This window comes from Tepidiphilus margaritifer DSM 15129, from assembly GCF_000425565.1.
GTDB classification, from domain to species: domain Bacteria; phylum Pseudomonadota; class Gammaproteobacteria; order Burkholderiales; family Rhodocyclaceae; genus Tepidiphilus; species Tepidiphilus margaritifer.
Window position 1 is genome coordinate 1 of the sequence record NZ_AUDR01000020.1, and the last position, 56,453, is coordinate 56,453.

Consider the following 56,453-nt stretch of genomic DNA (forward strand, 5'->3'; position numbering starts at 1 on the left):
TTCAGTCGGTTAGAATACCGGCCTGTCACGCCGGGGGTCGCGGGTTCGAGTCCCGTCCACTCCGCCAGGATTGCTGCAGGTGCTTCGTCGGGGGTGTAGCTCAGTTGGTAGAGCGCTTGCATGGCATGCAAGAGGTCAGCGGTTCGATTCCGCTCACCTCCACCAGTTGAAGGTCAAGACGGGTCCCCATCGTCTAGAGGCCTAGGACACCGCCCTTTCACGGCGGTAACCGGGGTTCGAATCCCCGTGGGGACGCCAGGGTTTACAAGTGCGGAGTGGTAGTTCAGTTGGTTAGAATACCGGCCTGTCACGCCGGGGGTCGCGGGTTCGAGTCCCGTCCACTCCGCCAGTTCTTGCAAAAAGCGGGCTTCGTGCCCGCTTTTTCGTTTTCCCGTCAGATCGCATCGTGAAAGGCAAGGAGCGGCAGGCGCCGCTCCTGCCGTTCTTCAGTCGACGACCTCTGGTCCGACCTGCATTTCGAGATCGATGGCGTCGGGATGATCGAGCGCGAATTCTAGTTTTTCCTTGTCCAATTGCCCTTCCCAGCGGGCCACGACGATGGCTGCGCAGGCGTTGCCGATGAAATTGGTGAGTGCGCGGCATTCGGACATGAATCGGTCGATGCCCAAGATCAGCGCCATGCCGGCCACAGGTACTTCGGGGACCACTGCCAGCGTGGCGGCCAAAGTGATGAATCCCGCGCCCGTGACGCCCGCAGCTCCTTTCGAGCTGATCATCGCGACGAGCAACAGCAGGATTTGGTGCGACAGGCTCAATTGGATGTCGAGCGCCTGGGCGATGAAAAGGGCGGCCATCGTCATGTAGATGTTGGTGCCGTCGAGGTTGAAGGAGTAACCCGTAGGCACGACCAGACCGACGACCGATTTGCCACAACCTGCTTTTTCCAGTTTGCGCATCAAGTTGGGCAGAGCCGATTCCGATGAACTCGTGCCCAACACGAGTAACAATTCATCCTTGATGTAGCGCAAAAGCTTGAAGATGGAGAACCCGTTGTAGCGCGCGACGAGCCCCAGCACGACGGTGACGAAGAAGAAGGCGGTAAGGTAGAAAGCGAAGATCAGATAGGCCATGTTGCCGATGGATTTGATGCCGTACTTGCCTACCGTAAACGCCATGGCACCAAACGCCCCGACGGGTGCCGCCTTCATCAAGATGGCCACCAGTTTGAAGATGGGGAGAGTAAGCTGCTCGAAAAACGTCAGGATCGGTTTGCCCGCTTCTCCAATGGAAGCAAGAGCGATGCCGAACAAGATGGCCACGAAGAGCACCTGAAGGATGTCGCCTTCGACGAGCGGGCTGAGCACGGTGGAGGGTATGATGTTGAGCAAGAAAGCCGTGATCGTACTTTCGTGGGCTTTGCTGACGTAGCCGGCGATTTTTCCCGTGTCGAGCGTGGCTGGGTCGATGTGCATGCCGGCGCCGGGTTGCAGGACGTTGGCGACCCCCATGCCGATGATCAACGCCAGGGTCGAGAAGGTCAGAAAGTAGATCATGGCCTTGGCGACTACTCGTCCGACCGTTCTGAGGTTGCTCATGCTGGCGATGCCGGTGACGACCGTCAGAAAGATGACGGGGGCGATGATCATCTTGACCAGCTTGATGAAACCATCGCCCAAAGGTTTCATGGCAGCGCCGTTCTCGGGCCAGAAATAACCCAACGCAATGCCAAGGGCGATTGCGATCAGTACCTGGACGTAGAGGATCCTGTACCAAGGCAATTTTTTGGGAGGATGGGCGGCTGATGCGAGTTGCTCGGCAGAGAGCATGTCTGGCGTCCTCTTGGATGGGGGTATCGATAAGGGAACGGATCCGGTGCGGATCTCCGGTCCCGTAAAAAAGGAATTTTACAACCACGGGGCCTCTGTTCCATGAAATCCAGCCGATGGGGTCGGTGTCACGGCGGTGGGTTTGCACTCTTGCGTCGGCTGAGTGCCCGCCTTATGCTCCCGATGTAGGCGTATCCGGGTGAGGAAAACACGATGTCTGATGGAGCGGGATTCCTGATCTTTCACGGCAACCGGCTCGAGAACCTGCGCCGGCTGGCGGTGGCCTGGCTGGGGCGGGAGCCGCTGCTGCCGCTCGTGCCGGAGTGTTTCCTCGTGCAGGGCAACGCCATGGCGCAGTGGCTGCGGCTCGCGCTGGCTGCGGGGGCAAACGAAGGGGGCTGCGGCGTGGCGGCAGCGCTGGAGTTTTCCCTGCCCTCGACGTTCCTGTGGCGCTGTTATCGGGCCGTGCTGGGGGCGGAGGCGGTGCCGGAGCGCTCGCCCTTCGATCTCCCCTTGCTGCGTTGGCGCCTGCTGCGCTTGCTCGGAGGTTTACCGAAGGATCCGGTCTATGAGCCACTGCGCCGTTTCCTCGCGGAAGAAACGCAGGCCAAGGGGGGCGCGCCGGGCGAAAAGCTGCGGCGGCGGGTGAGCGAGGAGCGGGCGCTGCGCAAGCGCGATCAGCTGGCGGCGCGCATCGCCGAGCTGTTCGATCAGTATCAGGTCTATCGCGCCGACTGGCTGCAGGACTGGGGCGCGGGTCGGGATGTGCTGCGCGACGCGCACGGCAAGGAATCTCCACTCGAAGAGGGGCAGCGCTGGCAGGCGGCGCTGTGGCGCCTTTTGTGTGCCGACGTGGCGCGTACCGAGCCGGGTGCCGAGCGTACGGCGCGATCAAGCGTGCACTCGGCCTTCCTCGAAGCGGTCAGAACCTGGCAGGGAGCGCCTCCGCCTGGACTGCCACCACGGCTCGTCGTCTTCGGGATTTCGAGCCTGCCGCAGCAGTGGGTGGAGGCACTGGCGGCACTGGGGCGCTGGATTCCGGTGCTGCTCTTCGTACACAACCCTTGCCGTTACCATTGGGCCGACGTGGTCGATGGGCGCGAGCTATTGCGGCAGCAGGAGAAATGGCGGCAGCGCCGGCAGCGGCGCGAGGGGCAGCCCGATTTCATTCCGGACGAGGAGCTTCATCGCCACGGTCACCCCTTGCTCGCGGCCTGGGGCAAGCAGGGAAGGGATTTCATCGCCTTGCTCGACGAGTTCGACGAGGAGGCGGTGCGCCGGCGCTACGCGGGGAAGGTGGAGGGAAACGGCGGGCGGCTCGATTGGTTCGAGGCGCCCGAAGAGGCGAACACTTTACTGCAGCAACTGCAGGAGGACATTCTCGAATTGCGCCCGCTTTCCGAGACGCGGGAGCGATGGCCGAGCGTGGATCTCGATTGCGACCGTTCCCTCGTCTTTCACGTGGCGCACGGGCCGCAGCGGGAAGTGGAGGTGCTGCACGATCAGCTGCGCGCGGCCTTCGACGAGGACCCGACGCTGCGTCCCGACGAGGTGATCGTGATGGTGCCGGACATCGAGGTCTATGCGCCGCACATCGAGGCGGTGTTCGGTGCGATCGAACCCGATGATCCGCGCCACATCCCGTTTTCGCTCGCCGACCAGGGGCTGCGCGCCCGCGATCCGCTGTTGCAGGGGCTGGAGATCCTGCTCGATCTGCCGCAGGGGAGGGCACGGGTGGGAGAGGTGCTCGATCTCCTGGAGGTGCCGGCACTGCGCCGGCGATTCGGGATCGACGACGAGGCGCTGCCGCGCCTGCGTTCCTGGGTGGAGGGGGCACAGATCCGCTGGGGGCTGAACGAGGAGCATCGGCGCGACCTGGGGCTGGGCGAGCAGGGAGGGGGGGCTTGGCTCGAGCAGAATTCCTGGCGGTTCGGTCTCGAGCGCATGCTCTACGGCTATGCGGCGGGTGATGCTCCGGCCTGGAGGGGGATCGAGCCTTTCGCGGAGGTCGGCGGGCTGGAGGCGGAGCTCGTCGGGCCGCTGGCGGATGTACTGGAGGCGTTGGAGACGGCGTGGCAGCAGCTGCGCGAACCGGCCACGCCGACCGAGTGGGGCGGGCGGCTGCAGGCGTTGCTCGCACGCTTTTTCGCCGCGGGGGACGATGAGGAAACCGTCACCCTGATGCGGCTGGAGACGGCCCTGCAGGAATGGGTGGACGCGTGCGCGGCCGCGGGGCTGGAGGAATCCTTGCCGCTTTCGGTGGTGCGCGAACCGTGGCTGGAGGGGGTGGAGGCGCAGGGGCTGTCGCAGCGATTCTTCGCCGGACGGGTGATCTTTGCCACCCTCATGCCGATGCGGGCGATCCCCTTTCGGCACGTCTATCTGCTGGGGATGAACGACGGGGACTATCCGCGCGCGCGCACGCCGTCGGACTTCGACCTGATGGCACGCAATTATCGTCCGGGCGACCGCTCGCGGCGCGAGGACGATCGCTATCTCTTCCTGGAAGCGCTGTTGTCGGCACGCGAGCGCTTTTACGTTTCCTGGGTGGGGCGTCGCATCACCGACAATGCGCCGCAGCCGCCTTCCGTGCTGGTGGCGCAGCTGCGCGAGCACCTGGCGGCGGGCTGGACGGGGCGTTGGACGGGAAATGAAGCGCCCGTGCGGGGGGAGGATTTGCTGGCGGCGCTCACGACCGAGCATCGGCTGCAACCGTTCAGTCCGGCCTATTTTCCGCCCGAACCGGGGCAGGGCGCGCTCTTTACGTATGCGCGCGAATGGCGTGCGCGACGTGAGGGAGAAAAGCCGACTGCTTCCGCGCCGTTGCAGCCGCTTTCGCTCGAGGAGCCGCTGCGGGTGCGAGAACTCGCGCAGTTCCTGCGCCACCCGGTGCGGACCTTTCTGCGCGACCGTCTCAAAGTCTTCCTCGAACTGGAGGATCCGGGCAGTGAAGAGGCCGAGCCCTTCGCGCTCGATGGCTTGACGCGGTGGAGCCTGCGCCAAGAAGTGATCGACGCGCAGCGCGCGGCCCTGCGGCAGGGACGGGACGTGGATGCGGCGCGAACGGCGGCGATCGGCCGCATTCGTCGGCAGGGGGTGCTGCCTGCCGGGGGGCTGGGGGCGCTGTGGGCGACGGAACTTGAGAAGGGGATGGACGAGCTCTTCGCGCGCTATCGGGAAGCGCTGCAACGTTGGCCGCAGGAAATCGCGGGCGGCGAAGAGGTGCGCTTTGCCGCTGGCGGCCTGGAGCTTTCCGACTGGTTGGGGGAATGGCGCCGCAACGACGGGGGCGAACGGGCGCGGGTGCTGATCTCGCCGAGCGATCTCGTGAAAGAGGACAAATACCGTCCGGATCGCCTGGTGGACTATTGGGTGCAGCATCTGGCGGCCAATGCCGGGGTCGGACCGACGCAGACGGTCGTCCTGAGCCTCAAGGGGGACTATACCTTCGGGCCGCTGCTGCCCGAGGAGGACGCGACCGAGCCGCTCGCGGCGCTGCTGTGCGCCTGGGCCGAGGGCATGCGCCGGCCGCTGCCCTTCGCCGTGGAGTCGGCGGTGGCGTGGTGGCAAGCGAGGGCCAAAGGCGAGGAGGCAGCGTGGGAGGCGGCGCGCAGGGTGTACGAAGGTGACGGCAGGACGGATGGCGAGCGTGACCGGGATCCCTACCTGGCGCGTGCCTGGCCGAGGTTTGCCGACTTGCGCGCGAGCGGCGAGTTCGCACACTGGGCCGAGGTGCTGCTCGGGCCTTTGCTGCAGTACATGGAGGCCACCAAGGAAGGGAAAAAAGGAGCGCAGGCGTGACGGAAGAGGCGAAGGAGGTAGATCTGCTGCGTTTTCCCCTGTGGGGCAGCCGCCTGATCGAGGCAAGCGCCGGTACCGGCAAGACGTATACCATCGCCGCGCTCTGCGTGCGCCTGGTGCTGGGGCATGGCGGAGCGGAGGCGTTTTGCCGTCCACTCACCCCGCCCGAGATTCTGGTGGTGACCTTCACCGAGGCGGCCACCAAGGAGCTGCGCGAGCGCATCCGCCGGCGTCTGAGCGAGGCGGCGCGCTGGTTCGGCCATCCGGCCGGGGAGGAAATCCCCGAATGGGTGGATGAGTTCCTGCGCGCATTGCGCGCCCAATATCCCGAACAGGATTGGCCGGGGTGCGAGCGCCGGCTGCAGGCTGCGGCCGAATGGATGGACGAGGCGGCGGTCTCGACCATCCACGGCTGGTGCCACCGCATGCTGCGCGAGCACGCGTTCGACAGCGGCAGCCTCTTCAGCGAGACGCTGGAGACGGAGACGGAGGACCTGTTGCTCGAGGCGGTGCGCGATTACTGGCGGGAGTTCTTCACGCCGCTGCCGGCCGAATCGTTGGCGCTGCTGCGCGGCTGGTTTGCTGCGGATTTCACGCCGGAAGGGATGCAGCGGCGCTTGAGCCGCCTGCTGCCGCTCGCCGCGGATCTGGAAGGGGAGAGCGGGCCGGCGGAGGTGGCGGCGGAAGTCCTGCGGCAATGGCGGGAGGCGAAAGCACCGTGGGGGAAATGGGTGCCCGAGTTGCAGGCTCTCTTTGACAAAGCGCGCAATCGCAAGGAGCTCGACGGGCGGACATTGCGCGCCGATTACGTGCAGGGCTGGTTGGCGGCGTTGGTTCGGTGGCGCGACGATCCCTTGGCGGAGGCGCCGGATTTGTCCGATTCGGCCTGGAATCGTTTGACGCGCTCGGGTTTGAAGGATGCGTGGAAGAGCGGCGAGCCACCCGGGCATGAGGCGATCGACGCGCTGGAAAACCTGCGCTCACGGCTCGAACGGCTGCGCGAGCAGGGCAAGGCGAGCGTCCTTGCACATGCGGCGCGCTGGGTGGCGCAGCGTTTTGCCGTGCTGCAGCGGCGGCGGGCGCAGATGGGATTCGACGATCTGCTCACCCGCCTCGACGAAGCGCTGCGCGGACCCAACGGCGAGCGGCTCGCCGCGCGCATCCGGCAGTCTTTCCCCGTGGCCTTGATCGACGAATTCCAGGACACCGACCCGGTACAGTACCGCATCTTCGAGTCGGTCTATGCGCCGCAGAAGAACGATCCTCAGACTGCACTTATCCTCATCGGCGACCCCAAGCAGGCGATCTACGCCTTTCGCGGCGCCGACATCTACACCTATCTCGAAGCGCGCCGGGCCTGCGACGGGCGGCGCTACACCCTGCGGCGCAACTTCCGTTCGACCCCGGCGATGGTGGAGGCGGTCAATCGCGTCTTTCTCAACGCACGGGAAAAGAACGAGGCCGGTGCCTTTCTCTTCAAAATCTCGGAAGAAGAGGATCTCCTGCCTTTCCTGCCGGCGACCGCCCGGGGACTGGACGAACGGTTCGTGTGTGAGGGGCAGGAGCCGCCGGCGCTCGTGGCGTGGTGGGTGGCGGAAAACGAGGATGCGAGTCAGGCGATCAAGGTGACGGCGTATCGGGAGCTGGTCGCCCACGGCTGCGCCGAGGAGATCGTGCGCCTGCTGCGGCTGGGGCGGGAAGGGCGGGCGGGGTTCGTCGATTCGAGCAAAGGGACGATGCGGCCGGTGAAGGCTGCCGACGTGGCGGTGCTGGTGCATACGGGCGAAGAGGCGAAGCAAGTGCGGGCGGCGCTCGCGCGGCGCGGCGTGCGCAGCGTCTATCTCTCCGAGCGCAGCTCGGTGTTCGCGAGCCCCGCGGCGGCCGACCTGCAGCGTTGGCTCGAAGCCTGTGCCGAGCCGCAGAACGACGCGCGCCTGCGCTCGGCCTTGGCGAGCGCCACGCTCGGGCGATCATGGGCAGAAATCGAGTCGCTGGAGCGCGACGTCCTCGCCTGGGAAACGGAGGTGGCGCGTTTTCTCGCTTATCGCGACTTGTGGCGGCGGCAAGGGGTGTTGCCCATGCTGCGCCGCCTGATGCACGACTTCGACGTGCCTGCGCGCTTGCTCGCCGGGGAGACGCCCGACGGCGACAGCGGCGAACGGCGGCTCACCGACCTGCTGCATTTGAGCGAGCTCTTGCAGAAGATGAGCCGGGGGTTGGACGGCGAACATGCCCTCATCCGCGCCTTGGCCGAGGCGCGCCAGGATGGCGGACAGGGCGCCGAGGAGCGGCAGCTGCGCCTGGAGAGCGACGAGGCCCTCGTCAAGGTGGTGACGGTGCACAAGGCGAAGGGGCTGGAGTATCCCCTCGTGTTCCTGCCGTTTGCCTGTTCTTGCCGGCCGGTCGGGGAAAAAGACTTTCCCCTCCTCTGGCACGACGAAGCGGGTCGGCGTCGGGTGTCGCTCGTCGTCGACGAAACGGCGCTCGTTCGCGCCGAGCGCGAGCGCCTGGCCGAGGACGTGCGCAAGCTCTACGTGGCGCTCACCCGGGCGCGGTTTGCCACCTGGATCGGCGTGGGGGCGCTGGAGAATCTGCCCGCGAGCGCCATGGGCCATGTCTTGGGCGTGCGGCAGGGCGATGCCCCGGCGCAGGTGCATGAGACTCTGAAAGCGCTCGCCGAAGGGTGCCACTTCCTCGCCGTCGCGCCCTTGCCGGTACCGGGCGAGGGCCGCCTGCCGGCGGACGGGGAAGGGATCGCCCTGGGCCCGGCGCGCACGCCGCGGCGCCGTCTCTTCGCACCGTGGGCGATCTCCAGCTATTCGGGATTGCGCGGCGCGCTCGCGGCCGACCCGCAGACACCGGACGAAGCCAAGGCGCGCGAGCTCGTTCATGCGCCCCGCGCGGAGCCGACGGGAGCGGCGACGGGGATCCATGCCCTGCCGCCAGGGGCAGCGACAGGCACCTTCCTCCACGGCCTGCTCGAATGGGCGGCGCAGCAGGGGTTCGACGCGGTGTGCGCTAACGGCGGGGTGCGGCTGCGCGATCAGGTGGCACGGCGCTGCGCGGTGCGCGGCTGGACGACGCACGTCGACATGCTCACCGACTGGCTCCTGACGGTGATGCAGGCCGATCTGCCTTTGCCGGGTGGGGGAACGTGCCAATTGGCTGCATTATCCGACTATCTGCCAGAGATGGAATTCTGGTTCTCGGTGCCCGAGACCCGCATCGAGGCGCTGGATGCTCTGGTGCAGCGGCACACCTTGCAGGGAGCGGATCGCCCGAGGCTGACGCCGGGGCGGATCAAGGGCATGATCAAGGGGTTCATCGACCTCGTCTTCTGCCGGGAGGGGCGCTATTACGTGCTCGACTACAAGTCCAACGTCCTGGGGGCGACGGATTCCGCCTATGGGTGGGCGAACCTGGAGGCGGCCGTGCTCGAGGGGCGCTACGACCTGCAATATGCGCTCTATCTGCATGCCTTGCACCGGCATCTGCGCGTGCGCCTGCCTGGTTATGATCCGCAGCGCCATCTGGGCGGCGCGGTGCTGCTCTTCCTGCGCGGCATCCACGACGAACCCGGCAAAGGCGTGTTTTTCGCGCAGGCGGAGGCACCGCTGCTCGATGGGCTCGACGCCTTGCTCGATGGCCCAGGCGGGAGACTGACATGAGTGAGACAGACCTGCGCGACGATCTGGCCCGCTGGGTGCAGGATGGCTGGTTGCGGCCGCTCGATGCGGCCTTTGCGCGATTCCTACAGGAAAAAGTGCCGCAGGCGCCGTCACGGGCGATCCTTGCCGCGACCCTGGCGAGCCACCAGTTGGGGCGCGGCCACGTGTGCCTCGATCTCGCCGCGCTCGCCGACGATGCGGTGTTCACCCTGGCGATCCCCTCGCGCGACGCAAACGGGCTGCCAACGCCAGCGGGGGCGGCCCAGGGGGAATCGCTCGAATCCTGGTTCGCCGCGCTCTCCTGCCCCGAGCTGGTGGGACAGGGCGAGGAGGGAGAGGCGGCGCCGCTCGTGCGCCGGGCGCATCGCCTCTATCTGCGCCGCCAGTGGGACAACGAGCGTGCCGTGCGGCAGGGTGTTCTCGCCCGGGTACGGGAAGTCGTCCTGCTCGCGCCGGAGCCGGTGCGAGCTCTCCTCGATGCGCTCTTTCCTTCCGGAGAAGGCGACGTATGGCAGCGGCTTGCCTGTGCGCTCGCGCTGCGGCGACGCTTTGCGCTGATTACCGGCGGTCCCGGTACGGGCAAGACGAGCACCGTAGTGCGCCTCATCGCCTTGCTGCAGGCGCTCGCCCTGCAGGGAAGGATACCGGGGCGGGGCGAGGCGCCGCTGCGCATCCGGCTCGCCGCACCCACCGGCAAGGCGGCCGCGCGGCTGAGCGAATCGATCGGTCGTTCCCTCGAGCGGTTGCCGTGGGAGGCGTTGCCCCAAGGCGGACGGATCCGCGCCACACTGCCGCAGGAGGTGTCGACGCTGCACCGGCTGCTGGGTGCCCGGGCCGGGTCGCGGCGGTTCCGCCACGACGAGGCCGATCCGCTGGTGCTGGACGTGCTGGTGATCGACGAGGCCTCGATGGTCGACCTCGAGATGATGGCGGCGGTGCTGCGGGCCTTGCCTCCGGCGGCGCAGTTGGTATTGCTCGGTGACAAGGATCAGCTTGCCTCGGTCGAGGCCGGCGCCGTGCTCGGTGGTCTGTGTCGGCGCGCAGACGAGGGGCACTATACGCCCGAGACGATCGCCTGGCTGCGGGCGACGGTGGGTGAGGAACTGCCCGAAGAATTTGGCGTGGAGGAGGGTGAGGAACCCTCCGGTTTCATCGACTTCCAGGGCTCGGCCCTCGATCAGGCGATCGCCATGCTGCGCGAAAGCCATCGTTTCGCCGCCGAGAGCGCCATCGGCCGGCTCGCGGCGGCGGTCAATCGGGGCGATGCGGCCGCGGCGCGGGGGGTTCTGGGTGGGCCCCTCGCGGGCGATCTGGACGCTCCGGGCGAAGAGGGCGGGGAAGGGCGTGCCTCGAGCACGCCCGGCCATCCGCGCTCCGAAGTGGCCCTTCTCGTTCCCCAGGGTCAGGAGGACGCAGCGTTGCGTCGGCTCGTGTGCGGCACGCAAAAGAATCCCGCGGGTTACGCGCTTTATTTACAAGTGCTGCGTGCGCAGCGCCCGCTGCCCGAAGCGCCGCAGGCGGCGTGGGACGACTGGGCACGGGCGGTGCTCGCAGCCTACGCCGGGTTCCAGATACTGTGCGCCCTGCGCGAGGGGCCTTGGGGCGTGGGGGAGATGAATCGGCGCATCGCGCACTGGTTGCGCCGCCAAGGGTTTTTGCCGGACGAAGAGGGTTGGTACGAGGGGCGCCCGGTGTTGATGACGCGCAACGCCTATGCCTTGGGTCTGATGAACGGGGACGTGGGGGTGACGCTTGCTCTGCCTGGGGCGGAAGGGCAAGCCCCGCGGCTGATGGTGGCCTTTGCCGCCGCTGGTGGGCTGCGCTGGGTGCTGCCCGCTCGTCTGCCCGAGGTGGAGACGGTGTTCGCGCTCACGGTGCACAAGTCGCAAGGCTCGGAGTTCGGGCACGCGGTGCTGGTGTTGCCGGATACTCCTAGCCCTTTGCTCACGCGCGAGCTGATCTATACCGGCATCACCCGCGCCCGCTCGCGGTTCACTCTGGTGGATCCGTCGGGCGGGGCCATGCTGGAAGCGGCGATCGCGCGCCGCGTGCTGCGCTCGTCCGGGCTGGAGGCACCTCTGGAATAAGCGGGAGGATTCAGTCGCGGCGCTGAATTTTGATCACGATGGTATCGGTGCCGCGTGGCGACAGCGCCAGCGACACGACCCAGGTGAGGATGCTATAGACGATGGCGCCCCAGAAGGCCGCCCAGAAATCCTCGACCACGACGCCGGCCACCAATCCCGTTCCCGCCCAGAAGAGCAGCGCATTGAGGATGAGGGTAAAGAGACCGAGCGTGAGGATGCTCGCCGGCAGGGTGAGGATGAGGAGCACCGGCTTGAGGAAGAGGTTGATGAGGCCGAGCACCAGCGCCGCCGCCAGCGCCGGCACGAAGCCGGTGATGGTGATGCCATGGACGAGCTGGGCAGTGACCATCAGCGCCACTGCGTTGAGCAGCCACTGGATGATCATCCAGAATCCGGGTCTCATTGTTTCGCTCCCATTGCCTTGGCCCGCGCGAGGCGTGCCTGCAGTTCTTCATCCGTGGACGGCGTGCGATCGGGCCAATGGCCGAGGTGGTCTTCGAGGAGGGCGGCGAAGCGCTCGACCCAGAAAGGGGAATCGTTGAGGCAGGGGACGTAGTGGAATTGTTTGCCGCCGGCCTCGAGAAAAGCGGTGCGGCATTCCATGCCGATCTCTTCCAGCGTCTCGAGGCAATCGGTGGCAAAACCGGGGCAGAGGACGTCGACGCGCGCCACTCCTTCGCGGGCGAGCCGCTCCAGCGTGGGCTGGGTATAGGGTTCGAGCCAGCGGGCCCGGCCGAAACGCGACTGGAAGGTGACGAGCCATTGGTCGGGGGCGAGCCGAAGCCGCTCGGCCACGAGCCGCGCCGTCTTGTGGCATTCGCAGTGGTAGGGATCGCCCAGTTCCAGCGTGCGTCGCGGCATGCCGTGGAAACTGAGCAGCAGTTTGTCGGGGCGGCCATGCTGCGCCCAGTGGGATTCCAGCGTGTGCGCGAGCGCTTCGATGTAGCGGGGGTCGTCGTGCCAGTGGCGCACGAGCCGCAGCTCGGGAACGTCGCGCCATTTCATGAGCTCGGCGGCCACGGCGTCGAACACGGATGCCGTGGTGCTGGCGCAATACTGCGGATAGAGCGGTACCACGAGCAGCCGCCGCAGTCCTTCTTCTTTCATGCGGCTGAGCACGTTGGCCACACTCGGCTCGCCATAGCGCATGGCCCAGCGCACGAGCGGTTCGCGCCCGCGCTCGGTCCAATGGGATTCCAGCGCGTGCGTGAGCCGTTCGGTATAGACTTCGAGCGGGGAGCCTTCGTCGAGCCAGATGCTGGCGTATTTCTGAGCGTTCGCCTTGGGGCGGCGCGGCAGGATGAAGAGGTGCAGAATCATTTGCCACAGCCAGCGCGGCAGCTCGATGACACGCGGGTCGGAGAGGAATTCGCGCAGGAAGGGACGCACGGCCTCCGGCGTGGGGGCGGCGGGGGTGCCGAGATTGACGAGCAGCACGCCGGTGCGTTGCGGCCGGTCGTGGCGAAAGGGGGGCTCGGGGGCGTAGCGGGGCATGCGGGCTCCTTCAGCGTTCTTCGGCGGTGGCGGTGAGCGCTTGCGACAGGCGTTGCGCCGTGAGCTCGACGATGGGGATCACACGGTCGTAGGCCATGCGGTTGGGGCCGATCACGCCGATCGAGCCAAGCATGCGTCCGTCGAAGGTATAGTTGGCGGTGATCACCGAGCATCCTTCGAGTTCTTCCAGCCCAGATTCGGCGCCGATGAAGATCTGCACGCCGCGGGCGCGCTGGGCGAGCTCGAGGAGTTGCAGCAGCCCCGTGCGCTCCTCGAACAGGCGGAAGAGTTCGCGCAGGTGCTGCATGTTGGTGGTGAAATCGTCGACTTCGAGCAGGTTCGTCTCGCCGGCCACCAGGCAGTCTTCGTCCTCGTCGGTGAGCGTAGTGGGCGAGAGCGCCAGGCGCATGAGTTCGGAGACGTGGTCTTGCAGCTTGGCCAGTTCGTCGCGCAAGTGGGTGCGGATCTCGTCGAGCGTGTGGCCGGCGAAGCGGCTGCTCAGGAAGTTGCTCGCCTGCTCGAGCTCGCCCGCGCTGAAGGGGCGGGGCGTGTGCAGCAGGCGGTTTTGCACGTCGCCGCTCTGGGTGACGACGATCAGCAGCACCCGGTTGCCGCTCAAGGGCACGAACTCGATCTGGCGCACGCGCTCCTGGTCGCGCGGCGGCACGATGACGACGCCGGCGAAGTGGGTGAGCTCCGAGAGCAGCTCGGAGGCTTTCCGCAGGAGCTTTTGCGGCTGGTGGGGCTGGAGGTTGGCCTCGATCTCGGCGCGGGTCTCGTCTTCGAGCGGGGCGACGGTGAGCAGCGCGTCGATGAAGAAGCGGTACCCCTTGGCCGTGGGCACGCGCCCGGCCGAGGCGTGCGGGCTATAGACGAGCCCCAGCTCGTCGAGGTCGCTCATCACGTTGCGCACCGTGGCCGGAGACAGGTCGAGACCGCTTGCGCGCGACAGGGTGCGCGAACCGATCGGTTGTCCTTCGGCGATGTAGCGTTCGATCAACGTCTTGAGCAGGATGCGACTGCGCGGGTCGAGCATCATGGCGCTTCCCTCCGGAAGTTCGCCGCGCGACGGCGCCGATCGTGGCCGAGTTGTGGAATAATCCGGGGCATGGCGAATCCATTTACCTCCATCGGTTTGATCGGCAAGCACCAATCGGCGGAAGTCGCCGCGGCGCTGGTCGAGACGGCGCGGTTTCTGCACGAACGAGGTTATCACGTTTTGATCGAGGCGGAGACGGCGAGTTCGCTCGGCAACTGCGCTCCTTTCCCCGCGCTGCCCTACGCGCGCCTGGGCACCCAGATCGACCTGGCGGTGATCGTCGGCGGGGACGGCACGATGTTGAACGCCGCCCGCCATCTCGTCCATCACGACGTGCCGCTCGTGGGCATCAACCAGGGGCGGGTCGGCTTTCTCACCGACATCCCGCGCGACGAGGCGCAGGAACGGCTCGCCGAGATCCTCGCGGGCGACTATCAGGAAGAAGTGCGCTCCATGCTTTTGGGGCAGCTGCTGCGCGGCGACAAGGTGCTCACCTCGAGCCATGCCCTCAACGACATCGTGGTGAACAAGGGCGACTTGGGACGGATGATCGAATTCCGCCTCACCGTAGATGGCGCCTACGTCTATACCCAGCGCTCCGACGGCATGATCGTGGCCACGCCCACCGGTTCCACCGCCTACGCGCTCTCGGCCAACGGGCCCATCCTGCACCCCGGGGTGGACGGCATCGCCCTGGTGCCGCTGTGCCCGCACGCGCTCACGGCGCGGCCGGTCACTTTACCCGATCGCTGTACCATAGAAATCGAACTCCTGCCGGGTCACATGGCCGACGTGCATTTCGACGGGCAGGGGCGCATCGAGATGCTGCCGGGCGACGTGCTGCGCATCCAGCGGGCACAGCGCGGCGTGCGGCTGCTGCATCCGCGGCAATACTGCTATTTCGCCATGCTGCGCGAGAAACTGCACTGGAGCGCGCTGCCTCGCGGTTGAGGCGCAGGGGGGGGAGAAAGTGCTCGTTCGCCTGACCATCCGTGATTTCGTGCTGGTGCGCGAACTGGAACTCGGCCTGGCGCCGGGATTCGGCGTGCTCACCGGCGAGACCGGCGCGGGCAAGTCGATCCTGCTCGATGCGCTCGACCTCCTGCTCGGTGGGCGGGCGAGCGCCGAGGTGATCCGCCAGGGGGCCGAACGCGCCGAGGTGACGCTCGAATGCACCCTGCCGCCAGCGGCGGAGGCGCGCGCTTGGCTCGAGGCGCACGGCATCGAGGTCGAGGGCGATACGCTCCTCTTGCGCCGCAACATCGAACGTTCGGGCCGTTCGCGCGCCTGGATCGAGGCCGTGCCGGTGCCGGCCACGGCGCTGCGCGAGTTCGGCGCCTGGATCGCCGACATCCACGGCCAGCACGCCCACCATGCACTGCTCGAGAGCGCGGTGCAGCGGCGCATGCTCGACCGGCTCGCCGGGGCCGAGGCGCTCGCCGAGGACGTGCGGCAGCGTTTTGCCGCCTGGGAGTCGGCGCGCGAACGGCTCGCCCGGGCGCGCGAGCGCCAGGAGAGCGTGGGCGAGGAGCGCGAGCGGCTGCTGTGGCAGCTGCAGGAGTGGGAGCGGCTCGCGCTGCGCCCCGGCGAATGGGACGAGGTGCAACAGGAACACCGTCGGCTCGCGCACGCGGCGCAGCTGCTGCAACAGGTGGCGCAGGCGGCGGCGCTCCTGAGTGAAGACGAACCCTCGGCGCAGGCTTTGCTCGGGCAGGCCGAACGCGCGCTCGCCGGCAGTCTCGAGTTCGACGCCAAGCTGGCCGAGGCCGTGCAACTGGTGAGCGAGGCGCGCATCGGGGTACAGGAGGCCGCCGCCAGCCTGCGGCGCTATCTCGACGCCTTCGAGCTCGATCCGGCGCGGCTCGCCGAACTCGAGCGGCGGCTCGCTGCCATCGACGAATTCGCCCGCCGCTACCGCGTGCCGCCGGAAGAACTCTTCGCGCTCGCCGGGCGCTGGCGCGAGCGTCTTGCCGCCTTGGAAGAGAGCGCCGACCTCGGGCGGCTCGAAGCCGAGGTGCGCGCGGCCGAGTCGGCCTACTTCGAGTCCGCCCGCGCGCTCAGCGAACGCCGGCGCGAAACGGCCGAATGGCTCTCGGCCGAGGTCAGCGCGGCGATGCAGGAGCTGGCGATGAAAGGCGGGCGCTTCGCCGCGGCGCTCGTGGCTGCAGAGCCTGCGGCCACGGGCCTGGAGCGGGTGGAATTTCGCGTCGCCGCCAACCCGAGCCAGCCGCTCGCCCCGCTCGCGCGTGTGGCCTCCGGCGGGGAACTCTCGCGCATCGGTCTGGCGATCCAGGTGATCGCCAGCCGCGCGAGCGACACGCCCACGCTCATCTTCGACGAAGTCGACGTCGGCATCGGCGGGGCGGTGGCCGAGATCGTCGGCCGCTCGCTCTGGCAGCTCGGGCGCGACCGGCAGGTGCTGGCGGTGACGCACCTGCCGCAAGTCGCCGCCTGGGCCGACTGGCAGCTGCGCGTGTGGAAAGAAGAAGAGGGCGGCGCCGTGCGCACCCGAGTCGAAGCGCTCGATGCTGCTGCCCGCGTCGAAGAGATCGCCCGCATGCTGGGCGGGCTGGAAATCACCGATACGACCCGCGAACACGCGCGGGAGCTGCTGGGGCGGCGGGGGATGGGTCAGGTCGAACTTCCCCGTTCTGGATGACGACGCAAGCCCGCTCGATTTCCTGGCGAAACGCTTCGGGCAAGCGCGCCCAGTCTTGCACGTCGACCGAGATTGGCAGGTTGCTGTCGATGAAGGCACGGCGCAGCGCCGGGATCGCCGGGCAGGGGCGTTGCGGGTCGAGCGGGTCGCGCACCACCAGATCGAGGTCGCTCGCCTCGTGCGCTTCACCTTTTACCCGGCTGCCATAAGCCAGGACCTCGTGGCCGGGCACGTGGCGGCGCAGGAGGGCGCGCACTTCGTCCAGGTAGCGGATGGGCAGGTCGAGGGACAGGGGAGCGGTCATGGGGTGTCTGTAGTCTGCAGTCACGTCTTTCCGTACCTTACCAACGCCACTGCGGCCATCGTGGCGAGGACCGCGCCTGCGAGGAAAGCCGCGGCGGCGCCCCAGGCGCTCCATAGCCAACCGGCGAGCGCGCTCGCGGCCAAGAGCGCGAGGCCCGTGAGCAGGTTGAATCCGCCGAATGCGGTGCCGCGCAGCTCGGCTGGGGCGGCGTGCGCGATCATCTTGGCGAAGATGCCTTGCGTGGCCGCCATGTGGGCGCCCCACAGGAGGGCGGCGAGGAAGACCACGGTCGGACCGCTTGCCGCCGCGAGCAGCAGGTCGGCGAGGATGAGGGCGGCGATGCCGGCAAGCAGTAGGCGCTGTGTGCCGAGGCGGTCGGCGGCGGCGCCGGCCGGATAGGCGAGCACGGCGTAGGCGAGATTCATCGCGATCATCACGAGGGGTACCGCACCCACGGCGAGCCCCACGTCGTGCGCGCGCAGCAGCAGGAAGGCTTCGCTGTAGCGCGCGAGTGTGAAGAGAATGCCCAAACCGACCACGATCCAGTAGGCGCGAGGCAGGCGCAGCAGGAGGCGCCAAGAGAAAGGCTCGCGTTCCGTACTGGCGGCGGGGTGCTGGGGTTCGGGAACGAAGCGCACCAGGATCACGACCGCCAGAATCGCAGGGATCACGGCGAGCCAGAACACCAACCGGAGGTCGCCGGCAAACCATGCCATGAGGGCGAAAGCGAGGAGCGGCCCGACGAAGGCACCCACCGAATCGAGCGCTTGGCGCAGGCCGTAGGCGGCGCCGCGTAGATCGTCGGGCGTGACGTCGGCGATCAGCGCATCGCGCGGCGCTTCCCGTATTCCTTTGCCGAAACGGTCGAGCAGACGCGCCGCGAGCACCCAAGAGACCGAGGCGGCGAGCGCGAAGAGCGGCTTGGTGAGCGCCGAGAGCGCGTAGCCGGCCACAGTCACCGCCTTGCGCCGGTGCAGGAAGTCGGAGATCGCCCCGGAGAAGACCTTGGTGACGGCCACGGTGGCCTCCGCCAACCCCTCGATCACGCCGATCGTCGTCATCGAGGCGCCGAGTACCGTCGAGAGAAAGAGCGGCAGCAGGCTGTGGACCATCTCCGAGGAGATATCCATGAAGAGTGAAGTGAGCGCCAGGCCCCAGACGCTCGCAGGCAAGGCGCGCAGGCCACGGCGGGAGGTTGGGTCAGACAAAGGCATGGGGTAACTCCGTCTTTTTATCGATGATAAGACATCTCGAGCCTCTCGTTCGAACGGCGGTGTTCGATTCACGGATGAGCCGTTCGATTTCCGGACGTCCTCGAATCATTGCGCCATGGTGTGATGCAAAAAACAAATGGATAAATCGAATTATTTTGTGGAAAAATCCGTTGTTGCGTTGCAACATTTCAGGGGTGGCATAGAGCTTGCTCAGAAGAAACCAGGCGTTCATCCACGAACGCCGTTCGTCAAACAAGGAGGAGACACCTAGTTCGGTTTTTTCTCCTCTGATCGGCCCGGCGAGCGCTCTCACAGTATGAGGCGCCCGTCGGGCCTTTTTTACGCCTGGAATGATTCTGATCGAAGATATTTGTGTAAAATCGCCGACGTTTGCAGAAATTGAGAGATTTTCATGCAAAAAACAAACGTTTTGGCTTTTGCACCGCTTTGGATGATGATGTGGGTTGCGCCGAGCGTCGCCGCGGATGGAGTCGAGCTCTATGGCGTAGCCGATGCCTTTGTGAAATTCGGTGATTGGCGCGGAGACCGTACCGTCGGCGTCGATGACAGCTGGTTTTCCGGCGACCGCATCGGCTTGCGAGGCAAAGAATCTCTCGATGGCGGCCTCGTAGCCACGTTCGTCCTCGAGCAGGGCTATGCGCTGGATACGGGCAAGTCGGAGGTGATGAGTCGCGAGGATTCCCTGAAGAACGAGGGCAGCGAAGTCCTCACGCGCCAGGCGTGGGTCGGGCTGGAAGGGGCGTTCGGGCGGGTGGCGCTGGGGCGGCAGTACGCGCCGGGCTATTTCACCTACGCCTATGACGCCTTGCTCTCCGCCGTGCCCAGTCCGCAGAGTTGGCTCTCCTTGCTGGGGTGCTTGTCGATCACGCCCAATTCCCCGGCGCGCTGGAACAACGCGGTGACGTGGGAAGGAAGCTTTCGTTCAGTGGTGTTCGCCGCCATCCATTCGGCCGGTAACCGCGAGACGGCACGTGCCGGGGGCACAGGGGCGGGCGACGACGACAAGGATGGCGTGGCCCTACGCTACGACGGTGGGGCCTTCAAGGCCGGCGCGATCGCGCATGTGGTCCGTTTCGACGGAGAGCATCTCGTCGGCGGGCGAGTGGCCGATGAAACCCAGAAAGAGTGGTTCTTCGGCGCATCCTACGACTTCGGGGCGCTGCGCTTGGCCGGCTCTTGGCAACGAGGGGTCGAGATCCAAGGAGTGAGCGGTTTCGACGTTTCGGTCTGGCAGTTCGGGGCCCTCGTGCCGTTTGGGCCAAACAATCTGCACTTCGCTTATGGCAGATCCCGTTTCGAGGGGGTGGGTGGCGGAGAGGGGGGGCGATTCTCGCCTTCGTCATGGACCGTCGCCTGGACGCGGACGCTGTCGAAGCGAACCACCGCGTATGCCGGTTATACGGCAATCGATCACGACGGTTTGGACTGGGGCCAAATGCAATGGCTGGGTCAGACCGACGCAAGCCGCAACGGCCATGCGGCACAGGAGACGGTCGGTGATACGGGGTTTTTCTTCGTCGGGATGCGGCACATTTTCTGAGTGGTTCCTGAAGTGTTACTCGTTCTGCTGCCGGTGTGGGCAATTCTCGCGCCGGCAGTGGGCGTAGAGATACATCGCGTGATCGGCAACCTCGAATCCGCGCTCCTGGGCGATCTCGCGCTGCCGCGCCTCGATCGTCGCGTCGAAGAACTCTTCGATGTGGCCGCAGTCCAGACAGACGAGATGATCGTGGTGCTCGCCGGCAGCCAGCTCGAAAATCGCCTTGCCCGACTCGAAGTGGTGCCGCTCCAGCACGCCGGCTTGTTCGAACTGCGTCAGCACCCGATAGACCGTCGCCAGGCCGATGTCGACCCCGGCGGCGTTGAGCAGGCGATAGACATCCTCGGCGGTGAGGTGGCGATGCTCTCCGCTTTGGAAGAGCTCCAGGATCTTGAGCCGGGGGTAGGTGGCCTTGAGGCCCATGTTGCGTAGATTCTTCGTATTGTCCATCGGCGGGAGTCCTCATCTGGGTGCGTGCGTTCCGGCGGCACGACATGCGCTATGATATAGTTTTTCGCCGTTCGACAGAACCTTAGTGAGACTCATGTCGCCTCGTATTCTCTTGCCGGCCGTCGCGTTGGCGCTGGCCTTGAGCGCGTGCTCGATGGACCGGGTGGTCGGCTTGGCTTCGCCCTACCGTGCCGACGTGCGCCAGGGCAATTTTCAGGATCCGGAAGCCGTCTCCCGTTTGGAGAAGGGGATGACGCGCGACCAGGTCCGCTTCCTTCTGGGAACGCCGCTTCTCGTCGATCCATTTCGCAACGATCGCTGGGACTACGTCTACTACGTGAAAAAGGGTGACGGCACCATTCAGCAACGGCGCCTCACCGTGTTTTTCGAGAACGACGTGCTCGTGCGCGTGGCGGGCGACGTGATGCCGACCGAAGGGGATGCGCCGGTGACGAGTTCCGCGCCGCGCGTGGTCGAGATTCCCGGCAAGCCGCCCAAGGACGAGAAGAAAAACGTCAAGGACGAGAAAAAACCGGAGAAGGCGGAGGAATCCGCTGCCATGGGTGAGGCAAAGGGTTCGGAGCAGACGAAACAGGGGGTGGAGCAATGAAACCGGTTCGAGTGGCGATCTCCGGCGCAGGGGGGCGGATGGGGCGGATGCTGGTCGAGGCGGCGCTCGCCGATGCGGGCATCGAGCTCGCCGCAGCCTTCGAGCGTCCCGGCAGCGAGTGGATTGGACGGGATGCGGGAGAGACCCTGGGCCGTACCACGGGGGTGCTCATCGGTGAGGATCCCGAGGCAGCGATTGCCACCGCCGATTGCCTCGTCGACTTCACGCGGCCGGCGGTCTCCGTCGCTCTGGTGCGCACGGTGCAGCGCCTGGGCAAGAGCATGGTGATCGGTACCACCGGGTTCGATGCCGAGCAGCGCGCCATCATCGAGCAAGCGGCCGGGGCGGTTCCGATCGTACTCGCGCCCAACATGGCCGTCGGCGTCAACGTCGTTTTCCGGCTGCTGGAGGGCGCCGCCGCCTTGCTCGGCGAAGGGTACGACGTGGAGGTGATCGAGGCGCATCACCGCAACAAGGTGGATGCCCCATCGGGAACCGCCCTCGAGATGGGGCGTATCGTCGCCCGCGTGCTGGGCCTCGACCTCGATCGCGAGGCCGTCTATGGTCGCCAGGGGACGACAGGGGTACGTCCGCCGCGGCAGATCGGCTTTTCCGCCATCCGCGGTGGGGATATCGTAGGGGATCACACCGTGCTCTTTGCCGGCATGGGCGAGCGCATCGAAATCACTCATCGTTCGCAGAGCCGTATGCCCTATGCCGTGGGCGCCATGCGTGCGGCGCGCTTCCTGCAGGGGCGGGCGGCTGGTCTCTACGACATGCGCGACGTGCTCGGATTGCGCTGAATCAGCGCGGCGCGATTGCCGCCGGTAGGTTTTCGCGGTAAAATTTAAATATAAAGAACGGGATGGCGGAGCGCGCCCATCCCGTTTTTTTCGGCAGGCCGCTCAGGCGCCGCTGAATCCACTGCAAGGAGCCGTCGTGTTTTTCAATCCCGCGATCCTCGTCCTTGCCGACGGAACGGTGTTCCACGGCGAGGGTATCGGTGCGACCGGTCACACCGTCGGCGAGGTGGTGTTCAACACCTCGATGACGGGCTATCAGGAAATCCTCACCGATCCGAGTTATTCCCGGCAGATCGTCACCCTCACCTATCCCCACATCGGCAACGTCGGCATCAACGACGAGGACCTCGAATCCGAGCGTGTGATGGCAGCCGGCCTGGTGGTGCGTGACGTGCCGCTCCTGGCGAGCAACTTCCGCATGCGTTGCGATTTGCCCGAGTATCTGCGCGCGCAAGGGGTGGTGGCGATCGCCGGCATCGACACGCGCAAGCTCACGCGCATCCTGCGCGATCGCGGCGCTCAGGCGGGCGCCCTCGTCACGGCCCCGGCGGGCAAGACGCCCGACGTGGCCGAGGCGCTCGCCTTGGCGCGCGCATTCCCCGGCCTTGCCGGCATGGACTTGGCCAAAGAAGTGAGCCGGCGCGACGTCGCCGCCTGGCACGAGGGCGAATGGGCGCTGGGGCGGGGTTACGTACCGGCCGGCGAAGGGCCGCGGCACGTGGTGGTCTATGATTATGGCGTGAAGTACAACATCCTGCGCATGATCGCTTCCCGTGGCTGCCGCGTCACGGTGGTGCCGGCGCAGACACCCTTCGAGCAGACGCTCGCGCTCGCACCCGACGGCATCCTGCTCGCCAACGGGCCGGGCGATCCGGCGGCCTGCGACTATGCGATCGCCACCGCGCGTGAGGCGATCGCGCGGCGCATCCCCACTTTCGGCATCTGCCTGGGGCATCAGATCCTGGGGCTTGCCTCGGGGGCGAAGACGGTGAAGATGAAGTTCGGCCATCATGGGGCAAACCACCCGGTCAAGGATCTCGACACCGGGCGCGTGTATATCACCAGCCAGAATCACGGCTTTGCCGTGGATGCCGACACGCTGCCGGCCAATTGCCGCGTCACGCACGTCTCGCTCTTCGACGGCAGCCTGCAGGGGATCGAGCGCACCGACGCGCCGGCCTTCGGTTTCCAGGGGCACCCCGAGGCGAGCCCGGGGCCGCACGACGTCGGCTATCTGTTCGACCGTTTCGTCGCGCTGATCGACGCGCACCGCAACCAACGTCCATGAGCTTTCCGCCGCCGGCCCCGTCCGTCACGAGCGGGCGGGGCCGGCGGCCACCCACCGACGACAGGGAACGACATGCCCAAGCGTACCGACATCCACAGCATCCTCATCATCGGCGCCGGCCCGATCATCATCGGTCAGGCGTGCGAATTCGACTATTCCGGCGTGCAGGCATGCAAGGCGCTGCGCGAGGAAGGCTACCGCGTGATCCTGGTCAATTCCAACCCGGCCACGATCATGACCGACCCGGAGACGGCCGACGTCACCTACATCGAGCCGATCACCGCCGCCGTGCTCGAGCGCATCATCGACAAGGAGCGGCCCGATGCGCTGCTGCCCACCATGGGCGGGCAGACGGCGCTCAACTGTGCGCTCGAGCTCGCTCGTAGCGGAGTGCTCGAGCGCTACGGCGTGGAGCTCATCGGCGCGCGCGAGGAGGCGATCGACAAGGCCGAGGATCGGCAGAAATTCAAGGAGGCGATGACGCGCATCGGGCTCGATTCGGCGCGTTCGGGCATCGCCCACACGCTCGAAGAGGCGATGGCCGTGCAGGCGCAGATCGGGTTCCCGGTCATCATCCGGCCTTCCTTCACGCTCGGGGGTACGGGGGGCGGCATCGCCTACAACATGGAGGAGTTCGTCGAGATCTGCAAGCGGGGGCTGGATGCGAGCCCCATCAGCGAGCTCCTCATCGAGGAGTCGCTCATCGGCTGGAAAGAATTCGAGATGGAGGTCGTGCGCGATCGCGCCGACAATTGCATCATCGTCTGTTCCATCGAGAACCTCGACCCGATGGGCGTGCACACGGGCGACTCGATCACCGTGGCGCCGGCGCAGACGCTCACCGACAAGGAGTACCAGCGCATGCGCGATGCCTCCATCGCCGTGCTGCGCGAGATCGGGGTCGACACGGGGGGTTCCAACGTCCAGTTCGCCATCAATCCCGAAGACGGTCGCATGATCGTGATCGAAATGAACCCGCGCGTGTCGCGCTCCTCGGCGCTCGCCTCCAAGGCCACGGGCTTTCCCATCGCCAAGGTGGCAGCCAAGCTCGCGGTGGGGTACACGCTCGACGAACTCAAGAACGAGATCACCGGCGGGGCGACGCCGGCATCTTTCGAGCCCACGATCGACTACGTGGTCACCAAGGTGCCGCGGTTCGCCTTCGAGAAATTTCCCCAGGCCGACGATCGTCTCACCACGCAGATGAAATCCGTGGGCGAGGTGATGGCGATCGGGCGCACCTTCCAGGAATCCTTCCAGAAAGCCCTGCGTGGGCTGGAAGTGGGCGCCTATGGGCTCGACGAGGTCGACACCGACCGCGCCCGTCTCGAGCACGAACTGGCCAACCCCGGCCCGCAGCGCATCTGGTACGTGGCCCAGGCCTTCCGCGAGGGCTATACACTGACCGACGTGCACCGCCTGTCGCACATCGATCCGTGGTTCCTTGCCCAGATCGAGGATCTCGTGCGCACGGAGCAATCGCTCGTGGGGCGCTCGCTCGAGGCGATCGACGCGGCGCAGATGCGCGCGCTCAAACGCAAGGGATTCTCCGACCGGCGGCTCGCCAAGCTGCTGCAGCGCGACGAGACCGCCGTGCGCCTGCACCGGCATGCCTTGGGGGTGCGTCCGGTCTATAAGCGGGTGGATACCTGTGCGGCCGAGTTCGCCACCCAGACGGCCTACCTCTATTCCACCTACGAGGAAGAATGCGAGGCGGCGCCCACCACCCGGCGCAAGATCATGATCCTCGGCGGGGGACCCAACCGCATCGGTCAAGGGATCGAGTTCGACTACTGCTGCGTGCATGCGGCGCTCGCCTTGCGCGAGGACGGATTCGAGACCATCATGGTCAACTGCAACCCCGAGACCGTCTCCACCGACTACGACACCTCCGACCGACTCTATTTCGAGCCGATCACGCTGGAAGACATCCTCGAGATCGTCCACGTCGAGCGCCCCGAAGGGGTGATCGTGCAGTTCGGAGGACAGACGCCGCTCAAGCGCGCCAAGGCGCTGGAGGCGAACGGCGTGCCCATCATCGGCACCTCGCCCGATGCGATCGACGCGGCCGAAGACCGCGAACGTTTCCAGCATCTGCTCGTGCAGCTGGGCCTGCGTCAGCCGCCCAACCGCACCGCGCGCACGCCCGAGGAGGCGCTGCGGCTGGCCGCCGAGATCGGCTATCCGCTGGTGGTGCGCCCCAGTTACGTGCTCGGTGGACGCGCCATGGAGATCGTGCACGAGCAGAAGGATCTCGAGCGCTACATGCGCGAGGCAGTGAAAGTGTCGAACGACTCGCCCGTGCTGCTCGACCGGTTCTTGAACGACGCCACCGAGGTCGACGTCGATGCGCTTGCCGACGGCAAGGACGTGGTGATCGGCGGCATCATGGAGCACATCGAGATGGCCGGCGTGCATTCGGGCGATTCGGCCTGTTCGCTGCCGCCCTACACGCTCGCGCCGGCCGTGCTCGACGAGATGCGCCGCCAGACGGTGGCCATGGCCCGGGCGCTCGGCGTGGTGGGTCTGATGAACGTGCAGTTCGCCATCCAGGGAGAAGGGGAGAACGCCCTCGTCTATGTGCTGGAGGTCAATCCGCGCGCCTCGCGCACGGTACCTTTCGTCTCCAAGGCCTGCGGCGTGCCGCTCGCCAAGGTGGCGGCGCGCTGCATGGTGGGGCGTCCGCTCGCCGAGCAGGGCGTGACGCGCGAGATCGTGCCGCCTTATTATTCGGTGAAAGAGGCGGTCTTCCCCTTCGTGAAATTCCCCGGCGTCGATCCCATCCTCGGTCCCGAGATGAAATCGACCGGCGAAGTCATGGGTATCGGTCAGACCTTCGCCGAAGCCTTTTACAAGGCGCAATTGGCCGCGGGCGTGCGGCTGCCCACCAAGGGTCGCGCCTTCATCAGTGTCAAACCCAAGGATCGGCCCGCGGCGATCGAGATCGCCCGCAAGCTGCACGCCCTTGGTTTCGATCTGGTGGCCACGCGCGGCACGGCCGGCGTGCTTGCCCAGGCGGGAATCCCCGTGCGCGTGGTGAACAAGGTGACCGAAGGGCGGCCGCACATCGTCGACATGATCAAGAACGGCGAGATCGATCTCGTCATCAATACCGTCGAAGAGACGCGTCAAGCGGTACTCGATTCGCGCTCCATCCGCACGAGCGCGCTCGCGGCGAAGATCACGGCGATCTTCACCACCATCGAGGGCGCCGAGGCCGCGTGCCTGGGCATCGAACAGGCAGGACGCTACGACGTGTATTCCTTGCAGTCGCTGCATGCCCGGTTGCGGGAGGAGGCGAGATGAAATACCCCATGACCGTCGAAGGTGCAGAGAAACTGCGCCAGGAATTGCATCGTCTCAAGACCGTGGAGCGGCAGGCGGTGATCGCGGCGATCGCCGAGGCGCGCGCCCACGGCGATCTTTCCGAGAACGCCGAATACGACGCCGCGCGCGAGCGCCAGGCGTTCATCGAGGGGCGCATCCAGGAGCTGGAGGCGAAACTGGCCAATGCCCAGATCATCGACCCGAAGACGCTGGATGCCGACGGGCGGGTCGTGTTCGGCGCCACCGTCGAACTCGAGGATCTGGAAAGCGGCGACAAGGCGTGCTACCAGATCGTCGGCGACGAAGAGGCCGACGTGAAGGCGGGGAAGATCTCGGTGAGCTCGCCGATCGCCCGCGCCCTCATCGGCAAGTACGCCGGCGACGTGGTTCAGGTGCAGACGCCGGGGGGTATGCGCGAGTTCGAGATCCTGGACGTGCGCTACGTCTAGGGCTTGCGGCTCCGCCCCTTGGCGGGGCGGCGTTGGCGTGCCGCCTTGGCTGCGGTGCGCGCTTCGATGAGCGCGCGCAGCCGGGCTGCCCGGGCGAAGGACTTGGCCGATTTTGCATGCGCTGCCGGGGCGGTGGGCTTTTCCGCCGCTGCGCGCGGGGTGGCCTCGGGTTTGGGGCGCCACAGCACCAGCAGGTTGCCGATGTGCTGTACCGGCGCGCAGTCGAGCCGCTCGCAGATCTCGGCCATGAGTGCTTCGCGCACCTCGCGCTCGGAGCCGGCCACCCGTACTTTGATGAGCTCGTGCGCCGTCAGCGCCCGGTCGATCTCCGCAAGTACCGCCTCGGTGAGGCCCTTGCTCGCGATGATGACGACAGGATTGAGGTGATGGGCCTGGGCGCGCAGCGCCCGGCGGGTGTGACTGTCGATCTGGCGCATGGAATGGGGTTTCGCAGCCTAAAACGGAATTTTAACGCAAGGACGATGGGAAAGAACAAAAGCCACCGGGACTGGATCCACCGGCATCTGAACGATCCTTACGTGCAGGAGGCCACCCGCGCCGGCTACCGCTCGCGGGCGGCGTTCAAACTACTCGAGATCGACGACAAGGATCGGCTGCTGCGCCGCGGGCAGTGCGTGCTCGACCTGGGTTCGGCGCCAGGGGCTTGGTCGCAGGTGGCGCGCGAGCGCGTGGGGGAGACGGGGCGGGTCTTCGCCCTCGATCTGCTGCCCATGGCGCCGATTCCCGGCGTGGATTTCCTGCAAGGGGATTTCACCGAGGAGGCGACGGAACGGGCGCTGGAGGCGCTGCTCGCCGGCGCAGTGCTCGACGTGGTGCTGAGCGACATGGCGCCCAACCTCTCGGGTATCGCCTCGGTCGATCAGGCGCGTGCAATGCATCTGGCGGAACTCGCGCTCGATTTCGCCGTGCGCCACCTGCGCCCTGAAGGGGTCTTTCTCATCAAGGTGTTCCAGGGAGAAGGGTTCGACGACTTCCGCCGGGCGTTGGGCGCGGCGTTTCGCAGCGTGGCGGTGCGCAAGCCCAAGGCTTCGCGCGATCGCAGTGCGGAGGTGTATCTGCTCGGGCGGGGATTGCGCGGCGCTTGAGCGTGATCCCCCGGATAGGCGAGCATCCGGGCATCGCGCAACGCCACCAGGCAGCGTCATGCGAGGTGTCCAAAGAAAAAAGGCCGGTTACCCGGCCTCAAGCTTGTCTGCGCGCGGCCGTCTAGTGCGACCGCGGACTCCCCCCTCTCTCGTGATCAGTGGAACTGCTCTTCCTCGGTCGAACCGGTAAGGGCCGTGACGCTGGATTGGCCGCCTTGGATCACCGTGGTCACGTCGTCGAAATAGCCCGTGCCGACTTCGGCTTGGTGCGCCACGAAGGTGTAGCCCCGTTCGCGGGCGGCGAATTCGGGCTCCTGCACCTTCTCGACGTAGGCCGACATGCCCCGGCGCACGTAGTCATGGGCCAGGTCGAACATGTTGTACCACATGGAGTGGATACCGGCGAGCGTGATGAACTGGTACTTGTAGCCCATGGCGCCGAGCTCGCGCTGGAACTTGGCGATGGTGGCGTCGTCGAGGTTCTTCTTCCAGTTGAAGGACGGCGAGCAGTTGTAGGCGAGCAGCTTGCCTGGGAACTTGGCGTGCACCGCCTCGGCGAATTTGCGCGCGAATTCGAGATCCGGCGTCCCGGTTTCGCACCAGACGAGGTCGGCATAGGGCGCATAGGCGATCGCCCGGGCGATGGCCTGTTCGAGCCCTTTGCGGGTGCGATAAAACCCTTCGGCGGTGCGCTCGCCGGTGAGGAACGGTTTGTCGTATTCGTCGTGATCGGACGTGAGCAGATCGGCCGCCTCGGCGTCGGTGCGGGCGATCACCAGGGTGGGTACGCCGCAGACGTCGGCAGCGAGTCGCGCGGCGACCAGTTTCTGGATCGCTTCGGAAGTCGGTACCAGCACCTTGCCGCCCATGTGGCCGCATTTCTTCACCGAGGCGAGCTGGTCTTCGAAGTGCACGCCCGAGGCGCCGGCGCGGATCATGGCCTTCATGAGTTCGAAGGCATTAAGTACGCCCCCGAAACCGGCTTCGGCATCGGCGACGATGGGCGCGAAATAGTCGATCCAGCCCGGATCGCCGGGGTTGAGCCCCTTGCTCCACTGAATCTCATCGGCGCGCTTGAAGGCATTGTTGATGCGCTCGACCACCACCGGCACGGAGTTGACCGGATAGAGGGATTGGTCGGGGAACATGGCGCGGTATTCGTTGTTGTCCGCGGCCACTTGCCAGCCGGAGAGGTAGATGGCCTTGACGCCGGCTTTCACCTGCTGCATCGCCTGACCGCCGGTGAGCGCGCCGAGGCAGTTGATGTAAGGCTCTTCGTGCAGCAGCTTCCACAGCTTTTCGGCACCGCGACGGGCGAGGGTGTACTCCGGATTGACCGAGCCGCGCAGCCGCACCACGTCTTCGGCGGAGTAGGGACGGGTGACGCCTTTCCAGCGGGGGTTTTCGGCCCAGTCTTTTTTCAGGGCGGCGATCTGTTGCTGACGATCCATGACGGTTCCTTCCTTGAGAGAGGAGAAAAAGCCCATGAGCAAAGCCCATGGGCTGCATGGTACGTCAGCTCGGACGCGACGTCAACAGTCTTATATAAGACATAAGATAAGATCGGCGCACCGCGACATCACACGACCTTTATGGATCATACGAGTGGTACGTCGGACACGATCACACCGTCTTCGTCGGCATAGGCGAACATCCCTGGCGCGAAAGTGACACCACCGAAACTCACCGGCACGTCGCGTTGCCCTTCGCCGCGTTTCACCGTTTTCTGCGGATGGGTGGCGAGCGCCCAGACCCCCAGGGGAAGACGGCCGATGGCGGCCGAGTCGCGGATGCAGCCATAGACGATGACCCCGGCCCAGCCGTTCTTCACCGCGAGTTCGGCGAGGTTGTCACCCAGGAGCGCCCGGCGCAGCGACCCTCCGCCGTCGATCACCAGCATCGCGCCCTGGCCGGGCTCGGCGAGCATCTCGCGCACCAGGGCGTTGTCTTCGAAAATCTTCAGCGTGCGCACGGGCCCGCCCGCGGCGCGGGCGCCGCCATAGGAGCGCAGCATGGGGGCGAGCACGCGCACGCGGTCTTCATGCGCGTCGCACAGGTCGGCGGTATGGAAGTCCATAAAAAAATCTCCGGTCGGTGGAAGACGACCGGAGATTCTAGCAGCAGCTCGGACGCGGGATGGCGTCCGCCCGGGTTCAGGATTCGAGCACGGCTTCTTCGTCGAAGAGGAGTTTCACCTTGCCTTCGGCATCGACGTCGATCGTCACGTGTCCGCCGTTCACCAGCCGCCCGAAGAGGAGCTCGTCGGCGAGCGCGGCGCGGATCGTGTCCTGGATGAGCCGGGCCATGGGGCGTGCACCCATGAGCGGGTCGAACCCCTTGGCGGCGAGCCAGGCCTTGAGCTCGTCGGTGAAGTGCACTTCGACCTTGCGCTCGTGCAGCTGGGCTTCGAGCTGCATGAGGAACTTCTCGACGACGCGCTGGATGATCTCGTTGTCGAGCGGCTTGAAGGAGATGATCGCATCGAGCCGGTTGCGGAACTCCGGCGAGAAGATCCGCTTGAGCTCGCCCATCTCGTCGCCGGCCTCGCGCTTGGAGGCAAAGCCGATGGTGCTCTTTTGCATGGTCTCGGCGCCGGCGTTCGTCGTCATGATGATGATGACGTTGCGGAAGTCGGTCGAGCGGCCGTTGGCGTCGGTGAGCGTGCCGTGGTCCATCACCTGCAGCAGGATGTTGAACACGTCCGGGTGCGCTTTCTCGATTTCGTCGAGCAGCAGCACGCAGTGCGGTTTCTTCATCACCGCTTCGGTGAGGAGCCCCCCCTGTTCGAAGCCGACGTAGCCCGGCGGCGCGCCGATCAGGCGGCTGACGGTATGCCGTTCCATGTACTCCGACATGTCGAAGCGGATGAGGTCGATCCCCAGCGTGTAGGCGAGCTGGCGCGCGACTTCGGTCTTGCCCACACCGGTGGGGCCGGAGAAGAGGAAGGCGCCGATGGGTTTTTGCGGATTGCCCAGGCCAGAGCGCGACATCTTGATGGCGCGGGCGAGCGCTTCGATCGCCGCATCCTGCCCGAAGACGACGCTCTTCAGGTCGCGCTCGAGGCTGGCGAGTTTCTCGCGGTCGTCGGCGGCGATGGTGCGCGGCGGGATGCGCGCGATCTTGGCGACGATCGCCTCGATTTCGCCTTTTCCAATGACTTTCTTCTGCTTGTTCTTGGGCAGGATCTTCTGCGCCGCACCGGCTTCGTCGATGACGTCGATGGCCTTGTCCGGCAGCTGCCGGTCGGTGATGAAACGCGCCGCGAGCTCGGCGGCGGCGTGCAGCGCAGCGGTGGAGTATTTCACGTTGTGGTGTGCCTCGAACCGGCTACGCAGCCCCTTGAGGATGGCGATGGTGTCTTCCACGCTCGGCTCGGGCACGTCGATCTTCTGGAAGCGGCGCGACAGGGCGTGATCCTTCTCGAAGATCTGGCGGTATTCGGCGTACGTGGTGGCGCCGATGCACTTGAGCTGGCCGCTGGAGAGGGCCGGCTTCAAGAGGTTGGAGGCATCGAGCGTACCGCCCGAGGCCGCCCCCGCACCGATGAGCGTGTGGATCTCGTCGATGAAGAGGATGGCGTTTGGCCGCTCCTTCAGTTGCTTGAGCACGGCCTTGAGGCGCTGTTCGAAGTCGCCGCGGTACTTCGTGCCGGCAAGGAGCGCCCCCATGTCGAGCGCGTAGACCTGGGCGTTGGCGAGGATCTCGGGCACCTTGCCTTCGACGATCATGCGCGCGAGCCCCTCGGCGATGGCCGTCTTGCCCACGCCGGCTTCGCCCACGAGCAGGGGATTGTTCTTGCGCCGGCGGCAAAGCGTTTGGATGACGCGCTCGAGCTCGGTCTCACGGCCGATGAGCGGGTCGATCTTGCCTTCGCGGGCGAGCTGGTTGAGATTGACGGTGAAATTCTCCAGCGCACCGCCGTTGCCCTGCGGCGTTTCTTCCTCCTCGTTCGCCTCGTGCTTGGCTTTGCTTGCCGCGGCTTCACCTTGTGCGGCGTTGCGCGACTTGACGATGCCGTGCGAGAGGTAATTGACGAGGTCGAGCCGGGTGATCTTCTGCCGCTGCAGCAGATAGAGCGCGTGCGAATCCTTCTCGCCGAAAATCGCCACCAGCACGTTGGCGCCGACCACTTCGGATTTGCCCGAGGATTGCACGTGCAGGATGGCACGCTGGATGACGCGCTGGAAACCCAGCGTGGGCTGGGTGTCGACGTCGCCGTTGCCCGGCACCCGCGGTACGTGCGTGTCGATGAACTGCGACAGTTCGCGGCGCAGTTCGTCGAAATTGGCCCCCACCGCACGCAGCGCATCGGCCGCCGACGGGTTGTCGAGCAGCGCGAGCAGCAGGTGTTCGACGGTGACGTACTCGTGCCGCTTCTGCCGCGCGTCGACGAACGCCATGTGTAATGTGACTTCCAGCTCTTGGGCGATCATTTTCAAACTTCCTCCATGACGCAGGCGAGGGGGTGTCCGTGTTGCCGGGCAAAGGCCGTGACTTGCTCGACCTTGGTGGCGGCGATGTCTTTCGGATAGACGCCGCACACTGCCATCCCCTCATGATGGACTTTGAGCATGATTTGCGTCGCGCGTTCGCGGCCCATGTGAAAAAAACGCTCCAGCACGATCACGACGAAGTCCATGGGGGTGTAGTCGTCGTTGAGCAACAGCACCTTATAGAACGGCGGGGGGGAAACCCGCGCCTCTTCCTCCTCGAGGATCGGGGTGGTGGTATGCCGTGTCGTCATGGTTTCATTCTAATGCGTCCGCGCCCAAACGCAACCCCGGCGCGGACGATGGGATCGATTCGTCGCGCTCAATCGTCGCGTTCGGCAAAGTCGCTCTCGATGCGGTCGATCAGGGCGTGGAAGACCTCGCGCACCTGGCGTTCGCTCACGCCCATGAGGAGCGCGTCGTCGAGGGCATCTTTGAGCATCTGGGCGAGTTCCTCGAGATTCTCGCGCAGGACTTTGCGCTTTTCCGTGCAGCCGATCGTCTCACCCGAGGGAGTGCGCCAGACGAGGTGTTCGAGGAAGGCGTCGAGTTCGTTCATGGGGGAGGGGTGCCGCCCCGAGCGGGGCGGCGGAAAGGAGCTCAGCCGCGCAGGACGGCGGCGATCGCTTCGGCGACGTAGTCGAGGTTGCGCGCGTTGAGCGCGGCGATGCAGATGCGCCCGGAGCGTACCGCGTAGATGCCGTACTCGCTCTTGAGCCGTTCGACCTGCTCGGGGGTGAGCCCGGTGTAGGAGAACATGCCGCGCTGGCCGGTGACGAAGGAGAAGTCCTTGCCCGGTACGGCGGCTTCCAGGCGCTGGCGCAGCCCCTCGCGCATGGCGCGGATGCGTCGGCGCATGCCGCCGAGCTCTTCTTCCCATTGCGCGCGCAGCTCGCTCGAGGCGAGCACGTCGGCCACGAGCGCCGCGCCGTGCGTGGGCGGGTTGGAGTAGTTGGTGCGGATGACGCGCTTGAGCTGCGACAGCACCCGCTCGGCCTCGTCGCGCGAGCCGGTGACGATGGACAGCGCCCCGACGCGCTCGCCGTAGAGGGAGAAATTCTTCGAGAACGAGCTCGAGACGAAGAAGGGGATGCCGGTGGCGAGGAAATGGCGCACCGCCGCGGCGTCGGCGTCGATCCCTTCGGCGAAACCCTGGTAGGCCATGTCGAGGAAGGGGACGAGCTCGCCCGCCACGCAGGCTTGGGCGACTTCTTTCCACTGCGCTTCGGTGAGATCGGCTCCGGTGGGGTTGTGGCAGCAGGCGTGCAGCACGACGATGCTGCGCGGGGCCATGGCCGCGAGCGCCGCCTTCATGCCGGCGAAATCCACCCTGCCGGTGGCCGGATCGTAGTAGCGGTAGGTGCGCACGGGAAAGCCCGCCGCCTCGAAGATGCCGCGATGGTTTTCCCAGCTGGGGTCGGAGATGTAGACGGTGGCCTCGGGCACGATGCGCTTGAGGAGATCACCACCGATGCGCAGCGCCCCGGTGCCGCCCAGCCCTTGGGCGGTGACGACGCGCCCTTCGGCGAGCAGCGGGGAATTGGCGCCAAAGAGCAGACGCTGCACGGCGCCGGTGTAGGCGGCCGGGCCTTCGATGGGCTGGTAGCCGCGCGGCTTGGCCTGACGCACGCGCGCTTCCTCGGCGGTCTTCACCGAGGCGAGCAGCGGAATGCGTCCTTCTTCGTCGTAATACACGCCCACGCCGAGGTTTACTTTCTGGGGGCGAGGGTCGGCGGCGAAGGCTTCGTTGAGTCCGAGGATGGGGTCGCGCGGCGCGAGTTCGACCGCGGCAAAGAGACTGCGGGACATGGATCGGGGCTCCTGAGGCTGGACCATCGGGCTGTGCCTTGCGGGAACCCGCTTCGGGGTAAGATGTCGCAAGGCTACCGCCGAAAAAGGAAATTGTAGCATGGCCGAACTTCCTTCCTCCAGCGGGCGCTTCGTGCGCTTTCCGGGCAGCCCGTTCGAGCTGTTCCAACCCTATCCGCCGGCCGGGGACCAGCCTCAGGCGATCGAGGCCTTGGTCGCTGGCATCCGCGACGGGCTGATGTTTCAGACGCTGCTGGGGGTGACCGGTTCGGGCAAGACCTACACCATGGCCAACGTGATCGCCCGCTGCGGGCGCCCGGCCCTGGTGATGGCGCCGAACAAGACGCTCGCCGCCCAGCTCTACGCCGAGTTCCGCGAGTTCTTCCCCAAGAACGCCGTCGAGTACTTCGTCTCGTATTACGACTATTATCAGCCCGAAGCCTACGTGCCCAGCCGCGACCTCTACATCGAGAAGGATTCGAGCGTCAACGCGCACATCGAGCAGATGCGTCTGTCGGCGACCAAGAGCCTGATGGAGCGGCGCGACGTGGTGATCGTGGCCACCGTCTCGTGCATCTACGGCATCGGCGACCCGGTCGATTACCACTCGATGGTCTTGCACCTGCGCGAGGGCGAGCACATGGGGCAGCGCGCCATCATCGAGCGTCTGGTGCAGATGCAGTACGAACGCGCCGACGCGGATTTCCGCCGAGGAACCTTCCGCGTGCGCGGCGAGGTGATCGACGTCTTCCCGGCCGAGAGCGCGGAGTACGCGCTGCGCATCGAGCTTTTCGACGACGAGATCGAACATCTCACGCTCTTCGATCCGCTCACCGGGCATCTGGTGCATAAACTCGTGCGCTTCACCGTCTATCCTTCGAGCCATTACGTGACTCCGCGCGCCACCGTCCTGCGCGCGATCGATTCGATCAAGGAAGAGCTGCGCGAGCGCAAGGCGTGGCTATTGGAGTGCGGCAAGCTGGTGGAGGCGCAGCGTCTGGAGCAGCGCACGCTCTTCGACCTGGAGATGCTCTCCGAGATGGGATTTTGCAAGGGGATCGAGAACTATTCCCGGCACCTTTCGGGACGCCGTCCGGGCGAGCCTCCGCCCACGCTCATGGACTACCTGCCGGCCGATGCGCTGCTCTTCATCGACGAGTCGCACGTGACGGTGGGGCAGATCGGGGGGATGTTTCGCGGCGACCGTTCGCGCAAGGAGAACCTCGTCGAATACGGCTTTCGCCTGCCCTCGGCACTCGACAACCGGCCGCTCACCTGGGAGGAGTTCGAGCGATTGATGCCGCAGACGATCTTCGTCTCGGCCACGCCCGGCGAGTACGAGACGACGCACCAGCAGCAGCTCGTGGAGCAGGTGGTGCGCCCCACGGGGCTGGTCGATCCGGAAGTGATCGTGCGCCCGGCTTCGACCCAGGTCGATGACCTGCTCGCCGAAGCCAAGCGTCGCGTGGCTGCCGGCGAGCGCGTGCTGGTGACCACGCTCACCAAGCGCATGGCCGAAGATTTGACGGAGTATCTCAACGAGAACGGCGTTCGTGCGCGCTATTTGCATTCGGACATCGACACGGTCGAGCGCGTGGAGATCATCCGCGACCTGCGTCTGGGGGAATTCGACGTGCTGGTGGGCATCAACCTGCTGCGCGAGGGGTTGGACATCCCCGAGGTGTCGCTGGTGGCGATCCTGGACGCGGACAAGGAGGGGTTTCTGCGCTCCGAGCGCTCGCTCATCCAGACGATCGGGCGGGCGGCGCGCAATCTCCACGGCACGGCCATCCTCTACGCTGACCGCGTCACCGAGTCGATGCGCCGCGCCATCGACGAGACCGAACGGCGCCGCGCCAAGCAGCTCGCCTACAACGCTGAGCACGGCATCACCCCGCGCGGTGTGACCAAGCGCATCAAGGACATCATCGACGGGGTCTATGACGAAGAGGGAGAGAAGCGGTCCTCGGCGCGGGCCGTCGCGGCGACCGAGGCACACTGGGAAGAGTCCATCGATCCGGCCGACGAGAAGGCGGTGGCGCGGGCGATCGCCCGGCTGGAGAAGGAGATGCTGGAGCACGCGCGCAATCTGGAGTTCGAGGCGGCCGCGCAGGTGCGCGACCGGCTCTTTCGCCTGCGCGAACGAGTCTTCGGTGCCGATCCCCACGCCTCGCTCGAGGAGTGAGGAAACGGGGAAAGGTGAAGGGCGCGGCGTTTGCCGCGCCCTTTTTCAGGCGGCGGGAGGTTGCTCGTCGGCGACGGGTGGGGTCGATTCGACAGAGGACCGCTTGGTCTCCACCTGAACGAGCGGCCCTTCCTCGACCTTGGGCAGGCGCACCACGGGGCGGCCGAGTTGCACGATCACTTCGGTGGGCTTGAGCTCGGCGAGCTTGGCTGGATCGGTCTCTACCCACTGCAGGCCGGCGGCGGCGAGGATCTCGCGCAGGGATTCGGGCGTCGTCTGCGGCGGTGTCGGCGTGGGCGCAGTGACCTCCGCCTTCGGCATGGCGGATCCGGACGGCGTGGAGGGGGTCGCCTCGGTCCGAGGTTCGCTCGCCGGAAGGGAGACGGCCGTTTCCTCGCTCGCAGGAACCGCCGCGGATTCTTGGGCTACGGCCGTACGGCTGGGCAGCGCCTGTTCGGCCGGTGCTGCCTCGGCGATTTCAGCCACTGCTCCTTCGAACAGGGTGTTCCGAGAGGGAACCTCGGGTTCGCCCTGTGGCGCAGCGATCTCGGTCAGGCTGACGGAAGCGGCCGTGGCGGGAGCTTCAGACTCGGCGGCCGCGCCTGCGCCCTCCTGCCCGACTGCCGGCGCGGGAAGCTGCGGCGGCACGAGGACGGGCAGATTTTCCGGCGCTGGAGCGGCGGATGCTGGCTCGGGCAGGTGCGCGGCGGTGGCATCGTCGCGCTTTTTCGCGGACTTGCGCGGCGGCTGGGACTCGGCGGCTCGGCCAGACTCTTCGCTCGCAGCGGGTTCGATCTCGGCCTGCGCCGTATCTTCGGTTTCGGCGGATTCGATCGTCTCTGCCGCTTCACCCGTTCCCTTGCGGCGCGAACGCGAGCGGCGGCGACGCTTGGCCGAAGTTTCGGGCGACGCAGTTTCGGTCGAGGATTCGCCGGCCGATGGCAAGACCAGTTCCAGCGTTTCTCCGGTTTCCTCCGCGGCAGGCACCCGCGACGGCGCGGGTTCGGCGCTTGGGGCGGAGGCGGGAACCTGGGGCGTCTGCGGTGCGATGGGCAGGGTCTCGGAAACAGGGCTCGGAAGGGGTGCTTCGACGGGCGCACGCTCGCTGCGGCGCTCCGTCGCTTCTTCACGGCGCCGGCTCGGTTCGCGCGGCGCACGCTCGCTGCGGCGGGATCCTTCGGCGCTACGGGGCGGGCGCGGTTGACGCCGACCTTCGGGGCGTCGGGGCGCTTCGGCGGCGGATTCGGCCGCAGCGGGAGCCGGGACGGGCGCTTCGGCCTTGGCTGCTTCGCTGGCGCCAGGGCCCATGAGGCTGCGCAACCAGGACTTGAGGCGCTGCACCAAGGGGGGCGGGGCGGATTTCACCGCGGAAGATTCGGCGGTCGGCGCCGGGACGGGGGCCGCGGCGCTCGGCGAAGGGGGCGGTGTTTCGGGGGTGATGCCCTTGACGGCCGCTTCCTGGCGCCGGGCAGGTTTCTCGGTGAGCTCGGTGACGCGGTTGGATTCGGGGGCGGGTGGCGTGGCCAGTTCGTAGCTCACCAGGGTGACGTCGTGCGTGTCGAGCTGGTCGTGGCGCAGACGCACCACTTCATAGGCCGGCGTCTCCATGTGGCGGTTGGGGATGACGACGATACGTACCTTGTGCCGCGCTTCGATGCGGGCGACGTCGACCCGCTTCTCGTTGAGGAGGTAGGTGGCGACGTCGACCGGAACCTGGGTATAGACGGCGGCGGTGTTCTCCTTGATCGCCTCTTCTTCGATCAGCCGCAGGATGTGCAGCGCGGCCGATTCAGTGCTGCGGATGTGGCCGGTGCCGGTACAGCGGGGACAGGTGATGTAGCTCGTCTCGGCCAGTGCCGGGCGCAACCGTTGGCGCGAGAGTTCCAGCAAGCCGAATTTGCTGATCTTGCCCAGCTGCACGCGGGCGCGGTCGTGTTTGATGGAATCCTTGAGGCGGTTCTCGACCTCGCGCTGGTTTTTGGCCGACTCCATGTCGATGAAGTCGATGACGATGAGTCCGCCGAGGTCGCGCAGGCGCAGCTGACGGGCGATCTCATCGGCCGCCTCCAGGTTGGTCTTGAAGGCCGTCTCTTCGATGTCGGCCCCTTTCGTGGCGCGCCCGGAGTTGACGTCGATGGCCACCAGCGCTTCGGTGTGGTCGATGACGATGGCGCCGCCACTGGGCAGATTCACCTGGCGCGAATAGGCCGTCTCGATCTGGTGTTCGATCTGGAAGCGGGAGAAGAGGGGGACATCGTCCTGGTAGCGTTTGACGCGCGGCACGCAGTCGGGCATGACGTGGGCCATGAATTGGCGCGCCTGCTCGTAGATGTCGTCGGTGTCGCACAGGATCTCGCCGATGTCGGGCTGGAAGTAATCGCGGATCGCCCGAATCACCAGGGCGCTTTCCTGGTAGATGAGGAAGGGGCCGGATTGCGAGGCGGCGGCGTCTTCGATCGCACGCCACAGCTTGAGGAGGTAGTTGAGGTCCCACTGCAGCTCTTCGCGCGTGCGGCCGATGGCCGCGGTGCGTGCGATCAGGCTCATGCCGTCGGGGACGTCGAGTTCCTCGAGCAAGGCTTTCAGCTCGGCCCGCTCTTCCCCGTCGATGCGACGCGACACACCGCCGCCGCGCGGGTTGTTGGGCATGAGGACGAGGTAGCGGCCAGCCAGAGAGATATAGGTGGTGAGCGCCGCGCCCTTGTTGCCGCGCTCGTCCTTTTCCACCTGGACGATGAGCTCTTGCCCGACCGAGAGGGCGTCTTGCACCCGTGTGCGGCCGTTGGCTTCGGTGCTTTTCCAGTAGGTGCGGGCGACTTCCTTGAAGGGAAGGAACCCGTGGCGCTCTTCGCCGTAATCGACGAACACCGCCTCGAGGCTGGGCTCGATGCGGGTGATCACCGCCTTGTAGATATTGCCTTTGCGCTGTTCGCGGCCGGATCCTTCGATGTCGAAATCGATCAGCTTCTGGCCGTCGACGATGGCGACGCGCAGTTCTTCCGGCTGCGTCGCGTTGAAGAGCATGCGTTTCATCGTGTCGTCACTCCCGCGCTGCGGGCGGACGCGAACGGGCAGCGGCCCGGTGAGGGTCGACGTCAGCGCGCGGAGGCGCCGTTCCGCGGCGGCCGGGCAGGCCGCACGGGGCAAGGGACTGCGCCGTGCAGTGCGGGAGGCGTGGGGCCTGGATTCGGTGGCACCATGTCGTCGATCGTCTCTTCGGTTGTGCCGCACCGTTCGGGGTGCGGCGGACTGCATTCCTGTTCGTGTCCGCCCGAGCCGTTCAAGTTGAGAAAAAAGTCGATAAGGCCGGGCGAGCCTGGTGTTCCGCCGGTTCATCCGACGCGGCGCGAAAAAAATCGAGGCGCCGGGTCGGAGGGGTTACCCGATTCCGGTCGGGCGGGAGCACGGCGTCTTCTCGACGGGCTCGACCGCTCGAAGTCGGTCCACTCCGGGTGGACGTTGCACGACGACTCGACCGTGAATCGAAGCGATAGTATATTCGGGAAGATGATGGAACGCAAAATTTCTCCCGCGGCGCAGGAGTGGTGCGTCGACGAGGCGGGCGCCGGGCAGCGCCTGGACAATTACCTTCTGCGTCACCTCAAGGGGGTGCCGAAGAGTCACGTCTATCGCATCATCCGCAGCGGCGAGGTGCGCGTCGACGGCCGTCGGGCGCAGGCGCAGACACGCCTCGAGCAGGGACAGAGGGTGCGGGTGCCGCCGGTGCGCGTGGCCGAGGCGCCCGTGCGTCCGGCGATTCCCGCCGGGCCGCCGCTGCCGGTGATCCATGAGGACGAAGACCTGATCGTACTCGACAAGCCGGCCGGGTTGGCGGTGCATGGCGGCTCGGGCGTGTCGTTCGGGGTGATCGAGCGCTTGCGCGCCGAGCGGCCGGCGGCACCGCTGCTCGAGCTGGTGCATCGGCTCGATCGTGAAACGTCCGGCCTGCTGATGGTGGCCAAGCGCCGCTCGGCCCTGAAGGCGCTGCAGGATGCCTTGCGCGCCGGGCAGGTGCGCAAGCGCTATCTCGCCTTGGTCCACGGCCTCGTCGAGCAGCACATGCAGCATGTGCGCGCGCCGCTTTTCAAGTACCTCACGCCGGAAGGGGAGCGACGCGTGCGCGTCAGCCCTGAGGGGAAAGTCGCGCACAGCATCGTGCGGCGTCTGCGGCGCTGGCCGCAGGCGGGTTATACCTTGGTGGAAGTGGAATTGAAGACCGGGCGCACGCATCAGATTCGCGTCCATATGGCGCATCTGGGGCATCCCTTGGTGGGAGACGAGAAGTACGGTCGTTTCGCCGCCAACAAGGCGCTGGCGCGGTCGGGATTCGATCGCATGTTCCTGCATGCGGCATTTCTTTCTTTCGTGCATCCGCGCTCGGGGGTGCGCCTCGACCTGGAGGCGCCATTGCCGCCGGAATTGCGGGAATTTTTGGCTGATCTGGGCGCGGGGGAGGAAGGGTGAGCGCATTCGATCTGGTGGTATTCGATTGGGATGGAACGCTGATGGATTCGACGGCGGCCATCGTGCGCGCGATGCAGCGTGCCGCCGAGGATCTGGGCGTGCCGCCTCCGCCGGCGCAGCGGGCGCGGCAGGTGATCGGCCTGGGCTTGGCCGATGCCTTGCGTCTGGCGCTGCCCGAGCTGCCGGCGCAGCGCTACCCGGAGATGGCGGCGCGCTACCGCCACCATTACTTGTCGCACGACGGCGAGCTCGAGCTCTTTCCCGGGGTCGAGGAGCTGCTTGCGCGGCTCGTGGCGGCCGGGCGCTACGTGGCGGTGGCCACCGGAAAGAGCCGGCTAGGGCTGGAACGTGCGCTCGATCATTCGGGTTTGCGCCGCTACGTGATGGCCTCGCGTACCGCCGATGAGTGCCATTCCAAGCCGCATCCGCAGATGCTGCACGAGCTGCTCGAAGAGTTCGCGGTTCCGCCCGAGCGGGCAGTGATGATCGGCGATACGACGCACGACTTGCTCATGGCCCAGGCGGCGGGAACGTCCGCCATTGGCGTGGCCTACGGGGCGCATCCGCGCGAGGCGCTCACGGCGCTGCGGCCGTTGTCGGTGGTGGATTCTGCGCGTGCGCTCGCGCCGCTATTGCTGGGAGAGAAAGCCGAAGACGGTCGGGCGCTTGCCGAGCGTCGGTAAGGGTTCGGTGCGCCAGCGTGCGACGGGGGCGGTGCGGATCCATTGATCCGGCTGGGTGAGATGGCAGGCCACGCACAGCAGCGTCGTCGGTGCCAGCACCTGCACCAGGGTTTCGAGCATGCGATCGTTACGGTATGGCGTTTCGATGAAGAATTGGCTCTGCCTCTGGGCGCGGGATTTCGCTTCCAGTGCGGCGATCGCGGTGGCGCGCTCCGGCGCCGGGATCGGCAGGTAGCCGTGGAAGGCGAAACGCTGGCCCTCGAGACCGCTGCCCATGAGCGCGAGCATGAGGGCCGAAGGGCCGACGAGCGGCACCACGGCAATGCCGCGCCCGTGCGCCCGGGCGACCAGCGCCGCTCCGGGGTCGGCCACCCCGGGGCAGCCGGCATCGGACATCAGGCCGATGTCCTCGCCTTCTAGGCAAGGTGCGAGTAGCACGTCCAGAGCAGCCGGCGTCGGCGCGTCGGGGATGCGCTGCAGCAGTAATTCGGCAATTGGCCTCGGATGTCCCAGGCGTTTGAGGGCGGCGCGGGCTGGTTTCTCGTTTTCGACGACGAAACGGCGCAGGCGCTGCACTTCGCGCAAGTGTTCCGGCGGCAGCAGCGGCGGCCCTTCATCGCCTAGTGGCGTGGGGATGAGCAGCAATCGCCCGGGGGTCACGGCAGCGTCCACCCGAGGCGGCGCAGCATCCGCGCCGTGGCGATGAGCGGCAGGCCGATGAGGGCGGTGGGGTCGCTCGATTCGATCGCCTCGAGCAGCGTGATGCCCAGACCTTCGGCCTTGGCGCTGCCGGCGCAGTCGAGCGGCCGTTCGCGCTCGACGTAGCGCACGATCTCCGCGTCGGTGAGGTCGGCGCGAAAGCGCACCCGGGTGGGCACGAGTTCGGTCTGGGCGCGGCCCTGCTCGTCGAGTACGCACACGGCGGTGGAGAATTCCACTGTCCGGCCGCGCATGCGTTGCAGTTGCGCGACGGCACGCTCCACGCTGCCCGGTTTGCCGAAACGCTCGTCGCCGAGGTGGGCGACCTGGTCGCTGCCGATGACGTGGCAGGCTTCGCCGAGCGTCGCCGCAACCGCTCGGGCTTTGGCTTCGGCCAGTCGCCGGCCCGTCTGTGCCGGGGATTCGCCGGGCAGCGGTGTTTCATCGACCTGGGGGGCGATGGCGGCGAAAGGCAGGCCGAAGCGCTCGAGGAGCTGGCGACGGTAGGGCGAGGTGGAGGCGAGGATCAGACGCGGCATGAAGGGTATTTTTGACAAAAATGTCGGGAAATCTTATCATTGCCGACCTATGTCGCAAAACGTGATTCTGTCCGATCCGCTGGTGTTCGCTCGGGATGCCGACTCGCTCTCCGGTGAGTTCGGCTCGGCCGAGCTGCCACGCTTGGCTGCTTCCTCGCTCGAATTGGGGGCGGTGCGCTGGCATGTCTCGGGGCTGCGGCTCGAGGATGGCCGGGCCGCGCTCGAGGTGAGCGCGCAGGGGGTGGCGGTATTGCGCTGCGAGCGTTGTCTCGAGCCGATGGATTGGGCGTTCGTCGTGGCGCGGCGCTTGTCGTTGTATCGCCTCGACGAGGTCATTCCCGAAGAGGAGCTCGAGGACGAATCCTGTGATGCGATCCAGTTTGCCGGGAAGATCGACGTGGCGAGCCTCGTCGAGGACGAGATCCTGCTTGAGTTGCCCGTCTTCGCGCGGCATGAAGTCTGCGAGCCGCCCGGGCCCTGGGAGGCGGGTGACAAACCTTCCCCGTTCGCGGTCTTGGCGCAACTGAAGCGTTCGTGAGATAATCTTTAGCTTTTTGGCCGGCGTCGTCCGGCTGGTTCGAACGAGAGGAGTATCCGGTCATGGCCGTTCAGCAGAACAAGAAATCCCCCTCCAAGCGCGGGATGCATCGCGCCCACCAAGCGCTGAAGAATCCGCCGATCGCCGTCGATCCCACCACGGGTGAAGTGCATCGGCGCCATCACATCACGCCGAGCGGCTTCTATCGCGGCCGCAAGGTGATCGACGTCAGCGGCGAGTGAGCCTCCTTTCTGCGGTCGATGGTCTCGTGCAATCGTTTGCGTCGTTGGGTGCCGCGATTGCACGTTTTTTGTGACCGATCATGACGAATTCCCAGGGCGAAGATTCGCTCGTACTCGCCGTCGATTGCATGGGCGGGGATCACGGGCCGCAAGTCACCTTGCCGGCGATCGAGGCGTTTTTGCGCCGCCGTTCTGCCATCTCCGTGCTGGCGGTGGGGCAGCCGGCGGCGATCGAGGCGGAAGTCGCGCGTCTGCGCCGTGATTTCGGCGGGCGCATCGAGCTCGTGCCGGCTTCCCAGGTCGTCGAGATGGACGAGGCGCCCACGTCCGCCATGCGCAACAAGAAGGATTCTTCCCTGCGCGTGGCGATCGAGCAGATCAAGGCGGGCCGGGCACAGGCGGTGGTTTCCGCCGGTAATACCGGTGCGTTGATGTCGATCGCGCGCTTCGTATTGAAGACTCTGCCCGGCATCGATCGCCCGGCGATCGCCACGGTGCTGCCGGCGCGCGGCAGTCGCGTCTGGGTGCTCGATCTCGGGGCCAACGTCGATTGCACTGCCGAGCACTTGCGTCAATTCGGCATCATGGGTTCCTTGCTCGTATCCGCCGTCGAACAGGTGGAGCGTCCCCGGGTGGGGCTGCTCAACATCGGCACCGAAGACATCAAAGGCAATCAGGTGGTGCGGGATGCCGCGGCACTGCTGCGTGCCACCGATCTCAATTTCGTCGGCAACGTCGAGGACATCTACTCCGGCCAAGCCGACGTCGTCGTGTGCGACGGGTTCGTCGGCAACGTCGCGCTCAAGACGACCGAGGGGCTCGCGCAGATGCTCGCGCTCATCCTGCGCGAAGAATTCAACCGCACGTTGCTCACCCGTCTCATGGGGTTGGCGGCCTATCCGGTGCTCAAACGATTCAAAAATCGCGTCGATCCGCGCCGCTACAACGGTGCGGTGTTGGTGGGATTGCGCGGGGTCGTGGTGAAGAGCCACGGCGGGGCCGATGCCTATGCCTTCGGTCAGGCCCTGGATCGAGCGACCGAAGCGGCGGCGCATCGCCTGGTCGAGCGCATCGAACAAAAAATGGCAGGGGCGTGGCCTCGGGCCGTCTCGCCCGTCACCGAGGTGGCATCGTCATGAGATTTTCCCGCATCATCGGCACGGGTAGCCATCTGCCCGGAGTGCCCATCACCAACGACGATCTGGTCGCGCGCGGCATCGAAACGTCGGATGAATGGATTCGCACCCGCACCGGCATCGCCGCACGGCATTTCGCCGCCGAGGGGGAGATGGCGAGCGACCTCGCCCTCATCGCCGCACGGCATGCCCTGGAGCGGGCCGATTGTCGGCCCGACGATATCGACCTCCTCGTGCTCGCCACCTCCACGCCGGATTACGTCTTTCCCAGTACGGCCACCATTTTGCAGGCCAAGCTGGGCATGACCAACCGGGCGCCCGCATTCGACGTCCAGGCGGTGTGCAGTGGTTTCGTCTATGCGCTGGCGCTCGCCGACAAGTTCCTTCGCCTGGGGGAGGCGCGGCGGGCGCTGGTGGTCGGCGCCGAAGTCTTCTCTCGCATTCTCGACTGGAACGATCGCTCCACTTGTGTGCTCTTCGGCGATGGAGCCGGCGCGATCGTGCTCGAAGCCGATGAACTGCCGGGTATCCTTGCCACGCGGCTCCACGCCGACGGGCGGCATCACGCCGAGTTGTGGGTGCCGGGCCAAGTGGGTGCGGGCAAGGTGCAGGGCGATCCCTTCGTGCGCATGGAAGGGCAGGCGGTGTTCAAATTCGCTGTCCAGGTGCTAGCCGAAGTGGCGCACGAAGTACTCGATCTGGCCAAACTGCCGGTCGAATCGCTCGATTGGCTGATTCCGCATCAGGCCAACGTCCGCATCCTGCAGGCCACGGCCAAACGTCTGGGCCTACCGCTCGAGCAGGTCATCAGCACGGTGGATCGGCACGGCAATACGTCGGCGGCCTCCATTCCGTTGGCGCTCGACGTCGGCATCGCCGAGGGCAAGATCCGCCCTGGACAGACCCTCTTGCTCGAGGGCATCGGCGGCGGCTTTACCTGGGGTGCGGCGCTGCTGCGCTATTGAGGAGACGGAGGATCATGCGTTTCATGTTCGTGTTTCCCGGTCAGGGGTCGCAGTCCGTCGGCATGATGGCTCCTTATGAGGGGCTGCCGGCCATCCGTGAGACCTTTGCCGAGGCGAGCGACGTGCTCGGCGAAGATCTGTGGGAGATGGTTCAGTCCGGTCCAGCCGAACGGCTTGCACTCACGGTCAATACCCAACCGCTGATGCTCACGGCTGGCGTGGCCGTGTGGCGCGCCTGGCGCGCCCTGGGCGGCCCTGAACCGGCGCTCCTCGCCGGGCACAGCCTGGGGGAATATACGGCATTGGTGGCCGCGGAGAGTCTGTCGTTCGCCGACGCGCTGCCCCTGGTGCGGTTGCGCGCCCAGGCGATGCAGGAAGCGGTTCCGGCCGGTGCCGGCGCCATGGCTGCGGTGATGGGGCTGGATGCCGCGGCCGTGGAAGCCGTTTGCCGCCAGGCCGCTGCCGAGACGGGGGGTATCGTCGCCCCGGCCAATCTCAATGCCCCAGGGCAGATCGTCATCGCCGGGCACAAGGAGGCGGTCGAACGCGCCGCGGCGCTCGCCAAAGAAGCCGGAGCCAAGCGCGCCGTGCCGCTGCCGGTGAGCGCCCCTTTTCACTGCGAACTGATGAAACCGGCCGCCGAGCGGCTTGCCGAGCGCCTCGCCGGTATCGCGCTGCGCCCGCCTCGCATTCCCGTGCTGCACAACGTCGATGTTGTCGAACACCGCGACCCCGAGGAGATTCGCCGTGCCCTCGTCGAGCAGGCCTGGCGCCCCGTGCGCTGGATCGAGACGATCGCAGAGGCAGCGCATCGCGGTATCACCCACGTCTATGAATGCGGGCCCGGCAAGGTGCTCGCCGCGCTCACCAAACGCATCGTCAAGGATCTCGAAGGCGGGGCGTTCGCCGACGCGGCGAGCCTGCGTGCGGCACTCGAGACGCTCGGCACCAAGGGCTGACAAGGAAAAGGGGAAGACATGATCCAGTTTCGCCTCGACGGCCAGACGGCCGTCGTCACGGGTGCCTCCCGCGGCATCGGCCGAGCCATCGCACTCGCCCTGGGGCAGGCGGGGGCCAAAGTGATTGGCACGGCGACCACCGACGAAGGGGCCGCCGCCATCGCCGAAGCGCTGCGCGCCGCGGGCATCGCCGGCGAGGGGATGCGGCTCGACGTCACCGACGCGGCTGCAGCCACGGCGTTCATCGCTGCCGTCGAGCAGCAGTACGGACCCATCGCCGTATTGGTGAACAACGCCGGCATCACCCGCGACAACCTCGCCCTGCGCATGAAGGACGAGGAATGGGATGCCGTGCTCGACACCAACCTCAAGGCGACTTTCCGTCTGTGCAAACTCGTGCTCAAGGGGATGATGAAGGCGCGCTACGGCCGCATCGTGAACGTTACCTCCGTGGTGGCGCATTCGGGCAACCCCGGTCAGGCCAATTACGCCGCGGCGAAAGCGGGCGTGGCCGGCATGAGCCGCTCGCTCGCGCTCGAACTGGGTAGTCGCGGCATCACCGTGAACTGCGTCGCCCCCGGTTTCATCGACACCGACATGACCCGGGCGCTCGCCGACGAAGCCCGCCATGCCCTGGCCGGTCGCATCGCCCTGGGGCGGTTTGGCGCGCCGGAAGAGGTGGCCGCAGCGGTGCTCTTCCTCGCCTCGCCGGCGGCTTCCTACGTCACCGGCGCGACACTGCACGTCAACGGCGGCATGTATATGGCCGCTTGATGGTGTAACCTTCCGTTGCAAACTTCCCATCTTTGGTAGAATAACCCCGTTTTTTCCACATCCCGTTCAAGGAGTTTCCTGAAATGGAAAACATCGAGCAGCGTGTCAAGAAAATCGTGGCCGAGCAGCTGGGCGTCAATGAATCCGAGATCAAGAACGAATCTTCTTTCGTCGAGGATCTCGGCGCCGATTCGCTTGACACCGTCGAACTGGTGATGGCGCTGGAAGAAGAATTCGAATGCGAGATTCCGGACGAGGACGCCGAGAAGATCACCACGGTGCAGCAGGCCATCGATTACATTACCAACCACGTCAAGAAGTAACCTTTTCCCTTCTCCTGCGGAGCCAACCTTGACCCGTCGCAGAGTCGTCGTCACCGGGATGGGCATCGTTTCCCCGGTGGGCAATACCGTCGAAGAAGCCTGGGCCAACATCGTCGCGGGGCGCTCCGGCATCGTTCCCATCAGCCGTTTCGATGCTTCCGGTTTTCCGGTACGCATCGCCGGCGAGGTCAAGGGGTTCGACGTCGAGGCTTACATTCCCAAGAAAGAAGCGCGCCGCATGGATACCTTCATCCATTACGGAATGGCGGCCGGTATCCAGGCCATGCGTGATTCGGGACTCGAGATCACCGAAGAGAATGCCGAGCGCGTAGGTATCAACATCGGCTCCGGCATCGGCGGTCTGCCGATGATCGAAGAGACGCATGGTGAATTCCTCAAAAGTGGCCCGCGGCGCATCTCTCCCTTCTTCATCCCCGCCACCATCATCAACATGATCTCCGGCCACCTGTCGATCCATTTCGGCATCAAGGGGCCGTGCCTGGCGATGGTGACCGCCTGCAGTACCGCCACACACTGCATCGGCGAGGCGACGCGCATGATCCAGTACGGCGACGTCGACGTGATGATCGCCGGCGGGGCCGAGTCGACCGTCACTCCCTTGGCGATCGGCGGATTCGCCTCGGCCAAGGCGCTCTCCACGCGCAACGAAGAGCCCGAACGGGCGAGCCGCCCCTGGGACAAAGATCGCGACGGGTTCGTGCTCGGTGAAGGGGCGGGGGTGTTGGTGCTCGAGGAATACGAGCACGCCAAGGCCCGCGGCGCGCGCATCTACGCCGAAGTGGGGGGCTATGGTATGAGCGCCGATGCCTTCCACATGACGGCGCCGTGCGAGGATGGCGACGGCGCCATGCGCTGCATGCGCAACGCCCTCAAAGACGCACGCATGGCACCAGACGAGATCGACTACATCAACGCCCACGGTACTTCCACGCCGCTGGGCGACGTAGCCGAGACGGTGGCGGTGAAGCGTACCTTCGGCGAGCATGCGCGGCAGTTGGTGGTGAGCTCGACCAAGTCGATGACCGGGCACCTGCTGGGCGCAGCCGGCGGGGTGGAGGCCGTATTCACCGTGCTTGCGCTGCATCACCAGATCGTGCCGCCCACCATCAACCTCGAAGAGCCCGGCGAGGGGTGTGATCTCGACTACTGCCCCAACGTCGCCCGTCCCACGCGTATTCGGGCGGCGCTGTCCAACTCCTTCGGTTTCGGCGGCACCAACGGCACGCTGCTCTTCAAGCGGGTCTGATCCATGGATGGTACGGCGCAGCCATACCGGCTCGTCGTACCTGTGCCGCGCCGTTCGATCGGCTTGGCGCTCGCCCTGGTCGCGGGCTCATTTGTCCTTGCTTTCCTGTACTTTCCTTGGCCCAAGGCGGCCGCGTTCGCCGCTGTCCTCGCCCTCATCGCGGCCCGTTGGCGCCGATCGTTTTCTACCGGGGCGACCCTGTGGTTGTGGCCGGGGCGCTATTTCGCGCTCGCCGAGGGCAATGCGCCGCGCCATCGCACGGACGCCCGGCGCTTCGGCATCTGGGTGATCCTGCGGACCTGGCCGCTGCGTGGCGGTCGCGGCGCGACTTATCTCGTCGAGCTGTCGGCTTTGTCCGAGTCAGACCGTTGGGCTTTGGCGTACTGGTGCGCTACTGGTCGGTCGCCGCGGCCGCAGGATGGTATTGCGGGCGACCGGTAGGGTGTCGGGATAGTCCTTGGTGTAATGCAAGCCGCGGCTCTCCTTGCGCTTGAGGGCGCAGCGCACGATGAGCTCGGCCACTGTCACCAGGTTGCGTAGTTCGATGAGGTCGTTGCTGACGCGGAAGTTCGCATAGTACTCGGCGATCTCGCGCTCCAGCAGCCGAATGCGGTGCATCGCGCGCTGCAGCCGCTTGGTGGTGCGCACGATCCCGACGTAGTCCCACATGAAGCGGCGCAGCTCGTCCCAGTTGTGCGCGATCACCACTTCCTCGTCGGCGTCGGTTACGCGGCTCTCGTCCCAATCTGGCAGCGGCAGGGGCGCACGGGGAGTTTGCGCCAGCATGTCCTGCACCGCGGCTTCCCCGAAGACGAGGCATTCGAGCAGTGAATTGCTCGCCAGGCGATTCGCGCCGTGCAGCCCCGTGCAGGTCGATTCGCCCACCGCGTAGAGGTGCAGCAGGTCGGTGCGGGAGGAAAGGTCGACCTTGACTCCCCCGCAGGTATAGTGCGCCGCCGGCACCACCGGGATCGGCTGCTTGGTGATGTCGATGCCCAATTCCAGGCAGCGCGCGTAGATGTTGGGGAAATGGCTGCGGATCCAGTCCGGATCCTTGTGTGTGATGTCGAGGTAGACGCACTCGATGCCGAGCCGTTTCATCTCATAGTCGATGGCGCGCGCCACGACGTCACGCGGCGCGAGCTCGGCGCGCGGGTCGTGTTTCGGCATGAAGCGCTCGCCATTGGGCAGCCGCAAGACGCCACCCTCGCCGCGCACCGCCTCGCTGATGAGGAAGGACTTGGCGTGCGGGTGGTAGAGGCAAGTGGGATGGAACTGGATGAACTCCATGTTCGCCACGCGGCAGCCGGCGCGCCAGGCCATGGCGATGCCATCGCCCGTGGCGGTGTCCGGGTTGGTCGAATAGAGGTAGACCTTGCCCGCGCCGCCGGTGGCGAGCACCGTGTGTGCGGCCGAGAAGGTGCGCACGTGCCCGGCCTGCCGGTCGAAGACGTAAGCGCCGAGGCATCCCAGTTCGGGCCGGCCGATCTTCGTTCCGGTGATGAGGTCGATCGCGATGTGGTGCTCGAACACCCGGATGTTCGGGTGCGCCTTCACCTTGGCGGTGAGCGTTTGCTGGACGGCGGCACCGGTGGCATCCGCCGCGTGGATGATGCGCCGCTGCGAATGTCCTCCCTCGCGCGTGAGATGGTACTGGCCGCGCTCGTCGCGCGAGAACGGCACGCCTTGGGCGATGAGCCAGTCGATGGCCTTCTTGCCGCGTTCGACCACGAAGCGCACGGCTTTCGGATCGCACAGTCCCGCGCCGGCCACGAGGGTGTCGCGCACGTGCGCCTCGATGCTGTCGGCATCGTCGAGCACCGCGGCGATGCCGCCTTGGGCGTAGGCGCTGGCGCTCTCCATCAAGGTGCGTTTGGTGACGAGGGCGACTTTGCGTTGGTCGGCGAGTTTCAGCGCTACGCTCTGACCGGCGAGGCCGCTGCCGAGGATGAGGACGTCGAAGTGTTCCATCGTGGACAGAGGGAAGAGGGGTGGGAATCAAAGGGTATCACAACGGCGGAACCAAAGCCCTGCGCTCGTGGTCGATTTCGTCGGATGTCAGCGAAGCGAGTGGGTATAATGAACCTTCGACAGGGAAGTCAGGCTCGCTTTCGATGACCAACCGAGAAATCGACCAACAGCTCGTGGCGCGCGCGCGGCAAGGCGACAAGAACGCCTTCGGGCTGCTCGTGTCGAAATACCAGCGCAAAGTGCAGCGGTTGTTGTCGCGCCTGGTGCGCGACCCGGCGGAGGTGGAAGACTTGACCCAGGAGACCTTCATCAAGGCCTATCGTGCGCTCGACTCGTTTCGGGGCGATAGCGCCTTCTATACCTGGCTCTATCGCATCGCCATCAATACCGCCAAGAATCACCTGATGGCCTCCAACCGCCGCCCGGCGGTGAGCGCCACCGTTCATGAGACGGAGGAGGGAGAGACATGGGACGAACTCGACACGCTCAGCGACAGCGAGACACCGGAAAATTTGCTCCTCACCCAGGAGATCGCCCAGACGGTGGAAGAGGCGATCCAATCCCTGCCCGAAGAATTGCGCATCGCGATCACGTTGCGCGAGCTCGAAGGGCTCAGCTATGAAGAAATCGCCCAGGTGATGGGCTGCCCGATCGGTACCGTGCGCTCGCGAATCTTTCGCGCACGGGAGGCGATCGCACATCGTTTGCGGCCGTTGCTCGATACGGCCCCCGATCGACGTTGGTAGGAAACGACATGATGCGCGACACGAAAACGACTCCAGAGGCACTGTCGGCCCTGATCGATGGCGAGCTCGACGGCGCGGATGCCGCGTTTTGGGCTGAACGGCTCGCGAGCGACCCCGCCTTGTCCGGGCGCTGGGTGGCCTATCATCTCATCGGCGAAGCGCTTCGCGGCGAGCTCGCCACACCGATGCGCGATCTACGGGCATCCATACTCGCGCGAATCGATGCCGAGCTTCCGGCGACGGTGTCGACCGTGCCCCTGCCGTTACGACGGCCCGCTGCCAACGAGGCGCGTCCGCGCTGGATGGCGACGGCCGCCGCCGTGGCGGTGGTCGCTACCGCCGGCTGGGCCGTGTGGCAGATGCCACGCGAAGAGGGCGGGGATACCTTGCCCCTGCGCCAGGTTGCCGCCGATGCAGCGCCCTTGGTCCAGGAGGGGGCGAGCGTCGACGAGCGGTTCTACTGGGTGGCCTATGGCAATGCGCATGGGGCCAACGGTATCGGTAGCCTGCGTTATGCCCGTGTGATGGCGCAGCCGCGAGGGACTCATTGATGCGTGTGGCCCGCACACTGACGGCAGCGCTCTGTCTCGCCGCCGTGCTCGCCGCCGCCGGCGCCCGGGCGGCAGAGGATTTGCAGCGCTGGGTCGAGCGGGCGCTCGCCCCTTCGGCCGCCGATTATCACGGCACGGTGGTTCTGCAGATCGGCGACAAGATGCAGACCCTGCGCGTGACCCATCTGCTCGCCGACGGCAAGCCCCTGGAATGGGTCGAGGTGCTCGAAGGGGCCCCGCGCGAGACCATACGCATCGGTGACGAGGTCCGCTGTTTCCTGCCCGAGGATCGCGTGGTCCTGATCGATCGCGCTGCCGGGGCCGCCGGGCTGTCTTATCATCCGGTCGGCTCCGTCGGCCGCATCGAATCGTCCTATCGTCTCGAATCCCTTGGCATGGACCGCGTTGCCGGGCGCGAGGTGTTCGGCGTGCGTTTCGTGCCGCGCGACGCTTTGCGTTTCGGCCAAGATTGGTGGATCGATCGGGAAAGTGCGGTCGTGCTCAAAAGGGTGGTGTGGGAAGAAACTCCGGCCCGTGCGCTGGAAACGCAGACTTTTTCCGATTTCCAGTTGGGTGCCGCGACCCAGGCCGCCGTCGTTCGCCAGAAATTCGCCTCCCGCAGCGAGTGGCAGCGCGTCGATCTGCGGGGCAAATCCGTCGGCGCCGGTGAGACGGGCTGGGAGCTCGGTGCCTTGCCGTCCGGATTTCAGCTCGAGGGAATCCTGCAGCGCCGTGGCCCCTCTGGCAAGACGATCGTGCAGTGGCTCATCGGCGACGGCCTCGTCACCGTGTCGGTGTTCTTCGAGCCCTGGGAAGGGACCGAGACCTCCGAGCAAATCGAGCGCTTTGGCGCGACGACGGTAGTACGGCGCCAGGATCCCGGGGCTTTGCGTACCGCCATGGGAGAAGTGCCGTCCGTGACCCTGCAAGCCCTCTTGGCCGCCATGACGCGCAAAGGAGGTTCCTGAAGTGCGACCGCCGCGCGAGCTATGGGTGCTGTCGCGCCCGGGATGCCATCTGTGTGACGAGATGGTGAAAGACTTGGCGCCCATCGCGCAACGCCATGGCTTTTCCGTGGTCAAACGCGACGTGGATGCAGATTTGGCCTGGCGTGAGCGCTACGGCCGGGCGATCCCGGTCGTGCTGCACGATGGGGTGGAGGTATGCCGCCATCGCTGCGATGCGGCAAAAGTTCATGCCTATTTGTCCCGTTTTCCGTTAGAATGAATGGAATGAATCGACCCGACCGACTTTCTGCGCCCTGCGGGGCTTTTTTTGTTTGCCGATGAAAAACATACGCAACTTCTCGATCATCGCCCACATCGATCACGGCAAGTCCACGCTCGCCGACCGACTCATCCAGCATTGCGGTGGCCTGTCCGAGCGCGAGATGGAGGATCGCGTGCTCGACTCGATGGATCTCGAGCGCGAACGCGGCATCACCATCAAGGCGCAGACCGCCACGCTCAGCTACCGGGCGCGCGACGGCCAGACCTACGAGCTCAACCTCATCGACACGCCGGGGCACGTCGATTTTTCCTACGAGGTGAGCCGCTCGCTGTCGGCCTGCGAGGGAGCGCTCCTCGTGGTCGATGCCTCCCAAGGGGTGGAGGCGCAGACGGTGGCCAACTGCTACACCGCGATCGAGCTCGGTGTCGAGGTGGTGCCGGTACTCAACAAGATCGATCTGCCGCAGGCCGATCCCGAGCGTGCCCGCGCCGAGATCGAGGACGTCATCGGCGTGGATGCGAGCGAAGCCGTGCTCTGTTCGGCCAAGACGGGTTTGGGGATCGAGGACGTGCTCGAAGCCGTGGTGCGCCGGGTACCGCCTCCGCGCGGACGGCCCGATGCGCCCACCCGCGCGCTCATCATCGATTCCTGGTTCGACAACTACGTCGGCGTCGTCATGCTGGTGCGGGTGGTCGATGGGCGACTCGCTCGCGGCGAGCGCATCCGGCTGATGTCGACCGGGGCCGAGTACACGATCGAGCGGCTCGGCGTCTTCACGCCGCGTTCGCTCGAACGCGACGCGCTCGAATGCGGTGAAGTGGGGTTCGTCGTTGCCGGCATCAAGGAGCTGCGTGCGGCCAAGGTCGGCGACACGATCACGACGCTGCCCCGTGCCGCCACCGAGCCGCTGCCCGGCTTTCGCGAGATCAAGCCGCAGGTCTTCGCCGGCCTCTATCCTGTGGAATCGAGCGAATACGATTCCCTGCGCGAGGCGCTCGAAAAGCTCAAGTTGAACGACGCAGCGCTGCAGTTCGAGCCCGAGACCTCGCAGGCGTTGGGATTCGGTTTCCGCTGCGGCTTTCTCGGGCTGTTGCACATGGACATCGTGCAGGAGCGGCTCGAGCGCGAGTTCGGCCAGAACCTCATCACCACGGCGCCTTCGGTCGTCTATGAAGTGGTGCTGCGTTCGGGCGAGGTGCAGCGCATCGAAAATCCCTCGCGTCTGCCCGATCCGAGCAAAATCGAGGAGATCCGCGAGCCCATCATCACCGCGCACATCTTCGTGCCGCAGGACTACCTCGGCCCCGTGCTCACGCTGTGCAACCAGAAGCGCGGCGTGCAGGTCGACCTGCGCTACCACGGTCGGCAGGTCCACGCGATCTTCGAGCTACCGATGAACGAAGTGGTGATGGATTTCTTCGACCGGCTGAAGTCCGTGTCGCGAGGCTATGCCTCGCTCGACTACGAGTTCAAGGAATACCGCCCCGCCGATCTCGTCAAGCTCGACGTCCTCGTCAATGGCGAGAAAGTCGATGCGCTCTCGGTGATCGTGCACCGCGCTAGCGCCCAGCGACGCGGCCGTGAGCTCGTCGAGAAACTGCGCAGCCTCATCCCGCGGCAGATGTTCGACGTGCCGTTGCAGGCGGCGATCGGCTCGCACATCATCGCGCGCGAGACGATCAAGGCGCTGCGCAAGAACGTGCTCGCCAAGTGCTATGGCGGCGACATCTCGCGCAAGAAGAAGCTCCTCGAAAAGCAGAAGGCCGGCAAGAAACGCATGAAGCAGGTCGGCAACGTCGAGATCCCGCAGGAAGCCTTCCTCGCGGTGCTGCGTACCGACGAAGCCTGACCGGCCTCGCCGCACTCTCCAAGGCAGGGAACCATGAATTTCGCGTTGATCCTCTTCCTGCTCACGCTCGCCACGGGCGTGCTCTGGGCGCTCGATCGTTGGGTGGCGAGCAAACGTCGCCCCGAGGGAGCCCCGGCACCCTGGTGGGTCGAATACGGGGCGAGCTTCTTTCCGGTGATTCTCGCCGTCTTCGTGCTGCGCTCCTTCGTGGTCGAACCGTTCAAGATCCCTTCGGGGTCGATGATCCCGACGCTGCTGGTGGGCGACTTCATCCTCGTCGACAAATTCTCCTATGGCATCCGCTTGCCGATTCTCGACCGCGTCATCATCCCCGTGGGGCACCCGCAACGCGGCGAGGTCATGGTATTCCGCTATCCGGCCGATCCTTCGGTCGATTACATCAAGCGGGTCGTCGGTTTGCCGGGCGACTACGTCGAATATATCGACAAAAAACTGCGCATCAACGGCGTGCCGGTGCAATACGACCCGTTACCGGACTATTTTCATCCCGATCGGTTGTATTATTCCACCCGCTGGCGAGAGTATCTGGGAGATCATCCGCACGACATCCTCGTCGATGACGTCGCTCCTCCTTTCGTCACGCAGCGGCTCGAATTTCCCTATGCCGACCGCTGCGAATACACTCGGCGCGGCGTGCGCTGCTTCGTTCCGCCGGGGCACTATTTCGTGATGGGGGACAACCGCGACGGCAGCAGCGACAGCCGGGTATGGGGTTTCGTGCCGGAAGAGAACATCGTCGGCAAGGCGTTTTTCATCTGGCTGAACCTCTCCGATCTCTCGCGTATCGGCCGCATCCAATAAAAGGAGCACACGCATGGACGCAGTGAGGGTACAAGGGCAAAGCGGGGTCAGCTTGCTGGGAGTGATCTTCTGGGGCGTGATCGTCGGCCTCGGGTTGATCCTCGCCCTGCGCATCGTTCCCGTCTATACCGAATACGCTGCGATCAAGCGTGCCGTTGCCGAGCTCACCCAGCGGGCTGATCCGCAGACCCCGCCTTCGCAACTGCGCGCCGAGTTCGACAAGTTCGCCACGATCGACGACTTCACTTCCGTCAGCGGGCGAGATCTCGTCATTACCCGCGAAGAGGGGCGTACCAAGGTCGAAGTGCGCTACCAGCGGCTCGTGCCCCTCGTTGCCAATGTCAGCCTTGCCTTCGATTTCGAGGCCCACGGGACGATAGGCGCGCCATGAGTGAAGCAGGGCGACGGTGGCAAGCGCTGCAGGAGCGCCTCGGTTATCGTTTCCTCGACCTCGATCTGCTCACCACCGCGCTCAGACACCGCAGCGCGGGCGAAGGACACAACGAGCGTCTGGAATTTCTCGGCGATGCCGCGCTCGACCTGGCGGTGGCCGAGCTCCTCTAT

General features: G+C 66.1%; 51 protein-coding genes and 3 tRNA genes (1 of these 54 running past the window's edge). 35 read left to right on the plus strand and 19 right to left on the minus strand.

Translation table 11 applies throughout. The features are described 5' to 3' along the window. Positions 1-89 precede the first annotated feature (89 nt). The 3 genes from H607_RS0108310 to H607_RS0108320 all read left to right on the plus strand — a co-directional run bounded on the left by H607_RS0108310 (position 90) and on the right by H607_RS0108320 (position 349). Positions 90-165 (plus strand) — tRNA-Ala (locus H607_RS0108310). 17 nt (positions 166-182) lie between these two features. Beyond that, positions 183-258, plus strand: a tRNA-Glu gene (locus tag H607_RS0108315). A 14-nt stretch (positions 259-272) separates the two neighbouring features. Further along, a tRNA-Asp gene (locus tag H607_RS0108320) sits at positions 273-349 on the plus strand. Between the two features lie 97 nt (positions 350-446). Here H607_RS0108320 and H607_RS12305 read toward each other — a convergent pair. Further along, a complete protein-coding gene (locus H607_RS12305; RefSeq protein WP_051240776.1) occupies positions 447-1,787 on the minus strand; it encodes a dicarboxylate/amino acid:cation symporter in 1,341 nt (446 codons plus the stop codon). Positions 1,788-2,000: 213 nt separating this feature from the next. Between H607_RS12305 and recC the strand changes: the two genes are divergently transcribed. The 3 genes from recC to recD are packed head-to-tail and all read left to right on the plus strand — an operon-like array spanning position 2,001 to position 11,343. Further along, a complete protein-coding gene (gene recC, locus H607_RS0108330) occupies positions 2,001-5,588 on the plus strand; it encodes an exodeoxyribonuclease V subunit gamma (protein WP_028875056.1) in 3,588 nt (1,195 codons plus the stop codon). Further along, entirely contained in the window at positions 5,585-9,256 is a 3,672-nt protein-coding gene (gene recB / locus H607_RS0108335) for an exodeoxyribonuclease V subunit beta (protein ID WP_028875057.1), read from the plus strand. The genes recC and recB overlap by 4 nt, the downstream gene beginning before the upstream one ends. Then, positions 9,253-11,343, plus strand: a complete 2,091-nt coding sequence (gene recD / locus H607_RS0108340; protein ID WP_028875058.1) for an exodeoxyribonuclease V subunit alpha — start codon at positions 9,253-9,255, stop codon at positions 11,341-11,343. Before recB ends, recD begins: the two co-directional genes overlap by 4 nt. Positions 11,344-11,353: 10 nt before the next feature. On the opposite strand, the gene H607_RS0108345 is transcribed toward recD, so the two are convergent. Genes H607_RS0108345 through hrcA form a run of 3 tightly spaced genes read right to left on the minus strand, consistent with a single transcriptional unit; the run spans position 11,354 to position 13,873 of the window. Then, positions 11,354-11,746, minus strand: a complete 393-nt coding sequence (locus H607_RS0108345) for a phage holin family protein (RefSeq protein ID WP_028875059.1) — start codon at positions 11,744-11,746, stop codon at positions 11,354-11,356. Then, positions 11,743-12,837: a ferrochelatase gene (gene hemH / locus H607_RS0108350; protein WP_028875060.1), complete on the minus strand. Its 1,095-nt coding sequence runs from the start codon at positions 12,835-12,837 to the stop codon at positions 11,743-11,745. The genes H607_RS0108345 and hemH overlap by 4 nt, the downstream gene beginning before the upstream one ends. 10 nt (positions 12,838-12,847) lie before the next feature. Next, entirely contained in the window at positions 12,848-13,873 is a 1,026-nt protein-coding gene (gene hrcA, locus H607_RS0108355) for a heat-inducible transcriptional repressor HrcA (protein ID WP_028875061.1), read from the minus strand. 72 nt (positions 13,874-13,945) lie between these two features. On the opposite strand from hrcA, the gene H607_RS0108360 reads away from it, so the two are divergent. Continuing rightward, positions 13,946-14,827, plus strand: a complete 882-nt coding sequence (locus tag H607_RS0108360; protein ID WP_028875062.1) for an NAD(+)/NADH kinase — start codon at positions 13,946-13,948, stop codon at positions 14,825-14,827. A 19-nt stretch (positions 14,828-14,846) separates the two neighbouring features. After that, a complete protein-coding gene (recN, locus tag H607_RS0108365; RefSeq protein WP_028875063.1) occupies positions 14,847-16,535 on the plus strand; it encodes a DNA repair protein RecN in 1,689 nt (562 codons plus the stop codon). Here the strand turns inward: recN and H607_RS13150 are convergent. Genes H607_RS13150 through H607_RS13370 form a run of 3 tightly spaced genes read right to left on the minus strand, consistent with a single transcriptional unit; the run spans position 16,453 to position 18,285 of the window. Continuing rightward, positions 16,453-16,839: a nucleotidyltransferase family protein gene (locus H607_RS13150; RefSeq protein ID WP_088178704.1), complete on the minus strand. Its 387-nt coding sequence runs from the start codon at positions 16,837-16,839 to the stop codon at positions 16,453-16,455. The two genes, recN and H607_RS13150, sit on opposite strands and share 83 nt — an antisense overlap. A gap of 20 nt (positions 16,840-16,859) precedes the next feature. Next, on the minus strand, positions 16,860-18,053 hold the full coding sequence (locus H607_RS0108370; protein WP_028875064.1) for an MFS transporter: 1,194 nt from the start codon (positions 18,051-18,053) through the stop codon (positions 16,860-16,862). Then, positions 18,040-18,285: a hypothetical protein gene (locus tag H607_RS13370; protein WP_157381285.1), complete on the minus strand. Its 246-nt coding sequence runs from the start codon at positions 18,283-18,285 to the stop codon at positions 18,040-18,042. The genes H607_RS0108370 and H607_RS13370 overlap by 14 nt, the downstream gene beginning before the upstream one ends. 219 nt (positions 18,286-18,504) lie before the next feature. Here H607_RS13370 and H607_RS12310 point away from each other — a divergent pair, with 219 nt between their 5' ends. Further along, entirely contained in the window at positions 18,505-19,614 is a 1,110-nt protein-coding gene (locus H607_RS12310; RefSeq protein ID WP_051240777.1) for a porin, read from the plus strand. A 15-nt stretch (positions 19,615-19,629) separates the two neighbouring features. Here the strand turns inward: H607_RS12310 and fur are convergent, their stop codons facing one another. Beyond that, the gene (gene fur / locus H607_RS0108380; protein ID WP_028875065.1) at positions 19,630-20,064 is read right to left on the minus strand and encodes a ferric iron uptake transcriptional regulator; all 435 of its coding nucleotides are present in this window, start codon (positions 20,062-20,064) and stop codon (positions 19,630-19,632) included. Between the two features lie 94 nt (positions 20,065-20,158). Between fur and H607_RS12315 the strand changes: the two genes are divergently transcribed. The 5 genes from H607_RS12315 to greA all read left to right on the plus strand — a co-directional run bounded on the left by H607_RS12315 (position 20,159) and on the right by greA (position 26,541). Next, positions 20,159-20,674, plus strand: a complete 516-nt coding sequence (locus H607_RS12315; RefSeq protein WP_083961998.1) for an outer membrane protein assembly factor BamE — start codon at positions 20,159-20,161, stop codon at positions 20,672-20,674. After that, positions 20,671-21,477: a 4-hydroxy-tetrahydrodipicolinate reductase gene (gene dapB, locus H607_RS0108390; protein ID WP_028875066.1), complete on the plus strand. Its 807-nt coding sequence runs from the start codon at positions 20,671-20,673 to the stop codon at positions 21,475-21,477. Before H607_RS12315 ends, dapB begins: the two co-directional genes overlap by 4 nt. Before the next feature lie 136 nt (positions 21,478-21,613). Continuing rightward, positions 21,614-22,765, plus strand: coding sequence for a glutamine-hydrolyzing carbamoyl-phosphate synthase small subunit (gene carA, locus H607_RS0108395; protein WP_037990136.1), 1,152 nt, complete (start codon positions 21,614-21,616; stop codon positions 22,763-22,765). Between the two features lie 72 nt (positions 22,766-22,837). Beyond that, complete coding sequence (gene carB, locus H607_RS0108400; RefSeq protein ID WP_028875068.1) at positions 22,838-26,071, plus strand: carbamoyl-phosphate synthase large subunit; 3,234 nt, start codon at positions 22,838-22,840, stop codon at positions 26,069-26,071. Beyond that, positions 26,068-26,541, plus strand: coding sequence for a transcription elongation factor GreA (gene greA, locus H607_RS0108405; RefSeq protein ID WP_028875069.1), 474 nt, complete (start codon positions 26,068-26,070; stop codon positions 26,539-26,541). The genes carB and greA overlap by 4 nt, the downstream gene beginning before the upstream one ends. On the opposite strand, the gene yhbY is transcribed toward greA, so the two are convergent. Then, positions 26,538-26,978, minus strand: coding sequence for a ribosome assembly RNA-binding protein YhbY (yhbY, locus tag H607_RS0108410; RefSeq protein WP_028875070.1), 441 nt, complete (start codon positions 26,976-26,978; stop codon positions 26,538-26,540). The two genes, greA and yhbY, sit on opposite strands and share 4 nt — an antisense overlap. A 45-nt stretch (positions 26,979-27,023) precedes the next feature. Here yhbY and H607_RS0108415 point away from each other — a divergent pair, with 45 nt between their 5' ends. Then, positions 27,024-27,647 carry an RlmE family RNA methyltransferase gene (locus tag H607_RS0108415; protein ID WP_028875071.1) on the plus strand — a complete coding sequence of 208 codons (624 nt, stop codon included), beginning with the start codon at positions 27,024-27,026 and terminating at the stop codon, positions 27,645-27,647. 155 nt (positions 27,648-27,802) lie between these two features. Here H607_RS0108415 and aceA read toward each other — a convergent pair whose 3' ends face one another. The 6 genes from aceA to H607_RS0108445 form a co-directional block, all read right to left on the minus strand. Further along, positions 27,803-29,098: an isocitrate lyase gene (gene aceA / locus H607_RS0108420; protein WP_028875072.1), complete on the minus strand. Its 1,296-nt coding sequence runs from the start codon at positions 29,096-29,098 to the stop codon at positions 27,803-27,805. 146 nt (positions 29,099-29,244) lie between these two features. Further along, positions 29,245-29,724: a ribonuclease E activity regulator RraA gene (gene rraA / locus H607_RS0108425; protein WP_028875073.1), complete on the minus strand. Its 480-nt coding sequence runs from the start codon at positions 29,722-29,724 to the stop codon at positions 29,245-29,247. 76 nt (positions 29,725-29,800) lie between these two features. Further along, positions 29,801-32,080, minus strand: coding sequence for an ATP-dependent Clp protease ATP-binding subunit ClpA (gene clpA, locus H607_RS0108430; RefSeq protein WP_028875074.1), 2,280 nt, complete (start codon positions 32,078-32,080; stop codon positions 29,801-29,803). A 2-nt stretch (positions 32,081-32,082) separates the two neighbouring features. Further along, the gene (clpS, locus tag H607_RS0108435) at positions 32,083-32,391 is read right to left on the minus strand and encodes an ATP-dependent Clp protease adapter ClpS (RefSeq protein WP_028875075.1); all 309 of its coding nucleotides are present in this window, start codon (positions 32,389-32,391) and stop codon (positions 32,083-32,085) included. Between the two features lie 68 nt (positions 32,392-32,459). After that, the gene (locus H607_RS0108440; RefSeq protein ID WP_028875076.1) at positions 32,460-32,696 is read right to left on the minus strand and encodes a hypothetical protein; all 237 of its coding nucleotides are present in this window, start codon (positions 32,694-32,696) and stop codon (positions 32,460-32,462) included. A gap of 41 nt (positions 32,697-32,737) precedes the next feature. Further along, the gene (locus H607_RS0108445; protein ID WP_028875077.1) at positions 32,738-33,946 is read right to left on the minus strand and encodes an amino acid aminotransferase; all 1,209 of its coding nucleotides are present in this window, start codon (positions 33,944-33,946) and stop codon (positions 32,738-32,740) included. A 100-nt stretch (positions 33,947-34,046) separates the two neighbouring features. Between H607_RS0108445 and uvrB the strand changes: the two genes are divergently transcribed. Beyond that, positions 34,047-36,131 carry an excinuclease ABC subunit UvrB gene (uvrB, locus tag H607_RS0108450; protein ID WP_028875078.1) on the plus strand — a complete coding sequence of 695 codons (2,085 nt, stop codon included), beginning with the start codon at positions 34,047-34,049 and terminating at the stop codon, positions 36,129-36,131. A gap of 45 nt (positions 36,132-36,176) precedes the next feature. Here uvrB and H607_RS12320 read toward each other — a convergent pair whose 3' ends face one another. Next, positions 36,177-39,164 carry an Rne/Rng family ribonuclease gene (locus H607_RS12320; protein ID WP_051240779.1) on the minus strand — a complete coding sequence of 996 codons (2,988 nt, stop codon included), beginning with the start codon at positions 39,162-39,164 and terminating at the stop codon, positions 36,177-36,179. A 474-nt stretch (positions 39,165-39,638) separates the two neighbouring features. Between H607_RS12320 and H607_RS0108460 the strand changes: the two genes are divergently transcribed. Further along, a complete protein-coding gene (locus tag H607_RS0108460; protein ID WP_028875079.1) occupies positions 39,639-40,595 on the plus strand; it encodes an RluA family pseudouridine synthase in 957 nt (318 codons plus the stop codon). Continuing rightward, complete coding sequence (locus H607_RS0108465) at positions 40,592-41,278, plus strand: HAD family hydrolase (RefSeq protein ID WP_028875080.1); 687 nt, start codon at positions 40,592-40,594, stop codon at positions 41,276-41,278. Before H607_RS0108460 ends, H607_RS0108465 begins: the two co-directional genes overlap by 4 nt. Here H607_RS0108465 and H607_RS0108470 read toward each other — a convergent pair. Beyond that, positions 41,225-41,938 (minus strand): SAM-dependent methyltransferase, encoded by a 714-nt coding sequence (locus H607_RS0108470; protein WP_028875081.1) that lies wholly within the window; start codon positions 41,936-41,938, stop codon positions 41,225-41,227. The genes H607_RS0108465 and H607_RS0108470 overlap by 54 nt on opposite strands. After that, positions 41,935-42,516 (minus strand): Maf family nucleotide pyrophosphatase, encoded by a 582-nt coding sequence (locus tag H607_RS0108475; RefSeq protein ID WP_037990139.1) that lies wholly within the window; start codon positions 42,514-42,516, stop codon positions 41,935-41,937. The genes H607_RS0108470 and H607_RS0108475 overlap by 4 nt, the downstream gene beginning before the upstream one ends. 49 nt (positions 42,517-42,565) lie before the next feature. Here H607_RS0108475 and H607_RS0108480 point away from each other — a divergent pair, with 49 nt between their 5' ends. The 9 genes from H607_RS0108480 to H607_RS12330 all read left to right on the plus strand — a co-directional run bounded on the left by H607_RS0108480 (position 42,566) and on the right by H607_RS12330 (position 49,161). Further along, on the plus strand, positions 42,566-43,054 hold the full coding sequence (locus H607_RS0108480; protein WP_028875083.1) for a YceD family protein: 489 nt from the start codon (positions 42,566-42,568) through the stop codon (positions 43,052-43,054). Positions 43,055-43,116: 62 nt separating this feature from the next. After that, positions 43,117-43,296: a 50S ribosomal protein L32 gene (rpmF, locus tag H607_RS0108485; RefSeq protein ID WP_028875084.1), complete on the plus strand. Its 180-nt coding sequence runs from the start codon at positions 43,117-43,119 to the stop codon at positions 43,294-43,296. A gap of 80 nt (positions 43,297-43,376) precedes the next feature. Further along, on the plus strand, positions 43,377-44,435 hold the full coding sequence (plsX, locus tag H607_RS12325) for a phosphate acyltransferase PlsX (protein ID WP_051240781.1): 1,059 nt from the start codon (positions 43,377-43,379) through the stop codon (positions 44,433-44,435). After that, a complete protein-coding gene (locus tag H607_RS0108495) occupies positions 44,432-45,397 on the plus strand; it encodes a beta-ketoacyl-ACP synthase III (protein ID WP_028875085.1) in 966 nt (321 codons plus the stop codon). Before plsX ends, H607_RS0108495 begins: the two co-directional genes overlap by 4 nt. A 14-nt stretch (positions 45,398-45,411) precedes the next feature. After that, complete coding sequence (fabD, locus tag H607_RS0108500; RefSeq protein ID WP_028875086.1) at positions 45,412-46,356, plus strand: ACP S-malonyltransferase; 945 nt, start codon at positions 45,412-45,414, stop codon at positions 46,354-46,356. A gap of 21 nt (positions 46,357-46,377) precedes the next feature. Continuing rightward, entirely contained in the window at positions 46,378-47,130 is a 753-nt protein-coding gene (gene fabG, locus H607_RS0108505; RefSeq protein ID WP_028875087.1) for a 3-oxoacyl-ACP reductase FabG, read from the plus strand. 83 nt (positions 47,131-47,213) lie between these two features. Then, positions 47,214-47,453 carry an acyl carrier protein gene (acpP, locus tag H607_RS0108510; protein WP_028875088.1) on the plus strand — a complete coding sequence of 80 codons (240 nt, stop codon included), beginning with the start codon at positions 47,214-47,216 and terminating at the stop codon, positions 47,451-47,453. A 28-nt stretch (positions 47,454-47,481) separates the two neighbouring features. After that, entirely contained in the window at positions 47,482-48,720 is a 1,239-nt protein-coding gene (gene fabF, locus H607_RS0108515; protein ID WP_028875089.1) for a beta-ketoacyl-ACP synthase II, read from the plus strand. A 3-nt stretch (positions 48,721-48,723) separates the two neighbouring features. Next, positions 48,724-49,161, plus strand: a complete 438-nt coding sequence (locus H607_RS12330) for a hypothetical protein (RefSeq protein ID WP_157381286.1) — start codon at positions 48,724-48,726, stop codon at positions 49,159-49,161. Here the strand turns inward: H607_RS12330 and nadB are convergent. Continuing rightward, positions 49,081-50,691, minus strand: a complete 1,611-nt coding sequence (gene nadB / locus H607_RS0108520) for an L-aspartate oxidase (RefSeq protein WP_028875090.1) — start codon at positions 50,689-50,691, stop codon at positions 49,081-49,083. The genes H607_RS12330 and nadB overlap by 81 nt on opposite strands. 143 nt (positions 50,692-50,834) lie before the next feature. On the opposite strand from nadB, the gene rpoE reads away from it, so the two are divergent. The 8 genes in view from rpoE to rnc are tightly spaced (at most 58 nt apart) and all read left to right on the plus strand, a layout consistent with a single transcriptional unit that may run on beyond the window. Beyond that, complete coding sequence (rpoE, locus tag H607_RS0108525) at positions 50,835-51,437, plus strand: RNA polymerase sigma factor RpoE (RefSeq protein WP_028875091.1); 603 nt, start codon at positions 50,835-50,837, stop codon at positions 51,435-51,437. A gap of 8 nt (positions 51,438-51,445) precedes the next feature. Further along, positions 51,446-51,988 carry a sigma-E factor negative regulatory protein gene (locus tag H607_RS12935; RefSeq protein WP_051240782.1) on the plus strand — a complete coding sequence of 181 codons (543 nt, stop codon included), beginning with the start codon at positions 51,446-51,448 and terminating at the stop codon, positions 51,986-51,988. Further along, positions 51,988-52,956, plus strand: coding sequence for a MucB/RseB C-terminal domain-containing protein (locus tag H607_RS0108535; RefSeq protein ID WP_028875092.1), 969 nt, complete (start codon positions 51,988-51,990; stop codon positions 52,954-52,956). The genes H607_RS12935 and H607_RS0108535 overlap by 1 nt, the downstream gene beginning before the upstream one ends. Before the next feature lies 1 nt (position 52,957). Next, entirely contained in the window at positions 52,958-53,215 is a 258-nt protein-coding gene (locus H607_RS0108540) for a glutaredoxin family protein (RefSeq protein WP_211218519.1), read from the plus strand. Positions 53,216-53,273: 58 nt separating this feature from the next. Beyond that, entirely contained in the window at positions 53,274-55,067 is a 1,794-nt protein-coding gene (gene lepA, locus H607_RS0108545) for a translation elongation factor 4 (protein WP_028875094.1), read from the plus strand. A gap of 33 nt (positions 55,068-55,100) precedes the next feature. Beyond that, the gene (gene lepB, locus H607_RS0108550; protein ID WP_028875095.1) at positions 55,101-55,889 is read left to right on the plus strand and encodes a signal peptidase I; all 789 of its coding nucleotides are present in this window, start codon (positions 55,101-55,103) and stop codon (positions 55,887-55,889) included. 13 nt (positions 55,890-55,902) lie between these two features. Then, complete coding sequence (locus H607_RS0108555; RefSeq protein WP_028875096.1) at positions 55,903-56,280, plus strand: DUF4845 domain-containing protein; 378 nt, start codon at positions 55,903-55,905, stop codon at positions 56,278-56,280. After that, a protein-coding gene (rnc, locus tag H607_RS0108560) for a ribonuclease III (protein WP_028875097.1) crosses the window boundary here: on the plus strand, positions 56,277-56,453 show its start. 510 nt of this gene lie beyond the right edge of the window; 177 of the gene's 687 nt are visible here — the first part of the coding sequence; its start codon is at positions 56,277-56,279; the stop codon falls past the right edge of the window. Before H607_RS0108555 ends, rnc begins: the two co-directional genes overlap by 4 nt.

What these genes read in the sequence shown, in the direction of transcription:
- clpA (WP_028875074.1), bottom strand. Translation starts at nt 32,080, where the DNA reads ATGATCGCCCAAGAGCTGGAAGTCACATTACACATGGCGTTCGTCGAC.
- H607_RS0108445 (WP_028875077.1), bottom strand. Translation starts at nt 33,946, where the DNA reads ATGTCCCGCAGTCTCTTTGCCGCGGTCGAACTCGCGCCGCGCGACCCC.
- recD (WP_028875058.1), top strand. Translation starts at nt 9,253, where the DNA reads ATGAGTGAGACAGACCTGCGCGACGATCTGGCCCGCTGGGTGCAGGAT.
- H607_RS12305 (WP_051240776.1), bottom strand. Translation starts at nt 1,787, where the DNA reads ATGCTCTCTGCCGAGCAACTCGCATCAGCCGCCCATCCTCCCAAAAAA.
- H607_RS13150 (WP_088178704.1), bottom strand. Translation starts at nt 16,839, where the DNA reads ATGACCGCTCCCCTGTCCCTCGACCTGCCCATCCGCTACCTGGACGAA.
- nadB (WP_028875090.1), bottom strand. Translation starts at nt 50,691, where the DNA reads ATGGAACACTTCGACGTCCTCATCCTCGGCAGCGGCCTCGCCGGTCAG.
- H607_RS0108415 (WP_028875071.1), top strand. Translation starts at nt 27,024, where the DNA reads ATGGGAAAGAACAAAAGCCACCGGGACTGGATCCACCGGCATCTGAAC.
- H607_RS0108460 (WP_028875079.1), top strand. Translation starts at nt 39,639, where the DNA reads ATGATGGAACGCAAAATTTCTCCCGCGGCGCAGGAGTGGTGCGTCGAC.
- H607_RS0108475 (WP_037990139.1), bottom strand. Translation starts at nt 42,516, where the DNA reads ATGCCGCGTCTGATCCTCGCCTCCACCTCGCCCTACCGTCGCCAGCTC.
- H607_RS13370 (WP_157381285.1), bottom strand. Translation starts at nt 18,285, where the DNA reads ATGAACGCCTGGTTTCTTCTGAGCAAGCTCTATGCCACCCCTGAAATG.
- H607_RS0108555 (WP_028875096.1), top strand. Translation starts at nt 55,903, where the DNA reads ATGGACGCAGTGAGGGTACAAGGGCAAAGCGGGGTCAGCTTGCTGGGA.
- hemH (WP_028875060.1), bottom strand. Translation starts at nt 12,837, where the DNA reads ATGCCCCGCTACGCCCCCGAGCCCCCCTTTCGCCACGACCGGCCGCAA.
- H607_RS0108535 (WP_028875092.1), top strand. Translation starts at nt 51,988, where the DNA reads ATGCGTGTGGCCCGCACACTGACGGCAGCGCTCTGTCTCGCCGCCGTG.
- H607_RS12315 (WP_083961998.1), top strand. Translation starts at nt 20,159, where the DNA reads ATGTCGCCTCGTATTCTCTTGCCGGCCGTCGCGTTGGCGCTGGCCTTG.
- recC (WP_028875056.1), top strand. Translation starts at nt 2,001, where the DNA reads ATGTCTGATGGAGCGGGATTCCTGATCTTTCACGGCAACCGGCTCGAG.
- H607_RS0108370 (WP_028875064.1), bottom strand. Translation starts at nt 18,053, where the DNA reads ATGCCTTTGTCTGACCCAACCTCCCGCCGTGGCCTGCGCGCCTTGCCT.
- fur (WP_028875065.1), bottom strand. Translation starts at nt 20,064, where the DNA reads ATGGACAATACGAAGAATCTACGCAACATGGGCCTCAAGGCCACCTAC.
- fabD (WP_028875086.1), top strand. Translation starts at nt 45,412, where the DNA reads ATGCGTTTCATGTTCGTGTTTCCCGGTCAGGGGTCGCAGTCCGTCGGC.
- H607_RS0108495 (WP_028875085.1), top strand. Translation starts at nt 44,432, where the DNA reads ATGAGATTTTCCCGCATCATCGGCACGGGTAGCCATCTGCCCGGAGTG.
- H607_RS12310 (WP_051240777.1), top strand. Translation starts at nt 18,505, where the DNA reads ATGATGATGTGGGTTGCGCCGAGCGTCGCCGCGGATGGAGTCGAGCTC.
- carB (WP_028875068.1), top strand. Translation starts at nt 22,838, where the DNA reads ATGCCCAAGCGTACCGACATCCACAGCATCCTCATCATCGGCGCCGGC.
- greA (WP_028875069.1), top strand. Translation starts at nt 26,068, where the DNA reads ATGAAATACCCCATGACCGTCGAAGGTGCAGAGAAACTGCGCCAGGAA.
- yhbY (WP_028875070.1), bottom strand. Translation starts at nt 26,978, where the DNA reads ATGCGCCAGATCGACAGTCACACCCGCCGGGCGCTGCGCGCCCAGGCC.
- H607_RS12935 (WP_051240782.1), top strand. Translation starts at nt 51,446, where the DNA reads ATGATGCGCGACACGAAAACGACTCCAGAGGCACTGTCGGCCCTGATC.
- aceA (WP_028875072.1), bottom strand. Translation starts at nt 29,098, where the DNA reads ATGGATCGTCAGCAACAGATCGCCGCCCTGAAAAAAGACTGGGCCGAA.
- dapB (WP_028875066.1), top strand. Translation starts at nt 20,671, where the DNA reads ATGAAACCGGTTCGAGTGGCGATCTCCGGCGCAGGGGGGCGGATGGGG.
- H607_RS0108345 (WP_028875059.1), bottom strand. Translation starts at nt 11,746, where the DNA reads ATGAGACCCGGATTCTGGATGATCATCCAGTGGCTGCTCAACGCAGTG.
- uvrB (WP_028875078.1), top strand. Translation starts at nt 34,047, where the DNA reads ATGGCCGAACTTCCTTCCTCCAGCGGGCGCTTCGTGCGCTTTCCGGGC.
- clpS (WP_028875075.1), bottom strand. Translation starts at nt 32,391, where the DNA reads ATGACGACACGGCATACCACCACCCCGATCCTCGAGGAGGAAGAGGCG.
- H607_RS0108360 (WP_028875062.1), top strand. Translation starts at nt 13,946, where the DNA reads ATGGCGAATCCATTTACCTCCATCGGTTTGATCGGCAAGCACCAATCG.
- acpP (WP_028875088.1), top strand. Translation starts at nt 47,214, where the DNA reads ATGGAAAACATCGAGCAGCGTGTCAAGAAAATCGTGGCCGAGCAGCTG.
- rpoE (WP_028875091.1), top strand. Translation starts at nt 50,835, where the DNA reads ATGACCAACCGAGAAATCGACCAACAGCTCGTGGCGCGCGCGCGGCAA.
- lepA (WP_028875094.1), top strand. Translation starts at nt 53,274, where the DNA reads ATGAAAAACATACGCAACTTCTCGATCATCGCCCACATCGATCACGGC.
- H607_RS12330 (WP_157381286.1), top strand. Translation starts at nt 48,724, where the DNA reads ATGGATGGTACGGCGCAGCCATACCGGCTCGTCGTACCTGTGCCGCGC.
- rraA (WP_028875073.1), bottom strand. Translation starts at nt 29,724, where the DNA reads ATGGACTTCCATACCGCCGACCTGTGCGACGCGCATGAAGACCGCGTG.
- hrcA (WP_028875061.1), bottom strand. Translation starts at nt 13,873, where the DNA reads ATGCTCGACCCGCGCAGTCGCATCCTGCTCAAGACGTTGATCGAACGC.
- H607_RS0108440 (WP_028875076.1), bottom strand. Translation starts at nt 32,696, where the DNA reads ATGAACGAACTCGACGCCTTCCTCGAACACCTCGTCTGGCGCACTCCC.
- H607_RS0108480 (WP_028875083.1), top strand. Translation starts at nt 42,566, where the DNA reads ATGTCGCAAAACGTGATTCTGTCCGATCCGCTGGTGTTCGCTCGGGAT.
- H607_RS12320 (WP_051240779.1), bottom strand. Translation starts at nt 39,164, where the DNA reads ATGAAACGCATGCTCTTCAACGCGACGCAGCCGGAAGAACTGCGCGTC.
- lepB (WP_028875095.1), top strand. Translation starts at nt 55,101, where the DNA reads ATGAATTTCGCGTTGATCCTCTTCCTGCTCACGCTCGCCACGGGCGTG.
- plsX (WP_051240781.1), top strand. Translation starts at nt 43,377, where the DNA reads ATGACGAATTCCCAGGGCGAAGATTCGCTCGTACTCGCCGTCGATTGC.
- rpmF (WP_028875084.1), top strand. Translation starts at nt 43,117, where the DNA reads ATGGCCGTTCAGCAGAACAAGAAATCCCCCTCCAAGCGCGGGATGCAT.